Origin of the sequence: Stenotrophomonas sp. 364 (assembly GCF_009832905.1) — a bacterium.
In the GTDB taxonomy this organism is placed as follows: domain Bacteria; phylum Pseudomonadota; class Gammaproteobacteria; order Xanthomonadales; family Xanthomonadaceae; genus Stenotrophomonas; species Stenotrophomonas maltophilia_AP.
Map to the genome: position 1 here is coordinate 4,754,875 of NZ_CP047135.1, position 57,294 is coordinate 4,812,168.

At 66.5% G+C, this 57,294-nt stretch carries 49 protein-coding genes and 1 pseudogene (2 of these 50 cut by a window edge); 24 read left to right on the top strand and 26 right to left on the bottom strand.

All coding sequences use genetic code 11. The annotated features are described in order from the left end of the window. Positions 1 to 99, top strand: the end of a protein-coding gene (gene yedA, locus GQ674_RS21110) for a drug/metabolite exporter YedA (protein ID WP_159499041.1). The gene continues 801 nt to the left of window position 1, outside the view; 99 of the gene's 900 nt are visible here — the last part of the coding sequence; its start codon lies beyond the left edge, outside the window; the stop codon is at positions 97 to 99. After that, the gene (rarD, locus tag GQ674_RS21115; protein WP_159499043.1) at positions 96 to 1,001 is read left to right on the top strand and encodes an EamA family transporter RarD; all 906 of its coding nucleotides are present in this window, start codon (positions 96 to 98) and stop codon (positions 999 to 1,001) included. The genes yedA and rarD overlap by 4 nt, the downstream gene beginning before the upstream one ends. 707 nt (positions 1,002 to 1,708) lie before the next feature. On the opposite strand, the gene GQ674_RS21120 is transcribed toward rarD, so the two are convergent. From GQ674_RS21120 to GQ674_RS21140, 5 genes are all read right to left on the bottom strand, one after another. Continuing rightward, entirely contained in the window at positions 1,709 to 4,531 is a 2,823-nt protein-coding gene (locus GQ674_RS21120; protein WP_159499045.1) for a TonB-dependent receptor, read from the bottom strand. Positions 4,532 to 5,423: 892 nt separating this feature from the next. Continuing rightward, positions 5,424 to 6,734, bottom strand: coding sequence for an ABC transporter permease (locus GQ674_RS21125; protein ID WP_128096778.1), 1,311 nt, complete (start codon positions 6,732 to 6,734; stop codon positions 5,424 to 5,426). Positions 6,735 to 6,743: 9 nt separating this feature from the next. Then, positions 6,744 to 7,904, bottom strand: a complete 1,161-nt coding sequence (locus GQ674_RS21130; protein ID WP_128096779.1) for an ABC transporter permease — start codon at positions 7,902 to 7,904, stop codon at positions 6,744 to 6,746. A gap of 14 nt (positions 7,905 to 7,918) precedes the next feature. After that, positions 7,919 to 8,608, bottom strand: coding sequence for an ABC transporter ATP-binding protein (locus GQ674_RS21135; protein WP_038691046.1), 690 nt, complete (start codon positions 8,606 to 8,608; stop codon positions 7,919 to 7,921). A 216-nt stretch (positions 8,609 to 8,824) separates the two neighbouring features. Further along, on the bottom strand, positions 8,825 to 10,060 hold the full coding sequence (locus GQ674_RS21140; RefSeq protein WP_159499047.1) for an efflux RND transporter periplasmic adaptor subunit: 1,236 nt from the start codon (positions 10,058 to 10,060) through the stop codon (positions 8,825 to 8,827). A gap of 203 nt (positions 10,061 to 10,263) precedes the next feature. Between GQ674_RS21140 and GQ674_RS21145 the strand changes: the two genes are divergently transcribed. Genes GQ674_RS21145 through GQ674_RS21165 form a run of 5 tightly spaced genes read left to right on the top strand, consistent with a single transcriptional unit; the run spans position 10,264 to position 14,793 of the window. Beyond that, on the top strand, positions 10,264 to 11,163 hold the full coding sequence (locus GQ674_RS21145) for an ABC transporter ATP-binding protein (RefSeq protein WP_159499049.1): 900 nt from the start codon (positions 10,264 to 10,266) through the stop codon (positions 11,161 to 11,163). Then, positions 11,160 to 11,927: an ABC transporter permease gene (locus GQ674_RS21150; protein ID WP_159499051.1), complete on the top strand. Its 768-nt coding sequence runs from the start codon at positions 11,160 to 11,162 to the stop codon at positions 11,925 to 11,927. Before GQ674_RS21145 ends, GQ674_RS21150 begins: the two co-directional genes overlap by 4 nt. 18 nt (positions 11,928 to 11,945) lie before the next feature. Then, a complete protein-coding gene (locus tag GQ674_RS21155; RefSeq protein WP_159499053.1) occupies positions 11,946 to 13,184 on the top strand; it encodes a sensor histidine kinase in 1,239 nt (412 codons plus the stop codon). Then, positions 13,181 to 13,783: a response regulator transcription factor gene (locus tag GQ674_RS21160; protein ID WP_159499055.1), complete on the top strand. Its 603-nt coding sequence runs from the start codon at positions 13,181 to 13,183 to the stop codon at positions 13,781 to 13,783. Before GQ674_RS21155 ends, GQ674_RS21160 begins: the two co-directional genes overlap by 4 nt. Before the next feature lie 44 nt (positions 13,784 to 13,827). Further along, positions 13,828 to 14,793 (top strand): leucine-rich repeat domain-containing protein, encoded by a 966-nt coding sequence (locus GQ674_RS21165; RefSeq protein ID WP_159499057.1) that lies wholly within the window; start codon positions 13,828 to 13,830, stop codon positions 14,791 to 14,793. A 106-nt stretch (positions 14,794 to 14,899) separates the two neighbouring features. On the opposite strand, the gene GQ674_RS21170 is transcribed toward GQ674_RS21165, so the two are convergent. The 9 genes from GQ674_RS21170 to GQ674_RS21210 form a co-directional block, all read right to left on the bottom strand. Further along, positions 14,900 to 15,469, bottom strand: coding sequence for a cytochrome b/b6 domain-containing protein (locus GQ674_RS21170; protein ID WP_159499059.1), 570 nt, complete (start codon positions 15,467 to 15,469; stop codon positions 14,900 to 14,902). Then, positions 15,466 to 16,578, bottom strand: a complete 1,113-nt coding sequence (locus tag GQ674_RS21175; protein WP_159499061.1) for a catalase family peroxidase — start codon at positions 16,576 to 16,578, stop codon at positions 15,466 to 15,468. Before GQ674_RS21175 ends, GQ674_RS21170 begins: the two co-directional genes overlap by 4 nt. A 261-nt stretch (positions 16,579 to 16,839) precedes the next feature. Continuing rightward, on the bottom strand, positions 16,840 to 18,207 hold the full coding sequence (locus GQ674_RS21180; protein ID WP_159499063.1) for a M17 family metallopeptidase: 1,368 nt from the start codon (positions 18,205 to 18,207) through the stop codon (positions 16,840 to 16,842). Between the two features lie 22 nt (positions 18,208 to 18,229). Next, the gene (locus GQ674_RS21185; protein ID WP_159499065.1) at positions 18,230 to 18,940 is read right to left on the bottom strand and encodes an HAD family hydrolase; all 711 of its coding nucleotides are present in this window, start codon (positions 18,938 to 18,940) and stop codon (positions 18,230 to 18,232) included. A 47-nt stretch (positions 18,941 to 18,987) separates the two neighbouring features. After that, complete coding sequence (locus GQ674_RS21190; RefSeq protein WP_159499067.1) at positions 18,988 to 20,079, bottom strand: AI-2E family transporter; 1,092 nt, start codon at positions 20,077 to 20,079, stop codon at positions 18,988 to 18,990. Positions 20,080 to 20,483: 404 nt separating this feature from the next. Continuing rightward, positions 20,484 to 20,945: a protein sip-5 gene (locus GQ674_RS21195; RefSeq protein ID WP_159499069.1), complete on the bottom strand. Its 462-nt coding sequence runs from the start codon at positions 20,943 to 20,945 to the stop codon at positions 20,484 to 20,486. Next, positions 20,942 to 21,442, bottom strand: a complete 501-nt coding sequence (locus GQ674_RS21200; protein ID WP_201290195.1) for a phage holin family protein — start codon at positions 21,440 to 21,442, stop codon at positions 20,942 to 20,944. Before GQ674_RS21200 ends, GQ674_RS21195 begins: the two co-directional genes overlap by 4 nt. Before the next feature lie 6 nt (positions 21,443 to 21,448). Further along, positions 21,449 to 21,814, bottom strand: a complete 366-nt coding sequence (locus GQ674_RS21205; RefSeq protein ID WP_019185548.1) for a hypothetical protein — start codon at positions 21,812 to 21,814, stop codon at positions 21,449 to 21,451. A gap of 133 nt (positions 21,815 to 21,947) precedes the next feature. After that, on the bottom strand, positions 21,948 to 23,375 hold the full coding sequence (locus GQ674_RS21210; RefSeq protein ID WP_159499071.1) for a Do family serine endopeptidase: 1,428 nt from the start codon (positions 23,373 to 23,375) through the stop codon (positions 21,948 to 21,950). Positions 23,376 to 23,976: 601 nt separating this feature from the next. On the opposite strand from GQ674_RS21210, the gene GQ674_RS21215 reads away from it, so the two are divergent. From GQ674_RS21215 to GQ674_RS21270, 13 genes and pseudogenes are all read left to right on the top strand, one after another. Then, entirely contained in the window at positions 23,977 to 24,942 is a 966-nt protein-coding gene (locus tag GQ674_RS21215) for a histone (protein WP_159499073.1), read from the top strand. 214 nt (positions 24,943 to 25,156) lie between these two features. After that, entirely contained in the window at positions 25,157 to 27,412 is a 2,256-nt protein-coding gene (gene tssI, locus GQ674_RS21220) for a type VI secretion system tip protein TssI/VgrG (RefSeq protein ID WP_159499075.1), read from the top strand. A gap of 22 nt (positions 27,413 to 27,434) precedes the next feature. Further along, a complete protein-coding gene (locus GQ674_RS21225) occupies positions 27,435 to 29,057 on the top strand; it encodes a hypothetical protein (protein ID WP_201290196.1) in 1,623 nt (540 codons plus the stop codon). After that, positions 29,054 to 29,179, top strand: a complete 126-nt coding sequence (locus GQ674_RS21750) for a hypothetical protein (RefSeq protein ID WP_258223862.1) — start codon at positions 29,054 to 29,056, stop codon at positions 29,177 to 29,179. The genes GQ674_RS21225 and GQ674_RS21750 overlap by 4 nt, the downstream gene beginning before the upstream one ends. A gap of 19 nt (positions 29,180 to 29,198) precedes the next feature. Next, positions 29,199 to 33,854, top strand: a complete 4,656-nt coding sequence (locus GQ674_RS21230) for an RHS repeat-associated core domain-containing protein (RefSeq protein ID WP_159499077.1) — start codon at positions 29,199 to 29,201, stop codon at positions 33,852 to 33,854. Positions 33,855 to 33,891: 37 nt separating this feature from the next. After that, positions 33,892 to 34,560, top strand: a complete 669-nt coding sequence (locus GQ674_RS21235; RefSeq protein ID WP_159499079.1) for a hypothetical protein — start codon at positions 33,892 to 33,894, stop codon at positions 34,558 to 34,560. A 27-nt stretch (positions 34,561 to 34,587) separates the two neighbouring features. After that, positions 34,588 to 35,568, top strand: a pseudogene (locus GQ674_RS21240) (type IV secretion protein Rhs); the annotation flags it as partial. Between the two features lie 275 nt (positions 35,569 to 35,843). Continuing rightward, entirely contained in the window at positions 35,844 to 36,833 is a 990-nt protein-coding gene (locus GQ674_RS21785; protein ID WP_328803846.1) for an RHS repeat-associated core domain-containing protein, read from the top strand. Positions 36,834 to 36,993: 160 nt separating this feature from the next. Next, a complete protein-coding gene (locus tag GQ674_RS21250; protein WP_159499083.1) occupies positions 36,994 to 37,683 on the top strand; it encodes a hypothetical protein in 690 nt (229 codons plus the stop codon). 64 nt (positions 37,684 to 37,747) lie between these two features. After that, on the top strand, positions 37,748 to 38,254 hold the full coding sequence (locus GQ674_RS21255; RefSeq protein ID WP_159499085.1) for an SMI1/KNR4 family protein: 507 nt from the start codon (positions 37,748 to 37,750) through the stop codon (positions 38,252 to 38,254). Positions 38,255 to 38,312: 58 nt separating this feature from the next. Beyond that, positions 38,313 to 38,921: a pentapeptide repeat-containing protein gene (locus GQ674_RS21260; protein ID WP_201290197.1), complete on the top strand. Its 609-nt coding sequence runs from the start codon at positions 38,313 to 38,315 to the stop codon at positions 38,919 to 38,921. A 55-nt stretch (positions 38,922 to 38,976) separates the two neighbouring features. Next, positions 38,977 to 39,363: a hypothetical protein gene (locus GQ674_RS21265; protein WP_159499087.1), complete on the top strand. Its 387-nt coding sequence runs from the start codon at positions 38,977 to 38,979 to the stop codon at positions 39,361 to 39,363. A gap of 9 nt (positions 39,364 to 39,372) precedes the next feature. Beyond that, a complete protein-coding gene (locus GQ674_RS21270; RefSeq protein WP_159499089.1) occupies positions 39,373 to 39,918 on the top strand; it encodes a DUF4303 domain-containing protein in 546 nt (181 codons plus the stop codon). A 125-nt stretch (positions 39,919 to 40,043) separates the two neighbouring features. Here GQ674_RS21270 and GQ674_RS21705 read toward each other — a convergent pair whose 3' ends face one another. Then, the gene (locus GQ674_RS21705) at positions 40,044 to 40,415 is read right to left on the bottom strand and encodes a hypothetical protein (protein WP_236546145.1); all 372 of its coding nucleotides are present in this window, start codon (positions 40,413 to 40,415) and stop codon (positions 40,044 to 40,046) included. Positions 40,416 to 40,589: 174 nt separating this feature from the next. On the opposite strand from GQ674_RS21705, the gene GQ674_RS21280 reads away from it, so the two are divergent. Further along, complete coding sequence (locus tag GQ674_RS21280) at positions 40,590 to 41,276, top strand: hypothetical protein (RefSeq protein WP_159499093.1); 687 nt, start codon at positions 40,590 to 40,592, stop codon at positions 41,274 to 41,276. 2 nt (positions 41,277 to 41,278) lie between these two features. Here GQ674_RS21280 and GQ674_RS21285 read toward each other — a convergent pair whose 3' ends face one another. Continuing rightward, positions 41,279 to 43,729: a DPP IV N-terminal domain-containing protein gene (locus GQ674_RS21285; protein ID WP_236546146.1), complete on the bottom strand. Its 2,451-nt coding sequence runs from the start codon at positions 43,727 to 43,729 to the stop codon at positions 41,279 to 41,281. A gap of 131 nt (positions 43,730 to 43,860) precedes the next feature. Further along, entirely contained in the window at positions 43,861 to 44,223 is a 363-nt protein-coding gene (locus GQ674_RS21290) for a DUF1428 domain-containing protein (protein WP_159499095.1), read from the bottom strand. Between the two features lie 687 nt (positions 44,224 to 44,910). Between GQ674_RS21290 and GQ674_RS21295 the strand changes: the two genes are divergently transcribed. After that, positions 44,911 to 45,483, top strand: coding sequence for an Ax21 family protein (locus GQ674_RS21295; protein ID WP_159499097.1), 573 nt, complete (start codon positions 44,911 to 44,913; stop codon positions 45,481 to 45,483). Between the two features lie 93 nt (positions 45,484 to 45,576). Here GQ674_RS21295 and GQ674_RS21300 read toward each other — a convergent pair whose 3' ends face one another. The 3 genes from GQ674_RS21300 to GQ674_RS21310 are packed head-to-tail and all read right to left on the bottom strand — an operon-like array spanning position 45,577 to position 48,433. Further along, complete coding sequence (locus GQ674_RS21300) at positions 45,577 to 46,512, bottom strand: alpha/beta hydrolase (protein WP_159499099.1); 936 nt, start codon at positions 46,510 to 46,512, stop codon at positions 45,577 to 45,579. Further along, positions 46,509 to 47,378 (bottom strand): alpha/beta hydrolase, encoded by an 870-nt coding sequence (locus GQ674_RS21305; RefSeq protein WP_159499101.1) that lies wholly within the window; start codon positions 47,376 to 47,378, stop codon positions 46,509 to 46,511. The genes GQ674_RS21300 and GQ674_RS21305 overlap by 4 nt, the downstream gene beginning before the upstream one ends. After that, positions 47,378 to 48,433 (bottom strand): sugar phosphate isomerase/epimerase family protein, encoded by a 1,056-nt coding sequence (locus tag GQ674_RS21310; protein ID WP_159499103.1) that lies wholly within the window; start codon positions 48,431 to 48,433, stop codon positions 47,378 to 47,380. Before GQ674_RS21310 ends, GQ674_RS21305 begins: the two co-directional genes overlap by 1 nt. A 112-nt stretch (positions 48,434 to 48,545) precedes the next feature. On the opposite strand from GQ674_RS21310, the gene GQ674_RS21315 reads away from it, so the two are divergent. Further along, complete coding sequence (locus GQ674_RS21315; protein WP_159499105.1) at positions 48,546 to 49,142, top strand: TetR/AcrR family transcriptional regulator; 597 nt, start codon at positions 48,546 to 48,548, stop codon at positions 49,140 to 49,142. Then, on the top strand, positions 49,135 to 49,560 hold the full coding sequence (locus tag GQ674_RS21320) for an NUDIX domain-containing protein (protein WP_159499107.1): 426 nt from the start codon (positions 49,135 to 49,137) through the stop codon (positions 49,558 to 49,560). The genes GQ674_RS21315 and GQ674_RS21320 overlap by 8 nt, the downstream gene beginning before the upstream one ends. Positions 49,561 to 49,574: 14 nt before the next feature. Here the strand turns inward: GQ674_RS21320 and GQ674_RS21325 are convergent, their stop codons facing one another. The 6 genes in view from GQ674_RS21325 to GQ674_RS21350 are tightly spaced (at most 42 nt apart) and all read right to left on the bottom strand, a layout consistent with a single transcriptional unit that may run on beyond the window. Further along, positions 49,575 to 50,678, bottom strand: coding sequence for a sugar kinase (locus GQ674_RS21325; RefSeq protein ID WP_159499109.1), 1,104 nt, complete (start codon positions 50,676 to 50,678; stop codon positions 49,575 to 49,577). Next, positions 50,675 to 51,856, bottom strand: coding sequence for a GDSL-type esterase/lipase family protein (locus tag GQ674_RS21330; protein WP_159499111.1), 1,182 nt, complete (start codon positions 51,854 to 51,856; stop codon positions 50,675 to 50,677). Before GQ674_RS21330 ends, GQ674_RS21325 begins: the two co-directional genes overlap by 4 nt. A gap of 35 nt (positions 51,857 to 51,891) precedes the next feature. Next, on the bottom strand, positions 51,892 to 52,647 hold the full coding sequence (locus GQ674_RS21335) for a glucose 1-dehydrogenase (protein WP_128096004.1): 756 nt from the start codon (positions 52,645 to 52,647) through the stop codon (positions 51,892 to 51,894). Between the two features lie 42 nt (positions 52,648 to 52,689). Continuing rightward, a complete protein-coding gene (locus GQ674_RS21340) occupies positions 52,690 to 53,982 on the bottom strand; it encodes an MFS transporter (protein WP_159499113.1) in 1,293 nt (430 codons plus the stop codon). Next, positions 53,979 to 56,213 carry an oligoalginate lyase gene (locus GQ674_RS21345; protein WP_236546147.1) on the bottom strand — a complete coding sequence of 745 codons (2,235 nt, stop codon included), beginning with the start codon at positions 56,211 to 56,213 and terminating at the stop codon, positions 53,979 to 53,981. The genes GQ674_RS21340 and GQ674_RS21345 overlap by 4 nt, the downstream gene beginning before the upstream one ends. Further along, positions 56,210 to 57,294, bottom strand: the 3' portion of a protein-coding gene (locus GQ674_RS21350) for a polysaccharide lyase 6 family protein (protein WP_236546148.1). 1,072 nt of this gene lie beyond the right edge of the window; only the last 1,085 of its 2,157 coding nucleotides appear in the window; the start codon falls outside the window, past its right edge; its stop codon occupies positions 56,210 to 56,212. The genes GQ674_RS21345 and GQ674_RS21350 overlap by 4 nt, the downstream gene beginning before the upstream one ends.

Sequence of the window (57,294 nt, forward strand, 5' to 3'; positions counted from 1 at the left end):
ATCGGCCACGAGCGTTTCGGGCTGCATGACATCGCGGCGATGGTGGTGATTCTGGTCGGCGTGCTGGTGCTGACGCTGGCCCGGACGCGCGCGAAATGAGCGCGGTGTCGCAGCACAGTCTGCAGGAGCAACGGCGCGGTCTGGCGATCACGGCGTTTACGTTCACGCTGTGGGGGTTGGTGCCGGTCTACTGGCACCTGCTGCAGGCGGTGCCGTCGCAGCAGATCATCGCGCACCGGATCATCTGGAGCACGGTGCTGGTGGTGGCCTGGCTGCTGCTGAGCGCGGGGACGGGCTGGTGGAAGCAGATTGCGGCGCAGAAGCGGGCGCTGCCGACGCTGGCGCTGAGCAGTGTGGCGATTGCGTTCAACTGGGGGCTGTACATCTGGGCGATCAACGCGGGCCATGTGATCGAGACGAGCCTGGGATATTTCATCAATCCGCTGGTAAGCGTCGTGCTGGGGGTGGTGGTGCTGAAGGAGCGGCTGCGCGGGTTGCAGTGGCTGGCGGTCGGCTGCGCGGCGTTGGGGGTGGCGTGGCTCACCTACGACGCGGGCACACCGCCGTGGATTGCGTTGGGGCTGGCGTGTTCGTTCGGGCTGTACGGGTTGTTGCGGAAGCTGATTTCGGTGGACCCGGTGGCGGGATTGGGGGTGGAGAGTCTGTATCTGTTCCTGCCGGCGATCGGGTTTGCGGTGTGGAGCGAGAACGGGCACGGCGGGGGCTTTTTCAGCGGGTGGGGCTGGAAGAACGATGCGCTGCTGATTCTGGGTGGCGCGGTGACGGCGCTGCCGTTGATCGGGTTTGCCTACGGGGTGAAGCGGATTCCGCTTTCGCTGGTGGGGATCCTGCAGTACATCGCGCCGAGCCTGGGGTTGTTGCTGGGGGTGTTCTTCTTCCGTGAGCCGTTCGATGCGGCCAAGGCGATTGGCTTTGCGGCGATCTGGATCGGGCTGTTGTTGTTTATCGGTGACAGTGTGTGGCGGTCGCGGCGGGGGTAAGGTTTTTTAGGAGCTTTGAAGAGCGCAGAGCGTAGAGCCGAAGCCTTGGTTGGCGCGCGTGACGGGCTGGGCGGGGCTGGGTGGGCTCGCGGGACACGCCGCAAGTACGTCCGTGTAGGCTCCGCCACCGCATCCATGCGGTGGAGGGTCCCGCAATCCCACCCAGCCCCACCCCCGACGGTTGATCGGTAGCCATGGGCAAGCGAAGCAAGCAGGCCAGGCACAGGCAATTGATACGAGGTAGGGTCGGTTCCCAAACGACTGCCGATATCGTTGGCCGGCGCGGCGAACGCATGCTGCCCATCGAAGAAGGCCCTGGCCACACAACAATTTCAGCCAAGAACGCACATGGAAACAACGTGCTGTTGCTCCAGATGTTTCTGTGAGAACCGCAATGTGTCTTGGGCTGGTGGGAGTGGGGTGGCGGGACCGTTGGGCGCCATGGGTCCGGCGCATGCGCCGGACGGGTTGGGCAGGACGCCCAACCCCGGTCTTGCCGTTTGTGCAGGACTGCACAAACGAGCAAGGCGCCCACGAGCCTCCAGGGATGGATTTACGGCGTGTCCCGCCACCCCACTCCCACCGGCCCAGCCCGAAGAACGCACGGGCCCGCATAGCTTTTGATCTTGCCCTGGCGACAAAAAAAGGCGGCGCCCGAGGGCGCCGCCTTACTTCCATTCAACGGCTTGGAGAGAGTAAGCCGTGGATCAGAAACGCTGCTGGTACTTCATGTACATGTAACGGCCGATGTCGAAGCCACCGTAGTAGGTGAAGCTGCTGTTCGGCTGGCTGTACATGATCGGACCCTGGTGGTCGAACACGTTGTTCATGCCCATCGAGATGGTGCCGTTCCACGGCAGGATGTAACGCATCTGGATGTCATGGAAGGTGTTCGAACCCACCTTGTTGATGCCCTGGTTGCCGGTGTACGGCGAGCTGAAGCCCGGGTTGCTGCACTCGGTGGCGAATGCGCAGTTTTCCTGCATGCCCGAGTAGTAACGTGCCGTCCAACCCAGGCCCAGATTGCCGTACTGCCAATCCAGGTTCAGGTTCGAGCGCACGCGGAAGTTGCCTTCCCAGCCCGTGTACTGGCGTACCGGCGTGGTGTCGACGTTGTCGTTCTTGCGTTCCAGGTAATCCACATACGTGGTGTTCCAGGTGATCGCGAACTTGCCGATCGCCATTTCCGGCAGGCGGTAACGCACCGAGATGTCATAGCCGGCCGTTTCCTGGTAGCCGGCGTTGAGCAGGGTGCGGTCCAGGCTGCTCACCTGACCGATCGTCTTGCCCGACTTGCTGCGGGTGAAGCGGCTGCAGGCCGCGTCCACGCCCTGCACGTAGCACTGGTTGAGCATGTCCGTGGCCGACTCACCGACGATCACGTCGTTGATGCGGATTTTCCACCAGTCCAGGCTCAGGTCCAGGCCCGACACGAACTCCGGGCTGTACACCAGGCCCACGGTCCAGGTCTTGGCGGTTTCCGGCTTCAGTTCGGCGTTGGAGCCGGAGGTGAAGTCGGTACCACCCTGCTGGCCCGGCACCGTGGCGGCATTGCCGTCGGCGGCGAGCTGGTGGAAGTTGGCCGGAACGCCCTTGGCCAGGCAGCGTGCCAGCACCTGCGGGTTGTTGGCCGCGGCGCCGAAGGTCATGTCGCACGGGTCGGTGTACGAATCACGCGTGGTGACCGTGCCGCCGTACAGATCTTCCACCGTCGGTGCGCGGAAGCCGGTGCCGTAGGTGGCGCGCACCAGCAGGCTGTCGATCGGCTTCCACTTCAGACCGAACTTGGTGTTGGTGGTCGAACCGAAGTTGCTGTAGTCCGAGTAACGGGCAGCCATGTCCAGCGACAGCTCGCGCGCGAAGGCCATGTCGGCCAGGAGCGGCACCTGCACTTCCAGGTAGGCTTCGTTGAGCGAGTAGTCGCCGCGGGTCGGCTGGCCGGAGGTGCCGGCAATCTGGCCCTTCTGCACCATCATGTCCGGGTCGTAGCTGGCTTCTTCGCTGCGGTGCTCGAAGCCCATGGCGCCCATGATGTCACCGGCCGACAGGCTGAACAGCGAGCCGGAGATGTTCGCGCTGGCCACCTTGGTGGTGCTCTGGATCTTGTCGGTGAAGCGGGTGAACAGGAAGTCCTGCACGTCCTGGTTGCCCAGTGCACCCGGGCCGGTGTAGCCCATCGGCGCCAGCGGGTTCCACGGCGTGCAGCCGGCGATCACGTTGCCGACGCTGCCGCAATGGGCCACGCCGTTGGCATCCAGGAACGACGGACCGACCGACTGGTTGACGTTCGGCTGGTACATGCTGCCCGTACCGATGCGCTCGCCTTCGTTGCGGTTGTACATGTAGCTCACGTTCCAGTCCCAGTACCGCGAACCGGTTTCGAAGCTGCCTTCCACGCCCACGCTCGCGCGCTTGGTGGTCAGGTTGTTTTCGGTGGCGCGGGGCAGTTCTTCGGTGCGGTGCGCGAACGCCACGTCACGGCCGAACGGGTTGAACGCGCTGTCCTTGGACAGCAGCGCACGCGAGCCGGTGCTCTGGTACGGGTAGCCGGCCAGCTGCTTGGTCGACTCACGCTCGGTGTACAGCGCGTCGGCCACCAGGCGCAGGTTGTCGTTGATCGAGAACCCACCGTTGGCGAACACCGACTTGCGCTGCAGGCCGGTGAGCAGGCTCATGTTGGTCTTGGTGTTGGCGTCGTTGGCCTTGTTGGCCGGCGTGAAGTTACCCAGCACGGTCGGGTCGCCGCCCGGGCCCACGCTCAGGTTCTTGCCATCGACAGTGGCATAGCCCCACGGGGTGACGCCGCTCAGGCCGTCGGTCGGGTGGCGCGGGCCGTTCGGGTAGGCGGTGAACTCACGCGCGCTGCCCAGCACGGCATCTTCGTCGGAGTACTCGCCGCCGACGGTGACCCAGCCACGGTCGAAGGTCTTGCCAAAGGTGGCGCTGTAGCCGGTCTTCTGGCCGTCGCCTTCGCTGTACTGGCCGACGTAGGCGTTCACTTCCGCGCCGTCGAAGTTCTTGCGGGTGATGATGTTGACCACGCCGGCGATGGCGTCCGAGCCGTACAGCGCCGAGGCACCGTCGGTCAGCACCTCCACGCGGTCCACGATCGAGGACGGGATCGAGGCGAGGTCGGAATAGCCGGCGGCGGACACGCCCATGCGGCGGCCGTCGATCAGCACCAGGCTGCGTTCCGGGCCCAGGTTGCGCAGGCTGACGTACATGCCGCCGAAATCGCGGCCCGACTCCAGCGAGTTGGCGCGGCTCATCGCCGGCGCACCGGCGGCGGTGACGTCCTGCAGGATGTCGGCGACGTTGACGTAGCCCTTCTTCTCGATCTCGGCGCGGTTCAGCGCGACGACCGGCTGGGCGCTCTCGACGCTGGCCTGGCGGATGCGCGAGCCGGTGATTTCAATGCGATCCAGATTGGTGGTGCCATCAGTGGCGGTCTGGGCGAAGGCAGGGGCACTGCAGCTGGCAACAAGCGCGATGGCAATCGCGTTGCGCAGCGGGTGGGTCTTCAAATACATCCGTGCGATATCTCTTTTCAGGAAAAACAAGCGCCCTTGCGGGCGACGTGGGAAACAACATCACGACGCGGGGGGCGGGAGTCTAATGACTTTTCAAAATTTTTACTTTCACTTGAAAGCATAAAAACCGCTAAAAATGAACGATGGCTGACAAAATCGCGGGTTCGCGAACTATCTTTTTGTAATGCATGCCGTCGTGACTGCAGCGCATCGCAACGATGCAGGCAGAGGCACCGATAACGGCGATGCACCCTGCAACTTGAGTGCCTGCAGACGCGCACGACGACAAGCGTTCAGCGTCCGCCACCCGGTAGAGCCACCCCATGGGTGGCTACGCAAAAAAGTTCTTCTCCCATCTGAGGGAAGCGTCTTGTTGCAATGGCCGTTGCAGAGTGAGCACGACGGGACGCGGGTCGCCGGATGTGCAGGCGCCGCGGCTGGCGTCTCCGATCGGTGAGGTCGCGAGCGTGAGGGCCCCGTAGCAGCCGGTAGGCCCCTGGCGCAAATGTCCCCCGGCCGCCGGGCGGCCTCCTCCTTTATTTTGCCCAGGAGCCTACCGGCTGCTACGGGGCTCGGCTTGCGGTGCGCAGGTGGACGCCACGTTTTTTGGAAGGCTGTCGGTGGGTCGGGCGCTGGGCGCCGATGCCCTTAGAGGCGAAATAAAGGGGGAGGGGGCGGCCGCAGGCCGACGCCGGAGGACATTCGCCGGAAAGGGTATCGGGGCCCAGCGCCCGACACGCCGACGGCTGCGCTTGGAAAGCGCCAATGCACGTTTTTGCCTGGCCCGCAGATGGGCGAAGAACCAAAAAAAAGAACCGCACCCTTGCGGATGCGGTTCGTGGCCTGCTATCGCGTGTGCGCAAACGCGCGCGCGGGTGCCTCTATTGCGGTGTCAGGTTTCGCGCAGTGCCGTGGTGATCGGCAGACGTGCTGCACGCAGGGCCGGAAACAGGCCACCCACCAGCCCGATGCCCAGCGCCCACTTCAGCCCCGTCCACAACAGCTGCGGCGACACCTGGAACTGAAACACCACCTGGCTGAAGTTGTTGCCCAGCGTGGACACGGTGTAGTTGTTGAACACCAGCCATGCCACCAGACCGCCGAGCAGACCGCCAAGCAGGGCCAGCAACATGGTTTCCAGCATTACCGCCGTCACCACCGGCAGGCCACGGAACCCGATCGCGCGCATGGTGGCGATCTCACGTGCGCGCGTGGCCACGGCCGCATACATCGTGTTGAGCGCGCCGAACACCGCGCCGATGGCCATGATCGTGCCGATCACCGTGCCCAGGATGCTGATCAGTTTGCTCAACCCGCCGGACTGCTTGCTGTAGTACGCCCGGCTGGTTTCCACGTCCAGCTTCAGCCGCGGGTCGGCCTCCATCGCCGCCTTGAAGCGGGCGAACCCGGCCGTGCCGTCGGTGCGCACGTTGACCGACTGGTAGGCACTGCGGTTGTAAGTGGTGGACAGGGTCTGGGTGTCGGCCCACAGCTCGGACTCGTGCACGTCGTTGGAGGCGAACACGCCCACCACCGTCCAGTCCTGCTTGCCCAACTGCAGGGTCTTGCCCACCTCCAGGCCCTCGAACTGGGCCTTGGCCCCCTTGCCCACCACGATCTCGCGCAGGCCGGGTTTGAAGCGGCGGCCTTCAATGATGCGGATCGTGTTGCGCACTTCCCAGGCTTTGTCGCCGACCCCGCGGAACTGCACGTTGGTGTCGCTGTGGTCGCTGCGCGAGAGCAGGCTGATCACCTGCGACAGCTCGGCCGACACCAGCGGCTTGCCATCGGTACCACGGGCCACCCCGGGCAGGCTTTGGATCAGCGGCAGCTGGTCACGCATGATCACCGAGTTGGTCTCGGCCTGTGAACCACCGCGCAGCACGATGGCCACGTCGTCACTGCCGCTGCGGTTGAGCGTGGCCTTGAAGCCGTCGCCCATTGCCAGCATCGCCACCAGTACCCCGACCACGCCGGCAATGCCGACCACGATCACCGACGAGGCGCCCCACCGCTGCGGCAGGCTGGCAATGCCGATGCGCGCGGCCGCCAGCGACAGCCGTCCGCTGCGGGTCAGCAGCAGCCAGGCGGCCAGTGCCACCGCGATAACCAGCACCGCCGGCCATGGCAGCACGATCCAGACCCCCAATGCCACCGCCAGCAGCAGCACGGTCAACACGTTCCACATCCAGTGCGTCTTCATGGGGGCTCCTCAGCGTCCGGCCAGTGCGTCGACGATCTTCAACCGCTGCGCGCGCAATGCCGGCAGCAGGCCCACTACCACGCCGATGACCGCCATCAGGCCCAGCGCCATGGCCCAGGTCTGCACCGGTACGCCCGGCAGGCTGATCATGCCCTGGCTGTTGGCGCTGATCGCCGGCATCAGGATGGCGGCCAGACCCATGCCGATCAGCCCGCCCAGCACGATCAACAGCACCGACTCCACCATCACCAGCACCAGCACGGTGCCGTCCTTGAAGCCCAGTGTCTTGAGGATGGCCAGTTCCGGAATGCGTTCGCGCACCGCTTGGGCCATGGTGTTGCCGGTCAGCAGCACCAGGGTGAAGAACACCGCGGCCATGATTCCGGTGACGATCAGCCCGATGTCGGCGAACTGCTTGGCGAATGCCTGCGAGAACGCCGCTTCGGTCTGCGACTTGGTTTCGCGGTCGGAATTGAGGGACAGCGCATCGATCGCCTGGGCCACGCGCGAGGCGTGGGCCGGGTTGTCCAGCTGTACGGTGTAGAAGCTGACCTGGTTCTTGATGTAGTCGTTGGACTCATCGAAGTAACTCCAGTGCAGCAGCAGCTGGTTCTCGGCGCCGGCGTTGTTGCGGTCCTTGGCCCGGTAGATGCCCACCAGTTCCAGCGGCCAGTCATTGCTGCCCTTGCGCGGGAAGATGGTGGCCTGCATCGGAATCGTATCGCCGAGCTTCCAGCCGAAGCGCTTGGCCAGGGTCTCGCCCACGATGGCGCCGGTGCGGGTGTTCTTGAACGCCTCGGCCTGCGCCGGCGGCAGCTCGAACTCCGGGTACAGGTCCATGTAGTTGTCCGACACCGAGAAACTGGGGAAGAAGTTCTTCGGGTCCTGGTAGATGCCGCCGAACCACATCGCGTAATTCACCTTGCGCACGCCCGGGGTGGCTTCGATGTCACGCAGCAGGCGCAACGGCAGGCTTTGGGTGATCGAAAGCTTGGAGGACACCACCAGCCGCTTGGCGCCTTCGATGGTTTCGCCCCCGGAGTTGAACGCCACGCGCACCGAATCGAGCATGCCAAACAGCAGGAACGCGGCCACCACCGACAGCAGGGTCAGCAGCGTGCGTGTCTTGCTGCGGAACAGCTGGGCCCAGACCAGCGAGAAGTACTTCATCGCGGCATCCTCCGTCAGTGGGCCGCTGGCGCGCTGGCCAGTTCGCCCTTGTCCAGGTGCACGGTATGGGTGGCGTACTCGGCGGCCTTGGGGTCGTGGGTGACCATGATGATGGTCTTGCCGTGCTCGCGGTTGAGCTGCTGCAGCAGGCCCAGGATCTCCTCGGCCGACTGCCGGTCCAGGTCGCCGGTGGGTTCGTCGCAGATCAGGAAGGTGGGGTCGGACACGATCGCCCGTGCGATCGCCACGCGCTGCTGCTGGCCGCCGGACAGTTCATTGGGGCGGTGGCTGCGGCGGTCGGCCAGGCCCACCAGGGTCAGCGCGATCTCGGCATTGCGTTTGCGCTGGGCCGCGCCCAGGTGGGTGAGCAGCAGCGGCAGTTCCACGTTCTTCTGCGCGGTCAGCATCGGCATCAGGTTGTAGAACTGGAACACGAAGCCGACGTGGTGGCTGCGCCAGGTGGACAGCTGGCCGCCACTCATGCGGTCGATGCGTTCGCCTTCGATCTCGATTTCACCGTCGCTGGGCGTGTCCAGCCCGCCGATCAGGTTGAGCAGGGTGGTCTTGCCCGAGCCGGACGGCCCCATCAACGCGACGAAATCGCCGCGCTGGATGTCCAGGTCGATGCCGTGCAGCACCTGCACCTTCTCGGGGCCACGCTGGTAGGTCTTGGTGATGTTGCGGAGCGAAACCAGGGTCGACATGGACGGTTCTCCGTGGATCAGGGCGAATCGAGGGCGGCGCGGCATGCGGCATGCGCCTGCCTGCGGCGGAATGAGGGCCGGGCCCGGGTGGGATGCGCGGTGGCAGACAGCGGCCCGCCTGCGCGCCTGCTCGGCACGGGTAGCGCACGTTCGAGGCCGCGCGCGGTGGCGCGCGGGTCATACACTGCGTCGCGCCGCCCAGCGGGGCGGCACGGCTTACTGCTTCGCTTCCACGACCTTGCCGCCGTCCTTCAGCTCCGCCGGCGGGTCCAGCACTACCACCTCGCCCGCGCTCAGCCCCTGGCTGACCTGGCGGTCGGTGTTGAGCGTGGCGCCGGTGGTGACCGCGCGCTGTTCCACGCGCTGGTCGTCCTTCACCACGAAGGCCACGGTTTTCTGGTCGCGCTCCACGAGGGCGGCCGCCGGCACGCGCACGCCCTTGGGCGCGGCGGCCTGCGCCGGCTGTGCGGCCTCGAGGAAGCTCACCCGCACGCCCATTTCCGGCACGATGCGCGGGTCTTTCACCTTCAGCGCCACGCGTACCTTGACCGTGGCCTTGCCGCGGTCAGCGGTGGGAATGATGGCAATCACCTCGGCCGGAATCTTCCAGTCCGGGTAGGCGTTGAGCGTGGCTTCGACCGGCATCTTCGGTTGCACGCGGCCAATGAACGACTCGCCCACCTCCACTTCGATCTCCAGCGACTCCATGTCCACGATGGTGCCGATACCGGTACGGGTGAAGCCACCGCCGGCCGACAACGGCGACACGATCTCGCCCGGCTGCGCAGCCTTGGCGGTGACCACGCCGGAGAACGGCGCGCGCACGGTGTTGTTGTCCACGCCCAGGTCGGCGATGGCCAGGGCGTCGTTGGCCACCTTGGTATTGCGTTCGGCGGTGCGCAGCTGCGCGCGCAGGCTGTCACGCTGGGAAATGGCCAGGTCGTACTGCGAGCGGGACACCAGCTGCTGGCCCACCAGCGTCTGCAGGCGGCCGGCTTCGGCGTTGGCCTGCGCCACCTGCGCCTGCAGCCCGGCCAGCTGGCTGCGCGCGGCCTCCAGCTGCGAGGCCGACAGGCTGCGCTGGGCGTTGGCATCGATCGGGTCGAGCGTGGCCATCACCTGGCCTTCTTCCACCCGCATGCCTTCTTCGATCATCACCTCGCGCACCTTGCCGGTGATCTTGGCCGACACCGTGGCCATGCGTCGCGCCACCACGTAGCCGCTGGCATCGAGCACCGAACCGCTGGCGCCGCCCTGCTGGATGGCCACCACCGGTGCGGTCGTCACCTCGATCGGACGTTGCCGGCCGAACACGAACCAGCCGATGGCAGCGAGCAGCAGCACGGCGACGATGGCCAGCCCGATCCACAGCCCACGGCGGGGCGCGGACGGCGGCGGGGTCGCCTTGCGGTCGATGCGGAGTTCCTTGAGCAGTTCAGCGGATGCGTTCATCGTGAGTCTGGACGGGGAATCGGGACGAGTGTGACCGCAACGGCGGCCGGGGACAAACCGGCACCGGGCCGGGAGGTGCACAGCATGCCCGCCGACCGGGGGCCACGGCAGTGACAGCTGTCACCTGCTTGCGCTGACGGTGGCCACTGGGATCGGCCCCGCCGCGGCGCGACGCTGTGCCGAACCCGTCACGGAGTGTCCCGATGTCTGTTTCCTGCCCGACTGCCCTGGCCACGCTGCGCGATGCGCAGGTGCATTACGGTGCTGTCGCCGCGCTGCAGGGCGTGGGTTTTTCGCTGCAGCGTGGCGAAGTGCTGGCCCTGCTCGGCCGCAACGGCGCGGGCAAGAGCACCGCGATTTCGGTCCTGCTGGGCCTGCGCGCCCTCGATGCCGGCCACGCCGAGCTGCTGGGCGGCGATCCACAACAGCGTGCCAGCCGGCGCGGTATCGGGGTGATGCTGCAGAGCACCGCGCTGCCGCCGGTGCTGCAGGTGGACGAACTGATCGCGCTGGCGAGCGCCTGCTACGACGACCCGCGCCCGCTGGCCGAGTGCCTGGCACTGGCCGGGCTTACCGACCTCGCGCGACGCCGTTACAGCCAGCTGTCCGGTGGCCAGCAGCGCCGCGTGCAGTTCGCCATCGCGCTGTGCGGGCGGCCGCAGCTGCTGTTCCTGGACGAGCCCACCACCGGCCTGGACATCCAGGCCCGGCAGGCGCTGTGGCAGGCGATCCGGCAGCTGGCCAGCGAAGGCTGCGGCGTGCTGCTGACCACCCACTATCTGGAAGAGGCCGAAGCGCTGGCCCAGCGCGTGGTGGTGATCGAACAGGGGCGGGTACTGGCCGATGGCCCGCTGGCGCAGTTCCGCCATCAGCTGGCCCCGCGCCGGATCCGCTGCCGCAGCGCCCTGGAAGCCGACGTGCTGAAAACCTGGCCCGGGGTGCGCGAGGTGCAGCGCGATGGGCTGCGCCTGCACCTGCTGGCCGAACCGGCCGAGCCGGTGGTGGCGCGGCTGCTGGCCGAAGACCCGCAGCTGCAGGAACTGGAAGTACACGGCGGCGGCCTGGCCGACGCCTTCGTCGAACTGACCCGGGAGGCCGCATGAACACCCTGACGACCGTAACGACCACGCGCCCGCGCGCGTCCACCTGGCGGATCTACCGCGTTGAAGCGCTGTGCGAACTGCGCCGCGCCTGGCGCACGCCCGCCTTCGCAGTGCCGTCGCTGCTGTTCCCGGTGCTGTTCTATGCGCTGTTCGGCATCCTGCTAGGGCGCGGCAACGCGCCGCAGTACCTGCTGGCCACTTACTGCGTGTTCGGTGCGATGGCCCCGGCGCTGTTCGGCTTCGGCGTGCAGCTGGCGCTGGACCGCGAAGGCGGCCTGCTCACGCTGAAGCGCGCGCTGCCGTTGCCGCCGATGGCCCCGTTGCTGGCGCGGCTGCTGATGGCCGTGCTGTTCGCGCTGCTGGTGGCGCTGGTACTGCTGGGGGTGGCGGCCCTGGCCGGGGTGGGCCTGGCGCCGGGCATGGTGCTGCGGCTGCTGGCCGTGGCCGCGTTCGCTGCGCTGCCGCTGGGCGCGATCGGGCTGTGGATCGGCAGCCATGTCAGTGCCAGTGCGGCCCCGGCGGTGGTCAACCTGGTGTACCTGCCGCTGGCGCTGCTGTCGGGGCTGTGGCTGCCGCTGTCGATCCTGCCGCCCGTGTTCTCCACACTGGCCCCGCTGTGGCCCACCTGGCACCTGGCCCAGCTGGCGTTGCCGGCGGTGGGCCTGCCGGCCCAGGGCAGCACGTGGGTGCACATCGTGGTGTTGCTGGCGGTCACCGGCGTAGCGCTTGGGCTGGCGCGGCGGCGCCTGCGCCGGGTTGGCTAAGCGGCGGACGAAACTGGCATGATCGCGCCTGACCGCCCCGCCCTGGAACCGCCCGTGTCTTCGCGCTGGATCGCCTCGCTGCTGCGCCCCGCGCCGGACTCGTCGGTGGCCGACAACCTGCGCCGCGGCAAGCCGGCCTGGGCCGATGCCGTGCATCTGCTGTGGAGCGGGTGGGTGTTTTTCACCCCGATCTTCGGCACTGGCTACACGCTGCGCTGGCTGTGGCTGACGTTGCTCACCTACCCGCTGTTCCTGGCGCTGTACGGCCGCCTGCTGCTGGCCCCGCGCCACCATGGGCCGCGCTATGCGCTGGCGATGGTGGCGATGGGGCTTTCACTGCTGCCCTGGTACCCCGCAGGCATCAGCTACTTCATCTTCGGCTGCGTGATGATGCGGGTGTGCCGGGAAACCGGTCTCTGGCGCTACCTGGTCCAGCTGCTGGTGCTCAACGCACTGTTCGTGGGCATTGCGCTGTGGGTGGGGTACCCCTGGCAGCTGGTGGTGTGGATACCGTCGATGGGGCTGATCATCGGCATCATCGTCAACGTGGAGAGCATCAACAAGGACCGCGACGCGGCGCTGCAGCTGTCGCAGGAGGAAGTGCGCCGGCTGGCCGCCACCGCCGAACGCGAGCGCATCGGGCGCGACCTGCACGACCTGCTGGGGCATACGCTGTCGTTGATCACGCTGAAGCTGGAGCTGTCGCGCAAGCTGTTTGATCGTGATCCGGAGGCCTCGCGCCGCGAAGTGACCGAAGCCGAAGCGATCGCGCGCCAGGCTCTGGCCGAAGTGCGCAGCGCGGTTACCGGGATCCGCGCCAGCGACCTGGCCGCCGAGCTGGCCTCAGCGCGCCTGTTGCTGGAATGCCAGCACGTGCACCTGCACTACGCGCCGCCGCCGCCGATGCCGCCGGAGGTGGAGCGCGGGTTGTCGCTGGTGCTGCGCGAGGCCGCCACCAATATCGCCCGGCACGCGCAGGCACACCAGGCCTGGATACGCTTTGAACAGGAAGGGCGCAGCTTGCTGATGGAGATACGCGATGATGGCCGCGGCGGCGTGCACGCCGACGGCAATGGGTTGGGGGGCATGCGCGAACGCGCCAGTGCATTGCACGGCACGCTGGTCGTGCAGTCGGTGAAGGGCGAGGGCACCTGCGTAACGGTGCGCGTTCCGCTGCCGGCAGCCACCGCGGCGGTGGCCGCGTTGCCGACCGACCTGTCAACGGCACCGTCGCTGCCCGCGGGCGGGTCGGCATGATCCGCATCGTATTGGCCGAAGACCAGGCGATGGTGCGCGGCGCGCTGTCGGCGCTGCTGGGCCTGGAGCCGGACATCGAGGTGCTGGGCAGCGCCGCCGATGGCGAGGTGGCCTGGCGCATGCTGCAGCAGCTGCAGCCGGACATCCTGGTGACCGACATTGAAATGCCCGGCCTGTCCGGGCTGGAGCTGGCCCAGCGCATCGCGCGCCAACAGTTGCCGATCAAGGTGGTGATCGTGACCACCTTCGCGCGCTCGGGCTTCCTGCGCCGCGCACTGGATGCCGGCGTCTGCGGGTACCTGCTCAAGGACGCGCCGGCCGAACGCCTCGCCGATGCCCTGCGCCAGGTGCAGCGCGGCGGACGCGCGATCGATCCGCAACTTGCGCTGGATGCGTGGTCGCAGGCCGACCCGCTCAACGACCGCGAACGCCAGGTGCTGCGCCTGTCGGGCGACGGGCGTTCGGCCAGCGAGATCGCCAGCCAGCTGGGCCTGTCGCACGGCACCGTGCGCAACTACCTGTCCGAGTGCATCGGCAAGCTGGGCGTGGCCAACCGCATCGAAGCCTATCGGCTGGCGCGGCAGAAGGGCTGGCTGTAGGCGAGCGGGTATCCTGTGCCTTCCATGGACCGGATGCGCACCCGATGAAACACCACTTCGCCGATCTCATCGACCGTGCCAGCGGGGTGTGGACGATCACGCCCAACGCGCAGCGCTGGGCGTGCCATTACGAAGACGTGGCCGACGCGCCCGACGACGCCACCCGGCTCACGTTGACCCGCCACGACCGCAACTGGGTGCGCGTGCTGCAACTGGAAGGGCTGCGCGAACTGACCCTGCACGAACCCGACCAGGCCCAGCTGGCTGCCTTGGCGCAGCTGCCGCAGCTGACCGCGTTGCGGATCAGCCATGCGCGGCCGAAGACGCTGGCGATGCTGGAGGGCATGCACGGGCTGCGCGAACTGGTACTGGAGTACGTCTCGGCGTTTTCCGATCTGTCGCCCGTGGGCCGCCTGCCGGCACTGCAAGCGCTGCACATGGAGAACCTGCGGCGGGTGCACGATTTCTCCGGTCTGGTCGGCGCCACCGCGCTGCGCGACCTGACCCTTCTGGGCACGCTGGACTGGAACCAGCCCGTGGACGACTTCGCCTTTCTTGCCGGCCTGCCGGCGCTGGAGCGACTGAATGTGTCGTGGTTCCGCGCGCCGAAGGTGTCGCCGGTGATGGGCGCGCTGCTGGCGCTGCCGCGCCTGGCCAAACTGGAGATGGGCATGGCCAGCCTGCCGCTGGAAGAGTTCGCGTGGATCGAGGCGAATTTGCCGCACGTGGAAGGCGCGGTACGGCCGGCGACCGTTCCGACCGACGGCCAGGACCACGAAATCGGCGCCCGCGATCCGCGCGCGAGCATGCCCCTGGCCGAGTTCTACCAGCACATCGACGTGTACGTGGGGCACCAGGGGAAGCGCTTCAGAAGCAGCGGCTTCGACGCCATGCTGCTGGGCAAGGGCGAGCGCTACGCCACCGGCACGCCTGAGGCAGTGCTGGCCAAATGCACCCAGCACCGCCAGCGCTACCGCGCCCTCGTCGAAGCCCACCGCGCCGCCCGGTAGGCACCCACCGTAGGTGGGTGCACTGCAATCGCACCGGTAGTGCCGGCCGCTGGCCGGCTCCTCGCAACGCTGATCCGATGGCCATCTACCGACCAACAGTCGGTAGCTACCGGTGCTTGTCGGTGTCCAGACCGTCGGCGCGCCCCGGCCCCTTCGCCATCGCCTGGAACACCCCATCGCGGCGCACCCACAGGTGGAACAGCGCGGCCGACAGATGCACCACCACCGTGGCGAACAGCGCATAGGCCAGCAGGCTGTGCGCATTGCGCAGCGCGGCGTAGAGCGATGGATCATGCGGCACGATCGCCGGCAGGTTGAAGCCGGACCACATCACGATCGGATAGCCACCGGCCGACAGCATCGACCAGCCCACCAGTGGCATCGCCAGCATCAGCCCATACAGCACCCAGTGCGAGGCATGCGCGGCAGCCGCCTGCCAAGCCGGAAGGTCGGCCGGCAACGGCGGCGGCCGGTGGCGCAGGCGGTTGTACAGGCGCACCAGCGCCAGCAGCAGGATCGCGATGCCCAGCGGCCGGTGCAAGTCGACCAGCATCGGCCGCCACTGCAGTGCGGCCACCATGCCCACGCCCACGAACAGCATGGTCAGGATCATCGCCGCCATCAGCCAGTGCAGCACCCGCGCGGTAAGGTTGAAGTGGCCATTCTCGCGGTTCATTTCGCACCTTCCTTGCCGGTGGCGGCAGCACCCTTGCCGCTGGCGATTTCGCGCTCGCGGCGGTTGAACGACTGCGAATACACCGCCGAGCGCGCCGCCAGAATCGGGTCATCGGAGCCGGCGATGCCGCTGGGCAGGATCAGCGGGTCGTAGTTGAGGTCGCGGCACGCGCCTTCGGCCTGGGGCTGCATCGACACCAGGCTCAGCGTGCCCACCTTGACCTGGCGGCGCTGCGCCGGCCACACCTGCGACGGGTCATTGATCGGGTCGCCCGCTTCGGCAAGCGTCACCCACATGTCCCAGCGCACCGGGCCCTGGGCCAGCCGTTGCGCGAACTCGTCGGCCAGGTAATCCAGCCCGGCCTGCGCGCGCTGCGCGGCGGTCATCTCCACGAAGGGGGCCTGGGGGCGCATGCTCCAGCGCACGAAGTGCTGGCTGCCGTCGGCGGCGGTGAAACGGAAGCTGTTGACCCCGTTGTAGTCGGTGTTGGCCCAGCTGTTGGACCACGGCGCGGTCTTGGCCCATTCCCCGAAGGCGCGCGCGCTGGGGTATTTGGCCTGCACCGCAGCCATCTTCGCCGGGTCCGGCTTGCCGGTGGCCGGGTCGGGGATACCGGCGCGGGTCTGTTCCAGGAAGGCCTCGGCGGTGGGCACGGCGAAGAACGGGAAGCTGTTCATCGCGGTGCGCCATTCCTGGCCGTCATCGCTCACCAGCTGCAGCGCCATGCTGCGCACGCGCGCATTGGCATCGGCACCGTGCGGATCGCCGCCGCCGATCGACAGTCGGCCCAGCACCGGCACCTGCGCCTGGCGGAACACGCGGGCCGAACTCAGCGCGGCTCCGTCCGGCGTGCCCTGGAAACTGCCGCTTACGCACACGCCCTTGCTGTGCGCGCGGCGGAACCCGGGGTGGGGCGGACCGGTGGCCTCGATGCTGTCGGTGAAGGCCTGCGCGGTGGCACGATCACGACCGATCCAGCCGGCCAGCCAGGCAAAGGCCAGTATCAGCAGGCCGGCAATCAGCGCGATCAACGCGATCCACAGCAGCGGCGACGGGGGACGCGGGGCGCCTGGCTCCTGGCCGGCGCGGGTGTAACCAAAGAGCGACATGTCCGGAATCCTGCCTTCACGATGCGTGTGGGTGGGCGACAGGCGCATGGTGTCAGAAGCCGGCGTGCGCGGATATTCACATTTTCGACAAGTATTGAAAACGCAGATCCCCGCCGGAGCGGGGATCTGTTGGTTCCAGCCAGGTGCGCAGCGTAGTGCCGGGTTCTACCCGGCAGGTAGAGCAGCGGGGCAGCGGGGCAGCGGGGCAGAGCCCCGCTCTACGGGTCGGCAGGGCAGCGGGGCAGAGCCCCGCTCTACGGGTCAGGCGTAGCGCGCTTTCAGCATCGCCCACGCCGAGCGTAGCGCCAGCGCTTCGCCGCCGGCCGGGCGGCCCGGGCGTTCGCCGTCGTTCCAGGCGTACACGTCCAGGTGCGCCCAGACCTGGCCTTCGGCGATGAAGCGCTCCAGGTACAGCGCGGCGGTGACCGAGCCGGCCATGCGCGAGCCGGCATTGGCCAGGTCGGCGATGCCGCTGTGCAGGTAACGCAGGTACGGGCGCCACAGCGGCATGCGCCAGACCGGGTCGCGGGTCCGCTCGCCGGCCTGCAGCCACTGCTGGGCCAGGGTGTCATCGTTGCTGAACAGCGCCGGCAGGTCCGGGCCCAGGGCGATGCGTGCCGCACCGGTGAGGGTGGCGAAGTCGAGCACGATCTGCGGCTGTTGTTCGCTGGCGTAGGTGAGGGCATCGCACAGCACCAGCCGGCCCTCGGCGTCGGTATTGTCGATCTCGATGCTCAGCCCCTTGCGGGTGGCGATCACTTCGCCCGGCCGGAACGCATCCGGGCCGATCGCGTTTTCCACCGCCGCAATCAGCAGGGTCAGCTGCACCGGCAGCTGCTGGGCCATGATCAGCCCGGCCAGTGCCAGCGCATGCGCCGCACCGCCCATGTCCTTCTTCATGTTGCGCATGCCGTCGGCCGGCTTGATGTCCAGGCCGCCGGTGTCGAAGCACACGCCCTTGCCCACCAGCGCCACGTGCGGCTGGCCGGCGGTGCCCCAGCGCAGCGCGATCAGGCGCGGGGCACGGTGCGAGGCGCGGCCAACGGCGTGGATGGCCGGGAAATTCTGTGCCAGCAGTGCATCACCGGTGATCACTTCCACCTGCGCGCCATGTGCATCGGCCAGCGCACGCGCGGCGTCTTCCAGCTGCTGCGGGCCCATGTCTTCGGTGGGGGTGTTGACCCAGTCGCGCACGCGCAGGCTGGCGGTCACCACATCGCGCACTTCGGCCGACGGCGTGGCCAGCAGCTGCGCCGGCGCGCGGTTGGGCTTGCGGTACCGCGCGAAGCGATAGCTGCCCAGGCCCCAGCCAAGGTGCAGCAGGGTTTCAACATCCACCGGCAGCGCATCGGCCACCTTCCACACGGTGCCTTCGGGCAGCGCGAACGGCGCATGCGCGTACGCATAGGCATCACCGGGATCACCCACGCCCACGATCGCACCGGCCAGGCCATGCTCGCCGGGCAGCAGCACCACGCTGCCACCGCCGCCGTTGAAATGCTGCGCATCGATCCAGGCAACCAGCGCCTCGCTCTGCTGCGCGCGCCAAGCGGCGAACTGGGTGCGCTCCATCACGTGCAGCGGAAGGGCCTTGGCGGCGTCGGTGGTGAAACCGTTGATCTGGGTCATGCGGGAAAGGCTCCGTTCGTGGTCAGGCGTGCTGCGCCGATGCGTTCGCATCAAGCCAGTCGGCCAGCCCGGTCAGGGTGTCGAACTGCAGGTCAGGCTGCAGCGAAGGGTGGTTCCAGACGTGCGCTTCGCGGTTGATCCAGCAGCCGCGCAGGCCGGCCTGCATCGCGCCCACTACGTCCATCTCGGCGTGGTCGCCCACGTGCAGCACGTGGGTGGGGGCAACCCCAAGGCGATCGCAGGCGGCATGGAAAATGCTGGCCGCCGGCTTGGCCGCACCGTGTTCGCGCGAGCCCAGCTGGAAGCTGAAATGATGGGCCAGGCCAATCCGCTGCAGGTCGGCGTTGCCGTTGCTGAGCGCGGCCACCGGCACCTTCGCGGCGATGCGGGAAAGCGCGTCAAGCGCGTCCGGGTAGAACTCCACCTGGTTGCGCGCGGCGTAGAACGCCTCGTAGGCCGGTTCGAGCAGGGCCAGGTCGGCACCGCTTTTTTCCAGCGCTTCACGCAAGGTCAACCGGCGCAGCGCGCTCAGGTCGTGGTGCAGCTGCGGGTTGTCGTGGAAGGAGCGCTCGCGCAGCTCCCGCATGGCCGCCACGGGGTACATCGCGGCAGTGGCGGGGCTGTGTTGCAGCATCCACTCAAACAACACCTGGTCGATGCGCGCGCCGATGGGGGCGAACGGCCACAGGGTGTCGTCGAGGTCGAGGGTGATGGCTTGGACTGGAAAATTCACCGTCCCATTCTACTCCTGCCGGTCCGGAGGGGCATGCCCGGATCGGTTCATTCGAGCAACCTTGCCCAGCCGTGCATGCCGTCCAGCCGTGCCAGCACCAGCTTGACGCAGACCAGCAGCGGCACCGCCAGCAGCAGCCCGATCATGCCCCACAGCCAGCCGAACACCAGCAGCGACAGGATCAGGATCAACGGCGAGATCGCCATGCTCCGGCCCAGCACGATCGGGGTCACCACCTGGCCTTCAATGGTGTGCAGGGCCAGGTAGCAGGCCGCCGGCAGCAAGGCCTTGAGCGGATCGCTGAACTCCACAAAGCCCATCAACAGCATCAGCGCCACGCCGATCAGCGGCCCCACGTAGGGCGCAAAGTTCAGCAGGGCCGCCACCGTGCCCCACAGCAGCGCTTCCTGCAGGCTGATCCCGAGCAGCAGCAACACACCGGAAAACACCAGTCCGACCAGGGTGTTGATGACGGTGATGGTGAGGACGTAGCGCGACACCTCGCGTTCGATCGAGCGCAGGATGTCGGTGGTGAAGCGTTGCTGCTGGCGGCTGGGGAACAGCGCGATGGCATGCTTCTGCAGGTTCTGCCCGTAGATCATGAAGAACAGCGTCAACAGCACCACCGCCAGCACCGAGGCGGCCAGCCGTGGCGCGCGGGTCAACACCTTGTAGGGGTCGTCCAGCTGGGTGCGCACGATCTGCACGCGCCGGCTGCTTTCGCCCCCGGCGACGCGGGCAAAGTTCTCCGCGGCCTGGTTGGCCTGCTGCACCGGCTTGGTCAGGTCCTGCACCTGCCGGGCCACCTTGCGCAGCTGCTGCGGGGCTTCCTGCGCCCACTCCATGGCCGGCCCCACCAGCTGCACGCCCAGCGCGGCGGCACCACTCAGGCCCACGACCAGCACCAGCACCGCGCCCAGGAAGCGGGGAATCCAGAGCTTGCCCAGCAGCCGCAGGATGGGGTTGCAGACCAGCGCCAGGAACATCGCCAGCAGCACCGGCAGGATCACCTCCTGCGCGGCCCAGAGCGTGAACCCCACGGCCAGCGTGGCCAGCACCACCAGCGACATCGGCGCGCGCGGGCGGGGCGGTGGGGGCGCGGTGACGGTGTCATCGAGGGAAACGGCAGGAACGCTCATGCGGGCGCCGGGCAGGAAAGGTGCGCCATTATTGGGCAACCCAGGTGCGGGCGGCGTGTTGGTGGCGGGGTCATATGCACCTGCCCTTGGACTCGCCATGGGTCTCACCAAGGCGCCCCCAGCAACATCGCGGCGACGTGCTTGGCCTCCTCCGTGGCCACCAGCCAATTGTCGAGGGCCGGGATGGTGGGATCACGGGACCCTGAGCGCCATGGATGGCGCGACGGAGCTTACACGGACGTACTTGCAGCGTGTCCCGTGGTCCCACCCATCCCGGCCCAGCTGCAGGCCAGGCAACATCGCTACGCTTCTGCCTTTCCCGCAGAAGGAAGAAGAACCATAAAAAACCCCGCCGCGGTGGGCGGCAGGGCTTCAGGTGCAGTGCGCCGGTGAACCGGTGTGGCTCAGCGTTCGGAAAGATCCGTCGCCGCTTCAGCCGGCTGCGGTTGGCGCCGGTCATCGGCGTCGACACGCGGCGCCGCAGCGGCCGCGGCGCGTGGCGCCGGTGGCTGGCGCGGCACGCCGTCCACCGCATCGTCCACCTTGTCGGCGGCCTGCTCGGCGGTATCGGCCGCCTCACTGGCCTGCATCGACGCAAACGCGGCCTGGGTACTGGCCAACAGGTTGGACACCGAGCCGATCATCTGCAGCCAGCGTGCCCCTTGGACCTTCGCCCCGAGCCCGGTGGGCTCCAGCTTGCCGGCCAGGAAACCGCCGGCCAGGCCCACGGTGATGATGCGCAGCGGTGTCCAACCGGCCCGCCATGCGCCGCTGAGGGTGAACCAGCTGCTGCGGGTTTTCTCCACCCGCACCGCCACCACCAGTTCGGCACGCTGCACGCGTTGCCGCAAGGCTTCAAAATTCATCGCCTGGCTCCCGTCGTATCGACGTCGGCATCGGGATCTTCTTCGCTGGGTTCGTCATACAGCCCCAGCCGCGACAGCTGGCGACGGGTGGCATGCATGCCGGTATGGCGGAAGAAGAACGACACCCGCCACATGGCATACCCAGTCACGATCAGGCTGAGGATCGAGGTGATCAGCAGCGAGTGGAACCAGGTCATGCCCCAGCGCACCATCAGCGCGATCAGCGTGCCGGCCAGCAACAGCCAGGCCGACGCACCGAACACGATCGCTACGCCACTCCACGCCAGCGCCCGCCCGAAGGCACTGCGCGCCAGCGCGAAATCGGCCGAGGCCAACCGGCGCAGCGACCGCAGCGTGTGCTTGGCCGACTCCACGGTGTCACGACCGGCGGCCCCCACCTGGCGGATGCTTTCATCCAGGTGAGGCGCCTTCTCAGCGCCGTCCGGTGGCGGGGTGTCCGCGCCACCGGTGGCGGTCGACTGGGCTTGATCGCTCACGCCGGATTACTTGTCGCCGCCGCTGCGGGCCAGCTTGGCGATGATCCAGCCGGCCGCGAAGGCAACGCCGAAGGAGGCCAGCGGACGCTCGCGGATGAGCTCGGCGGCGCTGTCCACCAGGTCCTTGCCCTTGTCCATCAGGGCATCGACCTGTTCCTTTGCGGCGGCACCACCGAACTCGGCGGCAGCCAGGCCCGACAGCGCGGTGTCGGACAGCTCGGCCTTGACGTTGGCCTTGCCGATCCGCAGTTCGTCGCCCGCGGCACCGGTGGCGCCCTTGATCGCGCCGCCTGCAGCGGTGGCGGCCGACTTCAGGTGCGAACCGGCTTCGCCCAGGTGTTCCTTCAGGTTTTCGGTATTGGTGGGGCTCATCGTGACTCTCCGTTATGTGCGATGGGGAAGGTGACCGGGCAGGAACCGCGGTAACGAACTGAAGGTAATAGCATCGCCCGGGTGTAGAGGGTGTTAGCTGGCGTGAGATGCGCGCGAAGGCCGGCTGACCGGTTCAGCGCATCACCAGCACGCCCGGGGTGTTGCCGCGCACGATACGTAGCACCAGTTGCGGCGGGCGCTGCTGGAAGTTGGCGCGCCAGCTGGCCAGGTCGGCGAACTCGCCGGCGGTGGTTTCGGTGATCACATCGCCGGCGGCAAGGCCCGAGCTGGCCGCGCGACTGCCGCGCTTGACCTCGCTCACCTGCACGCCGCTGATGCCGGCCTGGCGCAGCGACTCGGGCAGGTCCACGAAGGTGGCCCCGGCCAGGCGCGGGTCGAGCGTGTCGCCGCTGACCGCGCGCGCCTGTTCCTTCAGCGTGGCCTTGAGCTGCTGCGCCTTGCCGTCGCGGCGGATGTCCAGGGTAAGCGTGCTGCCCACCGGCGCCAGGCCTTCAATGTTGTGCAGCGCCTGCGCGCTGTCCACGCGCTGGCCGTTGGCCGACACCACCACATCGCCCGGACGCAGGCCGGCGGCGGCCGCGCCGGAGCCGGCCAGTACCCGCGTGACCAGCGCGCCGCGCGCTTCGTTCAAGCCCAGGCCCTGGGCGATCTGCTGGGTCAGGTTCTGCGCTTCCACGCCGAGCGTGCCGCGTACCACCACGCCATGCTTGACCAGCTGGTCGACCACGTCGCGTGCCAGATTGGACGGAATGGCCAGGCCCAGGCCGATGTTGCCGGCCATGCTGCCCTGCGGATTGAAGCTGGCGGTATTGATGCCCACCAGCTGGCCCTGCAGGTTGACCAGCGCCCCGCCGGAGTTGCCCGGGTTGATCGAGGCGTCGGTCTGGATGAAGTTCTGGTAGCCCAGCCCGCGGATGCCGCTGCGGCCCACCGCCGAGACGATGCCGGAGGTGACGGTCTGGCTGAAACCGAACGGGTTGCCGATGGCCACCACGAAGTCGCCCACGCGCAGCTGGTCGCTGTTGCCCAGCGGCAGGGCGGTGAGCTTGTCGGCGGGAATGCGGATCAAGGCGATGTCGGTGTCGCGGTCCGAGCCGATGAACTCGGCCTTGACCGTGCGCCCGTCGGCCAGCGTCACCTGCACGTCGTCGGCATTGTCGATGACGTGGTGGTTGGTCAGCACCAGCCCGGCGCTGGCATCGATGATGACGCCCGAGCCCAGCGATTCGTTGATGCGTTCCTGCGGCACTTCCGGGAACAGCCGGCGGAAGAACGGGTCATTGAAGTAGGGGTTGCGTACCCGCACCACCTGCTTGGTGTTGACGCTGACCACCGCGGGCATCGCCCGGTCCAGCATCGGCGCCAGTGACGGCACCGGCTGCCCGGCGACCGAGGCCGGCAGTGCGGCGGTGGCCGGAATGACCAGTGACGCCGGCGCTGCTTCGGCACGGTTGTCCAGGTGCGCGTTGATCGCCGAAGCGACAAAGCCACCGAAGGCGGCGGCAAGGGCGAGCGTGAGCAGGGTGGGGAGCGGTCGCATGGTCCGTCGGTTCCGTAACGAAGAGCGGCGTGGGAGGTGGAAGCCTCTATAAGGTAAAGCAAGCTGAATGAGTGTGGCCGCCCGCGCCTAAACCGCGAATGAAATCCGGGACGCCGCGCGGTCGCCATCGTCCCCACCCTGCCGCCTGCATCGGTTCAACCTGCCGCTGCACGACACCCCGCTCGGCACGCCGGCGGCCAGGATGGACGCCCTGCACGGTCCCCCGTTTTCCACCCCGCCACGTTCCACTGGACGGTGCCAAGGCAGCCGGATCCGGCCATCACCGCCTGCCGTTTCGAGCGCGAAGGCAGCGCAGTTGTGCAGTAAAGGGCAACCCGCCGATCCGCGTTCGACACCCAATTGCACACCGCCGCACAACTGCCCGACGCATGCAGAGGAGGCAGGCGCGACAACACGCGTGCGGTGCACGGAGGCTGTTTTAAAGGGGTTTGCTGCCGATGCCAGGTTTGCCGGGCAGCGCTGGCGTCGTCCCGCCAAGCACAGGTGCGGCTCATGGGCTGCGACAAGACCGTTCCACGATGGACCGCGCCGGTATAGCATCGCCAGCGATTTAACTGACCAGGCCCCTTAGGAGGCAATCATGAGCAACGGTAATGGTGTGACCGCGACCCTGTCGCAGGGCGTCGACGAAGTAAAAGAAGTGGCCGGCAACGTGGGCGAGACCATCGCTACCGCCGCTGAAGATGCCGTGGCGTCGGTGAGCAAGACCGTCAAGCGCGCACGCAAGGCTGCCACCACCCAGGTTGCCAAGGTCAAGAAGGCCGTGCAGAAGGCCGAGAAGACCGTCGCCAAAAAGGCCGACAAGGCCGCCAAGTCGGTCGGCAAGACCCTGGCCACCGCCAAGAAGAAGCTGGAAGCGGCCAAGAGCAACGCCAAGGCCGAAGCCGCCTCGCTGAAGAAGCAGGTTGCCAAGAAGAAGGTCGCCGCTGAAAAGGCCGTGACCAAGACCACCAAGGCCGCCAAGAAGGTCGCCGGCAAGAAGGTCGCCACTGCCAAGAAGGCCGTGACCAAGAAGACCGCCGCCGCCAAGAAGGTCGCGGGCAAGAAGGTTGCCGTGGCCAAGAAGGCTGTGGCCAAGAAGACCGCGACCGCCAAGAAGGTTGTCGGCAAGAAGACCGCCGTGGCCAAGAAGACCGTCGGCAAGAAGGCCGCCGTGGCCAAGAAGGCTGTGGCCAAGAAGTCCGCGACCGCCAAGAAGGTTGTTGGCAAGAAGACCGCCGTCGCCAAGAAGACCGTGGGCAAGAAGGTTGCCGTGGCCAAGAAGGCTGTCGGCAAGAAGACCGCAGCGGCCAAGAAGGTTGTCGGCAAGAAGACCGCCGTCGCCCGCAAGACCGTCGGCAAGAAGGTCGCCGTCGCCAAGAAGACCGTCGGCAAGAAGACCGCCGTTGCCAAGAAGGCCGTCGCCAAGAAGAGCGCCGTGGCCAAGAAGGCTGTCGGCAAGAAGACCGCCGTTGCCAAGAAGGCCGTTGCCCGCAAGGCCGCCCCGGCCAAGCGTGCTGCCAAGCCGGTGGCCCGCAAGGCTCCGGCCAAGCGCGCCCGCAAGTAAGGCGTGATCATGGCGCCTGCCTGCGGGCGGGCGCCGTGATGCGGTTGCAGGGGTGTGCCGCCCTGCGCGCGGGGAACCGTTCTGGTTGCCCCCGCCCCCTTCCGCTTGCACAAAGCTGAAGCGGTTTACGCAATATCCGCGTCAGAATGTTGGCGCGCGTCATGCAGAGATGGCAGAGTCGGGATCTCGAAGTCATGGGACGAAGGAACGCCCGATGTATGCCGAAGCCCTCACCGCCGGTCACGCGCTCATGCGCCTGCACCAGGACCACCGCCTGATCCGTGTCGATACCGTGCTGGACCCGCAGACCTTCCTGGTCAAGCGGTTCGACGGCAGCGAACGCGTGTCCCATCCCTTCGCCTACCAGGTCGAGCTGCTCTCGGTGCAGCCCCGGCTGGAGCTCAAGCAGCTGGTGGGCCAGCCGCTGCGGCTGATCCTGGGCGACGAGTTCGGTGGTCATGGCATCCACGGCTACGTGCGCGAGTTCGCCAGCACCGGCCGCGAGGCGCAGTTCAGCGCCTACCGCGCCGAGATCGCGCCGTGGTTTGCCTTCCTGGACTACACCAGCAACTGCCGCATCTTCCAGGACATGAACGTGCTGAAGATCGTGGAAACGGTGTTCGCCGATTACCCCGACCTGGCCCGCTTCGACTATGACCTGGACACCGGCAAGCTGCCCAAGCTGCCCTACTGCGTGCAGTACAACGAGTCCGATTTCGCCTTCGTCTCGCGCCTGCTCGAAGACGCCGGCATCTACTACAGCTTCCGCCACGATGAAGAGGGCCACACCCTGCTGCTCAGCGACGACTCCACCCTGAGCGTGGCGTTGGGCGAGCCGGCCCCGGTGTACTTCCGGGCGGATCAGGGCGTGCAGCAGCAGACCGGCCTGCACCGCTGGGGTGCCCGCCGCCGGGTGGGGCCGGGCGCGCATGCGCTGAGCAGTTTCGACTTCAAGCAGCCCAGTACGCCCTTGCGCGTGGTGCGCGGCAACGAGGCGCCGCGGGGCGTTTTGCCCGAACTCACCCAGTACCGTTACGACGGGGCGGCCCGCTTCGCCGACAGCCGCATTGGCGAGGCGCTGGCGGCGGTGCGCAATGAAGAAACCGCGTGGCCCACCAAACTGTTTGAATGCGCCGGCAACGCCGCCGGGCTGCAGGCGGGCGGCTGCTTCACCCTGGAACAACAGCCGGACTTCATCGGCCGCGGCGCAGAAGACCGCCAGTTCTTCGTGGTGCGCCTGCAGCGCGAAGGGCGCAACAACTTCGCCAGCGATTTCGCCAGCGCCGAAGCGCCCAGCCACGCCATCGAAGCCGAGGTGCTGCGCCGCAAGATTCCCTACCGCCCGCTGCGGCAGACCCCGTGGCCGCGCATGCCCGGCCCGCAGACCGCCACCGTGGTGGGCCCGCCCGGCGAAGAACTGCATGCCGACGCCTACGGCCGGGTGAAGGTGCAGTTCCACTGGGACCGCAAGGAAGACCGCCGCGACAACGGCGCCGAGAACAGCTCCTGCTGGATCCGCAGCGCGAGCCCGTGGGCCGGCGCGGACATGGGCGGGGTATCACCGCCGCGCGTGGGCCAGGAAGTGGTGGTGGACTTCCTCGACGGCGACCCGGACCGCCCGATCATCACCGGCCGGGTGTTCAATGAAGAGAACATGCCGCCGTTCGGGCTGGAGGTGAGCGGCCTGAAGTCCAAGACGGTCAAGGGCGCCGGCTGGAACGAAATGACCATGCACGACACCGCCGGTGGCGAGCTGCTCAACATGCGTGCCCAGCGCGACATGGTCACCACCGTGCTCAACGACCAGAACGCCAGCATCCAGAACAACAAGTCCACCGCGGTGGCGGTGAACCACAGCATGAGCGTGGGCGCCAACCAGGACATCAGCGTGGGTGCCAACCGCGGCATCACCGTGACCGGCACCGACACCCTGGGCGTGACCGGCACGCGCACCACCAACATTACCGGCGCGGTCACCCAGAACTACCAGTCCGGCCAGACCAAGACCATCGCCGCGGCCGGCTACACCGAAACCATCACCGGCGATTTCGGCACCACCCTGACCGGCAACTACACCAGCCAGCGAACCGGTACCTGGAAGGAAACCGTTACCTCCACCTCGCTGCGCCAGGTGATCGGCAAGGTCACCCAGGAGTACTCGGCCGGGCGCGAAACCACCATTACCGGGCTGGACAAGCGCGGCGTGCAGGGCGCGGTGGAAGACACCAACATCGGCGCGCGCACCGTGGGCGTGGACGGCACCTTCGAGCACGAAGTCACCGGCACCCACAGCCAGCTGTCCAATGGCGACATGACCCTCGGCTCGGCCAGCAAGCTCACCGCGGCGGTGGGCGGGGCCTTCATCGAGATCACCGACGGCGAGATCAAGATCTCCGCCGGCGGCTCGGAAGTAGTCATCAACAGCGGTGGCGTTTCGGTCAACGGCAGCGAGATCAAGCTCAACTGCTGACCGGTCCATCGGAGGGACACCCATGCACGACACCCCCATGCTGCGCGGCATCCAACGCCTCAGCGACGCCTGGCTCGCCGCCGCCGCCGACCCCAGCCGGCGGCTGCTGGTCTGGCGGCTGCCCGCCAACGCCAGCCGCCTGCTGGCCGCCTTCTTCGAGATGCAGCGGCACGACCAAGGCCGCGACACGCCAGACTACTTCCTCCGCGTGGACACGCCCTATGAGCTCGGCTTCCGCTACAGCCGGCAGATCAAGCAGACCCTGCTCGAGCGCTACCTGGGCAGCCAGGACGAACTGCGCGGGCAGGGCATCACACTCGGCTGGCGCGGCCCGCATGCCGAGCACCCCGACAGCGCCGCCGACGTGGTGCAGGTGCTGGACAGCTTCGCCGAGCACCACGGCAGCCACCTGCGGTTGCTGGCCGCCGTGCTGGAACCCGAGCGCATGGTGCCGGGCGACGGCTTTGAACGCTGGGTGGATGCGGCCCTGGCCGCCAGCCCCGGCGACCGCCTGCGCCTGGTGCTGGTGGACACCGAGGAAGACCCGCGCTGGCAGCCGCTGCTGGAGCGCCATGCCAGCGTGGCCGCGCGCATCGACGCGCCGGTGGACATGTTCGCCATCGCCCGCGACACCGCCTCGCAGTCCGGCGGCACCGGCCCGGAAGTGCTGTACCGCCAGCTGCTCGCCGACCTGATGCTGCTGCTTGAGCGCGGCAGCCCGCAGCAGGTGGTGGGCCGCGCCGAGCGCGCGCTGGGGCTGGCCCAGCGCCACGGCTGGCAGGAGCAGGCGTCGGTGGTGCAGATGATGGTGGCCGGTGCCTGGCTCAAGGCCGGCGACCACGGCCAGGCCATCACCGCCTACCGCCAGGCGCGCAGCGCCGCCGATGCCGCCCGCAACGCCGGCAATGCCGCCGCGCCCGAGCTGGTCATGCAGAGCTGGTTCGGCGAAGCCGGCTGCTGGCTCACCGCCAAAAACCCCGAGCGCGCCGCGCAGACCTACCTGCAGGCGTCCACCTCGGCGGCCAGCATCCCGCACCCGATGTTCCAGCTGGAAGGCCAGCGCATGGCCGGCTACTGCCTGCTCCAGCACGGCAAGCGCGAGGAAGCGCGGACCCAACTGCTGGAAGCCATCCGCATCGCCAAGCCCCTCAGCACGCAGGACCGCAAGGCCACCACCCTGCCGCAGGCGCTGTGGGACCTGCTGCAGCTGCAGGACCTGCGCCGCGCCGAGAAGATCCAGCTCACCGCCACGGCCTATCTCGAACAGACCACCGCGCTGCACGCGCAGGCCGAAGACGCCGCCGCCAAGCTTGGCCCAACGCCCACCCGCATGCAGCTGGATGTCATCGATGCCCAGTTGCACGCGGGCCTGGAACAGACCTTCCACCGCACCCAGCAGGAACGCGAACGGCTGGTGCAGGGCGGCGACGAATTCTTCCGCAAGATCGTCGCGGTGGGGCGTGAGTTCCTCGACCCGCACTGGAACGGCCTGCCCACCATCGAACATCCGCTCGACCACGAGATTCCGGTCTGGAGCGAACCGCCGGCCATGCAGCCGCTGCCCGACCCCGGCCCGCTGCTGGCCGGTACCGACCTTGCCCACGTCGCACCGCCTGCGGCCACCCCTGGAGTTGTTGCCGCATGAATACCCGCATTCTGGTCATGACCGTCGCCGTGCTGCTGGGCATGGCCATCGTGGTGTGGCTCGGCGTGGAATACCGCGACGAAGTCAAAGCCTTCCTGCGCGCCCTGCTGCGCGCGCTGTAAGCAACACAGGAGTGTTGCCGTGAGCATTGCCGCCAAGCATTTCGATCCGCAGCTGGGCATCGACATCCACATGTACGCGATGCCGCCATGCCCGCTGCCCACGCCGCACATCGGCCTGGTGCTGGACCCGTTCGACTACATCCCGTTCATCGGCTCCACCATCAAGGTCAACGGCGTGCACCGCGGCACCGCCGGCACCGGCGGGCTGGACATCCACATTCCACTGGGCGTGTGGGGCCCGCCGCTGGCCGCGCCGATGGGCCCGCAGTTCGACGGCGAAGAAATCTTCATGGGCAGCCGCACCGTGTCGGCCGATGGCGAGCCGTTCTCGCGTCTGGCCATGCCCGTGCTGGACTGCAACCTGGCCGGCATGATCAATCCGTTCCGGGTGAAGAAGCCCAAGAAGCCGCTGCGCGCCATGTCGCTGCCCACTGGCTTGAACGTGGCCATTCCCACCAGCGTCAAGGTCGGTGGCCCGCCCACCGTGTCGTGGACGGCGATGGCCTTCCGCGCCGCGTTCGCCGGCTTGGGCAAGCTGCGCAAGACCGACTTCTTCCGCAAGAAGATGGATGCCTTCGCCGCGTGGCGCAGGGGCAAGTGGGGGCATCTGCCATCGGGCACGCTTAAGTGCAGGATCCTGCGGGCCGAGCCGGTGGACATCCGCGACGGCAGCGTCTCGGTCAGCCACGAAGACTTCAGCATTCCCGGCCGCCTGCCGCTCAGCTGGCGCCGCGTGTACGCCTCGCGCCATGCCCAGCGCACCGGCGCCTGCGGTTACGGCTGGCAGACCCCGGCCGACATCGCGCTGGCGCTGTCGGCCGACGGCAGCGCCTGGCTGTCCGGCCCGGACGAGGTGGCCTTCTTCCCCGAGCTGCCGCGCCGGGACGGCATGGACGCGGCCACCCTGGACTTCGTGGACTGCGCGCGCCTGTGGCGCGAAAACGGCCAGTGGATCGTGCGTTTCAAGGGCGGCCTGCAGTACCACTTCGACGCCACCCCGGCCGCCGGCGTGGCGGTGCTGCCGCACGAGCGCAGCCTGCCCATCGAGCGCATTGAAGACCGCTGCGGCAACCACTGGCGCTTCGAGCGCCGCGACGGCCATCTGGTACGCATCGTCGAAAGCGGCGTGGACGGCCTGCAGGGCCGCTTCATCGAAGTCGACGCGCGCCAGGGCCACATCGACCGCCTGCAGCTGCACGACCCGGCCAGCGGCCTGAACCACCTGCTGGTGAGCTACCGCTACGCCAACGGCGACCTGATCGCCGCGGTGGACCCGCTGGATGCCCCGCGCACCTTCGGCTACCAGCAGCACTACATGGTGCGCCATACCGATCGGGTTGGCCTGTCGTTCTATTACGCGTTCGATGCGCAGTGGCGCGTGGTGCATTCCTGGGGCGATGGCGGCCTGTACGACTACCACTTCGACTACGACGCACTGCTGCACGAAACCCGCATCACCGATTCGCTGGGCCATGTGAGCTTGGTCAAGTTCGATGAGAACCGCCTACCGCTGTGCGAGATCGACCCGCTTGATGGGGTGACCATCTTCGAGTACGACGACTTCGGCCGTACCGTGGCGGTGACCGACCCGGAGGGGCTGCGGACCGGGTTCGAGTATGACGAGCGTGGGAACCTGGTGGTGCTGGTGCGCGCCGATGGCACCACCCTGCAGCAGCAGTTCGACGACAACGACCAGCTGCTGGCCGTGACCGACCCCGACGGCAACACCTGGCAGCAGCACTACGACGCCCGGGGCCTGCTGATCGAGCAGACCGACCCGCTGCAGGCCAGCACCCGCTACGCCTACGACGCCCATGGCCTGCTGCAGGCCCAGACCAACGCGCGCGGTGCCGTCATCGGTGTGGCCTACGACCGGCATGGGCTCGTGGCGTTGGTGCGCGATCCGCTGGGCCATGAGAGCCGCTTCGAGCATGACCCCCTGGGTCGCCTGCTACGCCAGGTGGACCCGCTCGGCCAGCCCACGACGTACACCTACGACGTTAAGGGCCGGTTGCTGGCCGTTCTCGCCACCGACGGCACCGGCGTACGCTGCGAATACGACGCCGAAGACCAGCTCATCACCTATCTGGACGAGGCCGGTGCGCGCACCCGCCTGCAGTACGTGGGCATCGGTCAGATCGGCAAGCGCCTGCAGGCCGACGGCCAGGTGGTGGAGTACCGCTACGACACCGAAGAACAGCTGGTGGCGGTGATCAACCAGCGGGGCGAGACCTACACGCTCACCCGCGACCCGCTCGGCCGCATCGTGGAAGAAGTGGATTACTGGGGCCAACCGCGTCGCTACGAGTACGACGCGGCCGGGCGCCTCACCGCCACCTTGGACCCGCTGGGCCAGCGCATCGGGTTTGCCACCGACAAGATGGGCCGCATCACCGCCAAGACCCTGCCGGACATCCGCCAGCCGGGGCGGCAGGTCAAGGAAACGTTCGAGTACGACAAGCGCGGCCAGCTCATCGCGTTGCGCAACCCGCATCGGTACGCCACCCGCCGCTTCGACCCGCTGGGCCAACTGCTGGAGGAACTGCAGGACGGCTTCCGCGTGGGGTACGCCTACGATGAAGTGGGTAACCGCATCCAGCGTCAGACCGGCGCCGGCAACACCGTGGCGTTCGCCTACGACCTGCGCGACCAGTTGATCGAAGTGGGCATCAACGACGAAGCGCCCATCACCCTGGAGCGTGACGCGCTGGGCCGTACCACCCGCGAGCAGCTGAGCGCGCACGTGGAGCGCCGCTTCGAGTACGACGCGCGCAACCTGCTCACCGCGCAGACCGTCCTGCGCGATGCGTCACCGCTGTTCGACACCCGCTACGACTACGACCGCACCGGCAACCTCACCCGCCGCCAGGACAGCGCGCAGGGCGTGGACGAGTACCGCTACGACGCGATAGGCCGGCTGCTGGCGCACACCGACCCGAAGGGCGTGCTGCACCCCTACTACAACGACCCGGCCGGCGACCGCCTGCGCACCGAAATCCGCGAAGTGCGCATGCGCAAAGTGGCTGGTGGCGACGAACAGGCAGAGCTGCTGTGGACACGCGAGGGCACTTACCAAGGCGTCCACTACGTGTTCGACCGCGCCGGCGACATGGTGCGCAAGGGCAGCCAAGGGGGCGGCGACGCCAGCGACCTGGAACTGATCTGGGACGCCAACCATCGGCTGGCCGAGAGCCGGCGCGGTGGGAAGAGCACGCACTACGGCTACGACCCGTTGGGACGACGGGTGTTCAAGCGCAATCCGGACGAGACAACGTGGTTCTTCTGGGATGGCGACGCGCTGCTGGGCGAGGTGAAGCAGGCCAACGACGCCGAAGACGCCGCGCCGGTCTGGGTGGACAACGTGGCCAGCCTGATCGAGGTGAAGCGGCGGCAGCGGCGGTTGGGGAAGCTGCATGAGGGGGTTCGGGAGTATGTGTATTACCCCGGGTCGTTTGTGCCGCTCTCGCTCATTGCTGGGGATACGGCTCAGGCGGCTGAGGTGAAACCCGTATATCAAGCTGCGCAGGACGGCGGCGGCACTGTTTCTAACGGATCCGCGACGCCGTCGCTTCCGAAGATGGAAGCTCCCGAGCACGTGACGCGAACGTCGGCAGATGACCCTAAGCGAAAGCAACATGCTAATCAGGAAAACACCACTGGGCTAGGCAGCCTCGGGGTTACGGCGCTGGGAAGCGGTGCTGCGAATCGACAAAAATTAGTAGGTGAGCATCAAGCAGGATCGCCATCCATTGGGCTGGAACAGCTGGGTGGCATAGGGCTGGGACAAAAGGTCAGCACCGCGTCGATAGCCAGTAAAACGGTCCACTCGACTGTACTAGCGCAACCCGACCATGGAGTAAGGGAAGGGTCTGGCAGCGCCGAGCTACTAAATGGTCGCGCGGTGGAAAACGCGCTGATTGCTGGTAGTTCGAATACGCGCGAAGCGCCGACGGGAGGTGGAGTGTATTACTTCCATCTCATGCCAAATGGCTGTCCAGAGCGAATCTTGAGCGCGTCCGGAGCCATTGTGTGGGAGGGGTGCGTAGGAGCTTGGGGGGCGGTCGAGTCAACACCTGCGTCCAACACTGAGAACAACCTGCGGTTGCAAGGGCAGTACTTCGATTGCGAAACGGGTCTTCATTACAATAGGAACAGGTACTTTGATCCGGGCGCTGGCCAGTTCATCGGACAGGACCCGCTAAGGCTGGATGCAGGTGAAAACCTCTATGAATTTGCCGTAAACACTAACTCATGGACAGATCCACTCGGTCTGAGTTGCAGAACGACGAGAAAATTGCAGAGCTTCGTGGATCAAGCTGTTCGCGAAATTACGGAAAATCCGCAGATGGCTAAGAGTCTCATGAGCAAGGGCAGCTATAGCCATCTCGAAAACGCAACCAGTTTGTATTCTGCAAGTTTCGGAAAAGCAGTTGAGCGCCGGGTTGCTCAACTGGTGCAAGGGGATAAGAATCTGCGTAACACAATAAAGCACACGGGCCTCGCGCGTGGTGCCAATGGTCAGTTTATATCAAGTCCGGACTTCACAAAAAATATTGGAAAGCCAAAGGTGTGGGATGTAACCACAAATGCGGGTGTCCCGGCCCACGCCGCGAGGTATGGGGATGAGAAAGTTACATATCTCGTGTACGATGTCGTGCACGGTTTAAATTTCTAAGGTTGATATGAAAACGTTAGATGGCGTCAATTTTGAGATGAAGTTTGACGATGGCGGCTCAACGTTTGTGGATGCTATCTACAAGAGTTGTATATTTGATAACTGCGGACTGTCTCTGTGCAAGCGACCGGAGAGAATGTCAAAGGTCAGGCGCATCTCAGTTCAGGGTTGCTACTCTGTCAATTCAAGTGTGGGTCCCTGCGAATTCGAAGACGTCTTCATCCATGACTTGAAGACAAACCCAATACTTCTTATCTGGTCCTCTTTCTTCCGTCGGGTCACTCTCTCGGGAAAAATTGGAAAGATGAATATAAATGCGGAGCCATGGGGGTTCTGCACAGATATCGATGTGCTGTCTAGATTTTCGAATGCGAGAGCCGAATTTTACGGCGCGACGGATTGGGCTATCGACATCAGTCAAGCGCGATTCCTTGATTTCAACTGTCGCGGTGTTCCGTTCGATTTGATTCGAAGGGACCCAGAAACTCAGGTTATTCTTTGTAAAGATGAATTCCCGGGCCTGGATGCGATGGGTGAAGGATTCAATGAGAGATTTCCTGAGGTCTATTCGTATCTCAAGAGCTTTTCTAAGTCGGGCGATGAAGAGGTTCTGCTTGTGGTTCCCCTTGCAGCGCCCAAAAGCCGTAAAGATGATTGGAGGGGTGGGATTGCCGAGCTGAGGGCGCTTGGCTTCGTCAAAGATTGACTGTTCTAAGGTAAAAGCTGCTTCTGGACGATCACCCGTCGGTTCGACCCGCTGGGCCAGCTGCAGGAGGAACTGCAGGACGGCTTCCGCGTGGGGTACGCCTACGATGAAGTGGGCAACCGCATCCAGCGCCAGACCGGCGCCGGCAACACCGTGGCGTTCGCCTAAGACCTGCGCGACCAGTTGATCGAAGTGGGCATCAACGACGAAGCGCCCATCACCCTGGAGCGTGACGCGCTGGGCCGTACCACCCGCGAGCAGCTGAGCGCGCACGTGTAGCGCCGCTTCGAGTACGACGCGCGCAACCTGCTCACCGCGCAGACCGTCCTGCGCGATGCGTCACCGCTGTTCGACACCCGCTACGACTACGACCGCACCGGCAACCTCACCCGCCGCCAGGACAGCGCGCAGGGCGTGGACGAATACCGCTACGACGCGATAGGCCGGCTGCTGGCGCACACCGACCCGAAGGGCGTGCTGCACCCCTACTACAACGACCCGGCCGGCGACCGCCTGCGCACCGAAATCCGCGAAGTGCGCATGCGCAAAGTGGCTGGTGGCGACGAACAGGCAGAGCTGCTGTGGACACGCGAGGGCACTTACCAGGGCGTGCACTACGTGTTCGACCGCGCCGGCGACATGGTGCGCAAGGGCAGCCCGGGCGGCGGCGACGCCAGCGACCTGGAACTGATCTGGGACGCCAACCATCGGCTGGCCGAGAGCCGGCGCGGTGGGAAGAGCACGCACTACGGCTACGACCCGTTGGGACGACGGGTGTTCAAGCGCAATCCGGACGAGACAACGTGGTTCTTCTGGGATGGCGACGCGCTGCTGGGCGAGGTGAAGCAGGCCAACGACGCCGAAGACGCCGCGCCGGTCTGGGTGGACAACGTGGCCAGCCTGATCGAGGTGAAGCGGCGGCAGCGGCGGTTGGGGAAGCTGCATGAGGGGGTTCGGGAGTATGTGTATTACCCGGGGAGCTTCGTGCCGTTGGCGTTGCTGGAGAGACGGAATGTACCTGGCAGAGACGAGCTGGAGAGACGAGCTGGAATGCCGGGGGTTTAGTCCCAGCCCTCTGAGGGATGGAGAGGGTGAACGCGAGTTGAGGCAGGCTAGCCGACCAGTAGCGGTGCACAACCTGCCCGGGCGCCAGCCTGCAGTGGAAATTGAAATTCCTGTGCAAAAGGCCAGCGCATCTGCGAGCACCCCAAGTCCGAATGGACTTGGCACACTGGGAAGTCTGTCTCTTTCAAACTCGAAACGCGCGCCCAACCAGAGTAAAGATGCTGGTCAAGAAGGCGGGGAACCAAACTCAGCGCAAGCGGTCTGAAAGACCGGTGTCCGCTGATAAAGCACCCGAGGCGATAACTGAATCATCCATTTCGCCCCGAATTGTCCCCTCCGTCTCTCAAGCTATTGCTGTTTCCAGCGAGCCGCACGTCCACGATCAAATCCAGCCCCACTCTACGGGGGGCGAGCAGGCAGGTGCTGCAATTGCGGTCGAGGGGCAGCGGGCGTCAGCTGGCGTCTACTGGTATCAATGCGATCCCAACGGCTACCCCATTCGCCTGCTGGATGCGGGTGGCGGCCAGTACTGGGCGGCGCACCCTGCTGCTTGGGGCCTGGCGAACGTGGAGATCGAGAGAATCAGCAATCCGCTGCGCTTTCAGGGGCAGTACGCTGATGATGAAACGGGACTCCACTACAACCGGTATCGCTACTACGACAACCGCGTTGGGGCCTACGTCTCTCAGGATCCGATACGACTTCTAGGGTCGATCAACACGTATACCTACGGACAAAACCCTATTGGATGGGCTGATCCTTGGGGCTTAATCCTGAAGGAAGTGGCCGATGCAATGCCGAACTCGGCAGGCGTTTACCACATTGAACTTGGAGATGAGTACTACACCGGTAGCGGTGTGAACATTCGTGAGCGGCTCTCAAGCTCAAAGCACCCGGCAAATAGGCTGTTGAACAATCCAGATGTAACGATCACCACATACCCCGTCGATCTCGGAACGGCCGCCGGCAATAACCGCATGAGCAATCATATTCTAAGGGGCTATGAACAAGGTGTCATGGATGACATTAATATAAACAACGTTCCAAATGAGGGGGGGTCCATCAATCAAGTTCGTGCTGCGGCTTTGGGTCGAGTTGGTGAATTCGCAGATGATGCAGCTCGGCATGGGGCCTCGATGGGGAGTGGCACGGTCAGCACACCCTCACTGCGGGCTTCAGGTAAAGTAGCAGCTAGGGTCAATTGTTAGGACGTATATGACGAAAAATAGCTACGTGGTCATGCACAGTGACTATGTTGATCGGTACATTGGGGATGCATCGCATGCTCTATTTTTTAACCGACCATTCGATCCAAGGATTATGCGGAGCGCGGAAATTGCGCATCTATGGACGCCGGCTGGTGTAAAGATGGAGCGCCTTCCGGAAATGCTGGCGGCCATGTCGGGTCTGAAGGATCTAACCATCAGAGACCAGGTCGAGAACGCTGCGCTGGCTAGTATGAAGCAAGGTGATCTGCCTGAGAGTCTTGAGCGATTGGTGATTTCTAATAGCTTAAAAACACTGAACTGGCCGAATGTCGTTCTCCCGAACCTGAAAGAGTTGGTCGCACTTCCGACCATCAAATTCTCGGCTTCCTGCTTTCCATCGCTTGAGCGCATATATCTCAATCCTAGTAAGAATCTCTCCAATCTGGTTGAGGCGTTAAAGCTCCCGCTAAAGGCGCTTCATCTTCTTGGTGTTCCGAATGGGGGTGACATCTTCGAGGCCATCGCAGGGGCGGATCTGGATGAGGTCGGCCTGCTCGGTGCGCGATCTCTGATTGATCTCAATGGGATTGGAAAGATCTCGTCTATTAGATCTATTAAGCTGAAGAATCTTCCAGGACTGGTGGATATTGGAGGATTGAAGGATTTAACTAAGTTGAGGTCGGTTAACATTCAATACTGTAATAAGGTGCGGAATTTGGAGGTTCTTAACGACATTCCTGGAATCGAGAAATTGATAATTATTGGCGCTCTATCGGGCGATGCGGTGAAGTTGGAGCCAAGGCTTCAGAAGGTCATGGATGAGTCAATAGGGCCTGCCAAGCCGGCGTGAGATTTCCTGCGCGGCTCAGCCAGTTTAGAGCGCGCACTCGAAGCAAACGATGAAGTAGCGGCAGATGACTATCCACACAACTGCAGTGTCAAGTTCGATTGCAACCAGGAGGGGGCTGAGCTCCGTCCGAATAGCAGGCTGTAAGCTGCCAGAGTCCTACTGCGAATTCGCAGCGACGCATGGGTATGGCCGCTTTGGTGGCCTGGTCATCATCTATTCGGGCGTGCCGGAGCATCCGGACTCTCTTCTCGCTCAGGGCGCGCGCGTCAAAGGCTTCATAGACGATGCCATCGCCGAGGGGTGCTTCGAGTTCGAGCCGGACGGCGATGAGGTGGTCGCCAGCCGCCTGTATCCCTTTGCTGCCAGCGAGAACGGTGAGTACTTTGTTTGGGATCTCAATGAGAAGCGCGCGGATGAGTATTCAATCTACTGTGTTGGTGCTCGAATGGCGGGTCTGCGCTATGCTGCAGAGTCACTGGGCGAACTGCTTGAGAAGCTATGCAGTGCATCCATCAAGAATGTAATGGGGCCTGGGTACACTCCTTTGCTCCCTACGTTTGAAGGCTTGTGATTGATTAAAATTCATGTTCGATACCTTCCCGTGATGCAGGAGGCTGAAGGAACGGCCGATGCTTGCTAAAGAAGCTCGCAACAGGTGGCAGACCGAGCAGTTGAAGCTGGTCGAGAAGAAGCTCAACGATGCGGCGAAGTCGCTCAAGATGGGTCCCATGCCGGAGTCGCCCTTTGGCCTCACCGAACTAGGCATGGCCGACTTTCGCGGCGCGACCCTCGCTGAACCCTTGCGTTACCTGAAAGTGAGCAATGTCGATCTCTCTGACGTCCTGTTCAAAGAGGGTGCCAGCATCAATGAGTCCGAGATGGAGAGGTGTCGGCTTGATCGGGTTGACATGCGTAACGTCTTCGTAAGGCGTAGCTTCAGTGACTGCAGCTTTGTCAAAGCGAAGCTCTCGGGCGCTAGGATGGGCGGAGAATTCGTGCGCTGCGACTTCGCCGGGGCGAATCTATCCAAGTCATTCGCTACGGACTGTAAGTTCACGGGATGCAACTTCGCCGGTGCAACACTGTCCGATGTGCACTTCATCAGTTGCACGTTCGAGGGCTGTGATTTCTCGGACGTCAAGCTGCTCACTGGATCCGTCGCCGGCAGCGAGTTCCTGGGCGGAACTTCGATTGACCAATTGGCGGGCTGTATCACCGATAGCGCAGTAATTCGGTGAGGAAGCAGCTTGGAAAGAGTACGGTACTCGTTGTCCCACGTACGCTGGGGGCTTCATGGAAGTATCACTAACCGCCCGCTTGGGCGGCCCCGAGGTCGGCATCCTGTTCCTTGCAGGCGTAGTTCATGCTCGCAAGCGCTTGAAAGCTGCACTGGATGGGGTTTCCTTGGCGGGCCTTGATGTTATGGATATAACGCTGCATATCGGCGGTAGCATCACCGACATTTCCCCCGCAGCACCGAGTGTTGAGGCGCGCTATTTCAAGCAGCGACGGCGCCTGAAGATCTTCGTAAGCATACCGAGTGCGGATGCGCGGGAGTTGCCCGAAGAGGACGTTGGTCGGCGGGTTACGGAATGGCTGGTGGATGGCCTCGAGAGCGTCGCTCTGTCGCGGAGTGCAGCTGGCATGACCCTCGGTCCGGTACTGAGTGCGCTTCGGTGAGATTTTAAGATGGAAGGTGTCAATGGTCTGGTGAATTTGGTCTGCAAGACATTTCGGCCCGCGCTGCTGGACTTGTTTAGAAGTGGCGAGAACTTCTATTACTGCACCTTCGTCATAACCGAGGAAGGCCACGCGCCATTTCTTTCAGCTTGGTCTGAAGAGGCGCTGGCGAGGGCAGTGGACGAGAGTGGCGAAGGCCCAGAGGTAGCTGCGGATCTGAAGTGGTCGTATGCAGATTCTCCATACGTTGACTTTGGAAGCGAATACACTGAGAAGCTTCGCGCGCCCTTCCTCGCCAGGCCGAACGTTCAAGAGCTCGGCGTCGATGAGTGGAAAAAAGAGATTGAGCTCCGTATGGATGCTGTAGAGCAGGCCGCACGCCAATTGGATGGAGAGGGCGCGTTCGGTGCAGGGCAGCGTCGCAGCAGGCTACTTGTTGCGGTGGAGATCATGCCTCCAGTGCCTTCCAACGTTGACCGAGTGGCTCGGCTGAACGACACCAATTCGGACATCTTCAAGCAGTGGTTGGAAGAGGCTGCAGAGCATCAGCGTTGACACAGACCGGACCAGACGCTTTGAACGTGTCATTTGGGGAGCAACGTCCGAGCGCCAGTCACAGTGACAAACGCCCCACGATTCACAAAGGATGATCGGCAATGTTTGAACGTCTCGAGGCCCTGCTAGCGCAGTCGTCGTGAGCCAAGGTATTCCTCGGGCACCAGGTAGCGCTTGAGTGAATCGAAGACGCCCAGCGGCAGCTCGGCCTCCCGTTGCCCGTAACGTACAGATGCTGGCTGCAGACCTATGGCAATCTCCTGGTTGGCAGCTACCCGGTCCTCACGCTCTGCGCTCCGGAGCACCGCGATCTCGCGGACGACGACCTGATCTACTACGCCAGGTTGGACGCGGTAGACGGCGTCGCGCCAGAAGGACTGATCGCACTGCACGTGCCAGACACGGATGAGGCGTTCTACTTCGACGCCCCAACCGGCTTGAACGAGGGCGAATACCCCATCCTCAGGTTCGACTACAACGATGGCAGCTCCACGCATTTCGCGGACTCCTTCGCGCGGTTCATTGAGACCCTTGTGCGTCCGACCTGAGCCACCCATCCAGCGAGACCTGTGTACGGGCATCCCCAACGCAGCAAGGGGTAGTTCGGCTGCATCACCGCTTCACCCCACGCCAGCTATCGTTGCCAAACCCCCGCCGCCTTCCGGATCCCCATGCGCGGTCTAGACTTCAGCTCCTGGCAAGCCATGGTCTCCACCCTGCTCGGGCTGGCCGTCATCACCCTGATAGGCGTCGGTATCCGCCTGCTGGTGATGCAGACCATGCAGCAGCGTCGCGAGCGTGAGAACCGCCAGATCAACGAGCGCCTGCGCACGCTGATCGCCGCCTACAAGACCCTCGGTGGTTCCTTCACCGGCGCATTGCACGTCGATCCGCGCCATCTGCGCGACCTGCGCCAGCCGGCTGCGGCCGATGCCCCGGAGGATGCGCTGCTGTTGCCCGTCGATGGGGTGGCCGGCAGCGACCGTGCACGGCGCATTCGCGATGCCGTGGAAGCGGCGTTGTCGGACATCATCCTGCTCGGCACCGACGACCAGGTGCGCCTGGCCGCCACTGCCGCCACCGAGTTGGCGCAGGGCAGGCCGGTGCAGACCGCCGAGCTGGTGGTATCGCTGCGCAACTTCATCCGCGAAGCACTCGATCTGGCGCCCATTCCCGCCAGCGTTGCCATTCCACGCCAGGGTCCGGCCCGGCCCGCGCCGGGCGCGAAGGGCAAGGGCGAGGCCGACAAGGCCGGGGGCAAAGCGGGCGGCGGTGGTGGCGGAGGCATGGGCGTTATGGGCGGTGGCGGCATGGGAGTCGGCAGCGCCCATCACGACGACGACACCGCGCCGCGCTGACCTCACGCGCCGTCGTGTTGCCTGCCCAGTTCGTAGGCGGGCGGCGTGGCACCCAACAAGTGGGTGACGAAGTAATCCCACATGCGGCGCATGTAGTACGTATCGTTGCGGAACAGTTCGTGGTCCTGGTTGGCCAGGTACAGCAGGTCGTAGTCCTTGTTGGCGGCGTTGAGCGCACGTGCCAGCTGCAGCGTCAGCGCCGGCATGGCGTTCTCATCCAGGTCGCCATACACCAGCATCAGCTTGCCCTGCAGCTGCGCGACCAACGCGCTGTTGTCCAGCGGCTGGAACAGCGCAGGTACGGCCGCCGCATCGGGTCGCACCGCGCTGCCGTCGGCATACACCGGCTGTCCCCCCACCAGTCGGTCCATGCCGTGGATGCCCCCGCCGTACATGCCCTGGAAGCTATGGCTGCCCGCCGATGCCACGCCCACCCGGTAGAAGCTTGGATGGCGCAACAGTGCCCGGGCGGCGCTGTAGCCCCCGAAGGAATGCCCGTAGATGCCCACCCGCGCCAGGTCCATGCCCGGGTAGCGCGCTGCCAGTTGCCGGATCGCGGCAACGTGGTCGTCCAGTTGCACGTCGGCAGCGGTCAGGAAGCTGCTGTCGTGGAACGCCTTAGAGCGGCCGGGCGTGCCACGCGCATCGATGCTGACCACCACGAAGCCTAGCTGGGCCAGGCTGGCGCGCGCCACCGGATTCATCGTGGCGGTGGCGTCCAGGTAGCCCACCGGGGCGTTGCTCACGTGCGGCCCGCCGTACATCGCATCGATCACCGGGTACCGGCCGTCGGCGGTGTAGCCGGGTGGCAGGTACACGGTGGCGTAGATCGGGGTGTGGCCGTCGGCGGCCAGCAGCTGCTCACGGTGCGGGGGCTGCCAGCCGGCCGCGCGCACGGCGCTGTCGTCGGCATGCTCCAGGGGCAGCACTACACGGCCATCGCGTGTGTCGCGCAGCACGGTGATGGGCGGCGCGGCCACGGTCGAGTGGCTGTCCACCACCCAGCGGCCCGAAGGTGCCAGCAGCTGCGGGTCACGCCCGCCCATCAGCGCGCCCGCCCCCGCATCGATGGCATGGTCGGCCGCCTCGGGGGTCAACAGCACCGGTTCGCCACCGTCCAGCGCCACCCGGTACAGGCGGCGCTGGTACGGGTCGCCGGGCTCGCGCCCGCCCGCGCTGAAGTACAGCTGCTGCTCGTCCGGATCAACGCCGACGATATCGCGCACCAGCCACGCGCCGCGGGTCAGCTGCCGGATCACCGCGCCGCTGGCGGCGTCCACCAGGTATAGATGGCACCAGCCATCCCGTTGCGAGAACCACACCACCTGGTTGCGGCCCGGCAGCACGCGTACCGCCGCGCGGTTGTAGGGATAGCTGTTGAGTTGCACGCGGGTGCTGGACGTTTCCTCCAGCAGCGTGCGCACGGTGCGGCGGTGCAGGTCGATTTCGACCAGTTGGATCCGCGCCGGGCGGTCATGCCGCACGATCGCGGTATATACCTTGTCTGCCCCATGCGACCAGCCGAGTACGCCGGCCTCGGTCAGGCTGTGCCAGCCCTCGGGCACGGGGATGGTCTGCGTGCGCGCTGCCCTCACATCGGTGATAAACCACGCATCGCGGACCTGCTCGGCATCGCCCAGCAAGCCCAACCGCACCTGGTGCAGCACCGGGCGAACGCCCTGTGCCGGCGCCGTGGCCAGGTAGGGATAGGCCTGCACGTGGCGCTCGTCATAGCGCACCCCGAACAGGCGGGTGCCATCGGGCGCCCAGGACACCGCGAACGGCGGCGGTTGCAGCCGGCCCTCGCGATAGGGAATGCCGCGCAGCGCGAAATCGGGCAGCACGCCGTAGCCGTGGGACGCCTCGCCATCGTGGGTGAGTGCGACGGCCGGCGCCGTGCCGGCCGGGAGCAGCCACAGGTTGTGGTCGCGTACCACCACGGCCCGCTGTCCATCCGGTGCGGTCAGCGCCTGCGAGTCGGGTGCGGGCAGCGCGACTGCTGCACACCGGTAGGCCGGCAGCGTGCACTGCAGGCCCTGCGCGGCGCCGCTGCGCAGCACCAGCTGCAGCGCGGCGACATCGGGCGCAGTGGTGACGCTGGCCACCTGCTGCAGCACCTGGTCGGCGTCGGTAGCACCAGCGGCCTGCAGCGCCACGCGCAACCGCGCGCGATCGAATAGCGGCTCGCGCGAGGGCACGCGGGGGTCCACCAGCAGGTAATCGGTGCTGCCCTGGGCTGTCTGATGGCGATACCAGAACCGGCCATCGTCCAGCCAGTTCGGCAGCACCGTGGCATTGCGCACTTTTCCGCGCAAGTGTCCGTCCAGTACCCGTTCGGCGCGCGCGTAGTCCTCGGCGGTGGGCGCGGCCATCGCCGGCGCCAGGCTCACGCCAAGCAGCCCCAGCATCCCGGCCAGCAGCTGCAGGTGGCGCGGTGCAGATCCTTCTGTCATCGATGCAGCTCCTGTTCGGCGCCCATCGCGGCACGCGCCGCCGGGCCTGGCCGGTGGGCCTTGAGCATGCCGCGTACCGGCCAACCGGGCAAGCGCATCCAGACGTGGACGCGCTGCCCCTGCCTGCGCGCCTACTTGCCGCCCAGTTCCACCACCGGCAAGAAGCCGCCGTAGATCATGCGCTTGCCGTCAAACGGCATCGGGTTGTTTTCCGCGTTCATGCGGGGGTCTTCCATCATCTTCTGCATGCCGGCATCGCGGGTGGCCTTGTCGGGCCATTCGATCCAGGAAAACACCACCGTTTCATCGTCCTTGGCCTCCACGGCGCGGAAGAAGTCGGTCCGCTTGCCGTGGCTCACATCGTCGGCCCAGCATTCGACCACGCGCAGCGCGCCGTGCTCGATACAGATCGCATCGCCTTCGCGGGCGTGCGCAAGGAACTTCTCTTTGTGGGCGGTGGGTACTGCAAGCACGAAACCGTCGATATAGGACATGGCTGCCTCCAGGGGTAGGCGATGGCGCACCGGAACGGGCGCCTTCATGACATACGACGTGCGGGGAAGGGGTGGATCGACAATGCGCCCACGAGCGCGCGGTCGGCGTGATGGCATCGCGCCTCATTCCACGCCGATGCCAACGCGTTCAATGACTTGCGCGATACGCGGCGGCGCGCTTCCGTACGGGGGTCAGAAAAATCCTAACGAGGGAGCGGAACATCCTGATATTCCAGCTGACGCGTTCAGCACACTATGGGGACGCCGGGCAGGACCTTTCCCCAAGGCCCTGCACCTTGTCGCACACCCTGCGCCGAGCGGTGCAACACGGAGATGGACGCGTTAGCCGGTTACTCCCCAAGAGCGGCTTCCCCAGCGCGTGACGCCCCGCAAGGGCATCGTCGTGACCAGAATCCTCCTCGCGCGTCCTGCCGCGGTCATACGCCGCCAGATCCCTGCCGTCTCCAGGCGCATCTTTCTTCACCCCGCATGCACGCCCGACAGCTGTTTTTCCGCTGGAATCTGCGCGCGCGTATGTCACAGCGCAACTGAACCCCTGCCAAAAATTCACGCAGGTGAAGGGGCCTCACTTCAGGGCGGGTTGTGTCGAATAACGGAGAATTTACATTTCCCAAGCAACCGACGTCCGCGTCAGCTGCACGTAGTTCAAGACAGAGGTGTACCCCCATGAAGACTTCGTTGATTGCCCTGGCGCTTGCCGCCGCCCTGCCGTTCGCCGCCTCCGCTGCTGAAGGCCTGTCCTACAACTACGCCGAAGGCGACTACGTCAAGACCGACGCAGACGGCGGCAAGGCCGATGGTTGGGGCGTGAAGGGTTCCTACGCGTTCCTGCCGAACTTCCACGCCTTTGGTGAGTTCAACCAGCAGAAGAGCGACCTGGACGACGCCAAGACCGACCAGTGGCGCGTCGGCGTGGGCTACAACCAGGAAATCGGCAACAGCACCGACTTCGTGGGCCGCGTTGCCTACAACAAGTACGACCCGCGCCATGGCCTGGACTTCAACGGCTACAGCGCCGAAGCCGGTATCCGTACCGCGTTCGGCCAGCACGCCGAAGTCTATGCCATGGCTGGCTACGAGGATTACAGCAAGAAGCACGGCATCAATCCGGATGGCGAGTTCTACGGCCGCCTGGGTGGCCAGGTGAAGTTGAACCAGAACTGGGGCATCAACGGCGACATCAAGATGGATCGCCACGGTGACAAGGAATGGTCGGTCGGCCCGCGCTTCAGCTGGTAATTCCAGCGTGACCGCATTGCCACGCGCCTGATCGGCGTGGCAGGAAAGGCCCGGCAGTGCCGGGCCTTTTTCGTTGCCACAGCGTCGGCTGGGTCAGATCGCAGCCGCCAACAGCGCCGCGCTGCGCGCCAACAGCACCCGCGATGCCGACGCGGTGCCAAGCAGGTGCAGGCACGCGTGCACCATCCCGGGCAGGCGCTCGCAGTGCACCGCCACCCCGGCCTGCGCCAACCGCGCGGCGTAGTGCTCGCCTTCGTCGCGCAGCGGGTCGTACGCGCACACCAGCACGGTGGCCGGTGGCAGCCCGCGCAGGTCGTGTGCCCGCGCGGGCACCGCCCGCCCATCGGCGGTCGCTACGCCTTCGCCGAGGTAGGCGTCCCAGCACCGCTGCATCAACGCGGTGCTCAGGTAGTAGCCCTCGCCAAACTGCCGGTGGCTGTCGGTGTCGATGGCGGTGTCCAGCGCCGGGTACAACAGCAATTGGTGGTGGATGGGCGGTCCACCGCGATCACGGGCCAGCAGCGTCACCGCCGCAGCCAGGTTGCCGCCAGCACTGTCGCCGCCCACCATCAAGCGTGCCGGGTCGATGTCCAGCTGCGCCGCCTCGGCATGGCTCCAGCACAGCGCGGCGTACACGTCCTCCAGCGGAATCGGGAAGCGGTGCTCCGGGGCCAGCCGGTAGTCCACCGCCAGCACCACGCAGCCGGTGGCATTGGCCAGCGCCCGGCATGGGCTGTCGTACACCGCCAGCGAGCACTGGAACCACCCGCCGCCATGGGCGAACAGCAACCCCGGGCGCGTCTGGCCCGGGCCATGCCCGGCCGGCCAGTACGCGCGTACGGCCAAGGCGTGGCCGTCGCCGGTGGCCACGCTGAAATCGCGTACGTCGGCCACCGGCTCCACCGGGCCCTGCAGGGCGGGCAGGGCATCTTCGCTGGCCGCGCGGATCTGCTGCAGCGTCAACCCTGCCACCACCTCCGGCGGTGGCAGGGTCTGCAGGAAGCGGGCGATATCCGGGTCCAGGCTCATGCCGCGGCGTCCGGCAGCAGGAAGGGCAGCAGCTGGTCCAGGAAGGCCTGCGGGGCTTCTTCCATCACGAAGTGGCCGCAGTCGGCGATCATCGTGCCGCGCAGGTCGGCGGCGTGCGCGCGCATGGTGTCCATGGGCATGTTGGCGGTGGCATGTTCGGCACCGATGGCCAGCACCGGCATGGCCAGCGGGGTGCGTGCGCGCTGCTGGTTCTGGCGGATGGTCTCGGGAATGGCGCGGTAGTAGCCGAAACCACCGCTCAGCCCACCCGGCGCGGCGTACGCGCGGATGTACACCTCGCACGCCACCGCTTCGCGGCGGTGCGCCCAGCGGTCGAACATGAAGGTCAGGTAGGCGCGCTCGCGCCCGGCGATCAGCGCTTCGGGCAGGTCGCGCACCTGGTTGAACATGAAGTGCCACAGGAAGATGTTGTCCTCCGGGGCCACGAACAACGGCGGAGCTTCGGCCAACCCGGGAATCACCGCCTCGGTGATCGCCAGCCGCTGCACGGCCTCGGGCTGGTCGCTGGCCAGCGCGTAGGCGACCCACATGCCCACGTCATGGCCCACCACCTGGTAGCGTGCATGGCCCAGCTGCTGCATCACCGCGTGGAGGGTGGCGGCGATGGCGCCGGTGTCGTAGCCGTGCGCCGGCGTGTCCGAATCGCCGGTGCCGGGCGGGTCCACCGCAATGGCCTGGAAGCCCTGTGCGGCCAGCGCCTGCAGGATGTGCCGCCAGGCGTACCAGGTCTGCGGCCAGCCGGGAATCAGCAGTACCGGCCGGCCTTCGCCCAGGATCGCGCAATGCACGCTGCGGCCATCGATGCGCACGTGGCGGTGGGTAATGCTCTCAAGTGCGGCGGTCATCAGTGGATCCCCAGCATGGCGTGGATCTGCGCACGGCTGACCGGCGCGCCGGCGAAGTCGTCGAAGATGCGGTCGGTCACGGTGATGATGTGCGCGTTGATGAAGGCCACGCCCTCGCGCGCACCGTCTTCCTGGTTCTTCAGGCAGCACTCCCATTCCAGCGTGGCCCAGCCGTCGTAGTCGTACTGGGCCAGCTTGGAGAAGATGCCCTTGAAGTCCACCTGCCCATCGCCCAGCGAACGGAAACGTCCGGCGCGCTCGGTCCAGCCGCTGTAGCCGCCGTAGATGCCCTGGCGGCCGCTCGGATTGAACTCGGCATCCTTGATGTGAACCATGCCGATGAAGTCGCGGTAGATGTCCAGGAAGCTCAGGTAATCCAGCTGCTGCAGCACGAAGTGGCTGGGGTCGAACAGGATCCGGCAGCGCGGGTGGCCACCCACCGCGGCGTGGAAGCGCTCGAAACTGGTGCCGTCATGCAGGTCTTCGCTGGGGTGGATCTCGTAGCAGAGGTCGATGCCGTGCGCGTCGCACACATCCAGGATCGGCAGCCAGCGGCGGGCCAGCTCCTCGAACGCGGCCTCGATCAGGCCGTCCGGTCGCTGCGGGAACGGGAACAGGTACGGCCAGGCGAACGAACCGGAGAAGGTGCCCATGCGGTCCAGGCCCAGCCGCTGCGACGCCTTGGCCGCCAGTTTGATGCGTTCGATCGCCCAGGCGCTGCGTGCGTCCGGGTCGCCGTGCAGGGCGGCGGGGGCGAAGCTGTCGCACAGCGCGTCGTAGGCTGGGTGCACCGCCACCAGCTGGCCGAAGATATGCGTGGTGAGCTCGCTGATCACCAGGCCGTGGCCGGCCAGCATGGCGATCATGTCATCGCAGTACTGCTGGCTGTGCGCGGCCTGTTCCACATCGAACAGGCGGTCGTCCCACGCCGGAATCTGCAGCGCCTTGAAGCCCTGGCTGGCGGCCCAGGCGGCAATGGAGGGCAGGTCGTTGAAGGGAGGTTGGTCTGCACTGAACTGGGCCAGGTGCAGGCTGGGGCCTTGGATGGTGCGCATCGGATGTCGCCTTATTGTTTGTCGAGCGACAAAGAATAGGCGGCAAGTTCGCCCCGGTCAACGCCGGGTATCGCTAGAATTGCCGCACCTCTTCTTTCCGTAGTGATGCCCCATGGCCGGCCGCCCCCGCGAATTCGACAAAGACCACGCCCTCAAGCAGGCCATGCTGTTGTTCTGGGCGCGTGGATACGAAGGCACGTCGATGTCGGCGTTGGTGGAGGCACTGGGCATCGCCTCGGCGCGCATCTACGCCGCCTTCGGCAGCAAGGAGCAGTTGTTCCGCGAGGCCGTGGCGCTGTACGAAGCCGGCGATGGAGGCTTTGCCGACCGCGCGCTGCGCGAGCAGGCGGTGCGCCCGGCCATCGAACGCATGCTGCACGACGCCGTGCTCACCTACACCAAGCGCGGGCGCGCGCAGGGCTGCCTGGTGGTGTCGGCGGCCACCAGTACCGCACCGGAGAACGAGGCGGTGATGGACTGGCTGGCCGAACACCGCCGCCAGCGCACCCAGCAGATCATCGCGCGGCTGCAGCAGGCGGCCGCCGCCGGCGAACTGGCCGATGGCGCGGACGTGCAGGCGTTGGGCGACTACTTCGCCACCGTGCTGCACGGCATTTCCACCCAGGCCCGCGACGGCGCCAGCCGCGCTCGCCTGCTGGCCGCGGTGGCGGTGGCCCTGCAGGTCCTGCCGGAGCAGGCCCATGGCTGATGCAACTGCTGCCCACCAACCGCGCGTGGGCTGTGGTGCGGTCATCCAGCGCGCCGATGGCGCGGTGTTGCTGATCCAGCGCGGGCGCCCGCCCGAGCAGGGCCACTGGGGCCTGCCGGGTGGAAAGGTGGACTGGATGGAAACCGTCGAAGCCGCCGTGGTCCGCGAAGTGCTCGAAGAAACCGGGCTGCGCGTGGCCATTGAACGGCTGCTGTGCGTGGTGGACCATTTTGAGCCGACGCTGCAGCAGCACTGGATCGCACCGGTGTACCTGGCCCGCGCCCTGGACGACAGCGTTGCCGTGCTGCAGGAGCCGGAGGTTCTGCTGGCACTGGGCTGGTTCAGCCCCGACGCCTTGCCGGCGCCGCTGACCCTGTCCGCGCGCCAGGGGCTTGCACAGCTGTCAGCGACGGGCTGAGCCCACCCAACGGGTCAGCGCTTGGCCGCCGCGGCATCACCGCGCGCCACCGCTTCCACTTCCTCCAGGCTGGTGCACGCGGTGTCGCCCGGGGTGGACATCGCCAGCGCCCCATGCGCCGCGCCCAGCTCCACCGCCACCTGCTCGCCCTTGCCGGCCAGCAGCGCATGCACCACGCCGGCCACGAACGCGTCACCGCCGCCCACCCGGTCCAGCAGATCCACCTCGCGCCGGCGCGACACGAACAGCATGTCGCGCGTGCGCAGTGCGCCGGCCCAGCCGTTGCGTGCCGCGTTGCTGGCATCGCGCAGGGTGAAGGCCACGGCCTGCAGGTTCGGGAAGCGCTGCAGCGCCCGCTGTGCGGCCGCATCGGCCGGGCCCACGTCCATCGGTGTTTCGCGCTTGCCCAGGTCGGCCAGGTCCATGCCCAGGCAGGCCGCGAAGGAATACTCATCGCCCACCAGCAGGTCGCACTCGGCGGCGATGGCGCAGTTGGCGTGGCGCGCCGCGTCCGGATCGGGATGGCTGTCCCACAGGCTGGCGCGGTAGTTCAGGTCGTAGGACACCGCCACGCCGTGGCGGCGCGCGGCCTGCGCGGCGGTGATGGCGGTCTGCGCGCTGTGCTCGGACAGCGCGGCGAAGATGCCGCCGGTATGCAGCCAGCGGGCACCGTCGCGGCCGAACACCGCGTCCCAGTCGTATTCATGCGGCTGCAATTGCGAGGCGGCCGAATAGGCGCGGTCGGAAATGCCCAGCGGCGCGCGCACGCCGAAGCCGCGCTCGGTGAAGTTCAGGCCCATGCGCGTGTTGCGACCGATGCCGTCGTAGTCACGCCAGACGATCTGGCTGGTATCCACGCCACCGGCCTGGATCAGCTGCTGGGCAAGCGCGCCCAGCTCGTTGCGCGGCAACGCGGTGAGCACGCCGCTGCGGTGGCCGAAGCTGCTGCACAGCCCGCGGGCCACGTTGTACTCGCCGCCGCCTTCCCACACGTTGAACTGGCGCGCGTTGCGCACGCGGCCTTCGCCGGGATCGAAGCGCAGCATCACTTCGCCCAGCGCCAGCGCATCCCAGCGTTGGCCGCTGGAGGTAGCTACTGAAAACTGCTGGCCGCTCATCGTGCCCGGCACCCCAGCAGGCCCAGGTCGATGCCTGCGGCCATGCGCCGGTAGCCTTCATCATTGGGGTGCAGGTGGTCGCGGGTGATGTCCTCGGGCAGATTCTCCGGCTTGGCCGGGTCGCGCAGGATGGCGTCGAAGTCGATCAGCGCGTCATAACCGGTGCGGCCGCCGCGCATCCAGGTGTTGAGGGTGGTGCGGGTGGCCGCCGAGGTCGGCTCGTAGCGGTCCGAGCCGCCGAACGGGGTGATGGTGGCGGCGATCGCGCCGATGCCGTTGCCGTGCAGGCGCTCGGCGATCTGCCGGTAGCCCAGCACCATGTCCTCGGCATTGCGGCCGGCCTTCGGCGGGGTGCCGCCGTCGTGGCGGATGTCGTTGATGCCTTCGAACACGATGACCTTGCTGACGTTCGGCAGCGCGATCACGTCGCGGTCCAGCCGCGCCAGCGCGCTGTGGCTGCGGCCGTGGTCCATTACCTTGTTGCCGCTGATACCGGCATTCACCACCACCACCTGGTCCGGGCAGGCCTGGTGCAGGCGGGTGGCCAGCAGCGCCGGCCAGTCGCCGTTGCTGCCGCGCGTGGCGGTGGCGCCTTCGGTGATCGAGTCGCCCAGGGCGACCACCACCACCGGTTTGTTGGCGCGCTCGGCGAGCACCGCCGACACCACGTTCTGCCGGTAGGCCAGTTTGACCTTGTCGCCCACCTCGGCCAGGCGACCGTCGGCAATGCGCAGCGCCGTGCGGCGCACCGCCGGTTTGGTGGGCTGCGGGAAATACACGGTGAGCGATACATCGGCCAGTGCCGGCACCGTCATCGCCACCGGGTCGCTGAGCAGGGCGGCGCCGACCGGCACCACCACTTCGCTGCGACCGTTGAAGGTAACCAGCTTGGCCGGGGTGGCCGTGCCGGTGCGCTGGGCCGATGCGCCGCCGATGGTCAGCGGCGCATCCCCCAGTTCATTGCTGATGCGGAAGCGCAGCGCGGTGGCCGAACTGGCCAGCCGCATGTCCTGGCGCACCGTCTGGTGCGCAAACTGTACCGGCGCTTCCGGGGTGCCGTCCTGGCGGTCCGGTGCGGGTGAGGCGGTCCATGCCGGCACCCACACCTGGGCATGGACGGGCAGCGCAGCGGCGCTGGTGGCAAGTGCAAGTGACAGTGCAGTGGTCCAGCGCAGCATGGCGGCCCTCCCAGGCGGTCAGCGAAGCAAAACAATCAGGAGAAGTAGGTGCCGCCGTTGACGTCCACGTTGGCACCGGTAATGAAACCGGCCGCGTCCGAGGCCAGGTACACGGCGGTGTCGGCCGCTTCCTGCGGGCGGCCCTGGCGGCGCAGCGGGGTGTTGCCGGCCACGGCGGTGCGCACTTCCGGCTTGGTGAATTCATCGTGGAAGCGGGTGGCGATCATGCCGCAGCACAGCGCATTGACGCGGATGCCGCGCGGCCCCAGTTCCTTGGCCATGGCACGGGTGAAGGTCATCACCGCAGCCTTGGCGGTGGCATAGATCGCCGCGCCCGGGCCACCGCCATCGCGACCGGCCTGCGAGGCGAAGTTGACGATCGCACCGCCCTCGGGCATGTGCGGTACCACTGCGTGCGTGGTCAGGTAGACCGAGCTCATGTTGAGGTCCATCACCTTGTGGAAGAACGCTTCGTCGATCTCGGCCAGCGGGCGGCGTTGCACCATGCCGCCGGCCACGTTGACCAGCACGTCGATGCGCTCACCGAAGGCCGCCTGGGTGGCGGCGACCATGCCGGCCACGGCCTTGGCATCGGTCACGTCGGCGCGGTGCACGATGGCGGTGCCACCGGCCGCTTCGATCTGCTTCAGGGTGTCCTGCGCGCTGGCTTCGTCGTTGGCGTAGTTGATGCACACCTTGGCCCCGGCGGCCGCCAGCTTGATCGAGATCTCGCGACCGATGTCACGGCCGCCACCGGTGACGATGGCCACCTTGTTGTTGAATTGGGTCATGGAAAACTCCAGTAGTGCGTTGGGGGAAAGGGAAAAAGGGGGTCAGCGCGGCTGGGCCGGCCCGTCGAGTTTTTCGACGCGGCCGGTCACCAGCCACAGCGCCAGCAGCGAGGCCGGCACCAGCGCGGCCACCAGGATGAAAATGGGTGCGTAGGAGTCGTGGGTCATCGCCGGCACCAGCCAGGTGGTGATCAGCGTGCCGGCCACCGCGGCCATGCCGCCCAGGCCGGCTACCGAGCCCACGGACTTGCCGCTGAAGATGTCGCCGGGCAGGGTCTGGATGTTGCCGATCGCGATCTGGAAGCCGAACAGCACGAAGGCAATGGTCACTACCGCCCACACCGGGTCGGTGGCCAGCACCGCGCCCAGCAGCGCCGGGGCCATGATCGCGCCGCCCAGGGTGATGACCACCTTGCGGGCCTTGTCCACGCTCCAGCCGGCGCCGATCAGTCGCCCGGACAACCAGCCGCCGCCCAGGCTGCCGATCATCGCGCCCACGTAGGGCACCCAGGCGAAGATGCCGATCTGCTTGATGTCAAAGCCGAAGGTGTCGGCCAGGTAGAGCGGCAGCCAGGACACGAACAGCCACCAGATCGGGTCCAGGAAGAACCGCGAAATCAAAATGCCCCAGGTCTGCTGATGACCCAGCAGCTGGCGCATGCTCGGCACGTACTCGGCCTTGGGCGTGGCCGGTTGTTCGGCGGGCGCATCCAGAATCAACGCGCGTTCGGCCGCGCTCACCCACGGGTGCTTGTCCGGGCCGGCGCGGTAGATGATCAACCACGGCAGCAGCCAGATGAAACCGATCGCGCCGATCAGGATGAAGGTGCCGCGCCAGCCCAGCCACAGGAACAGCACCGCGATCAGCGGCGCCGACACGATCGCGCCGATCGACGCGCCGGCGTTGAACACGCCCTGCGCCAAGGCCCGCTCGCGCGCGGGGAACCACTCGGCGTTGGCCTTCACCGCGCCCGGCCAGGCACCGGCCTCGCTGATGCCGAGCATCGCGCGGACCAGGCTGAAGGACAGGATGGAGTGGGTGACCGAGTGCAACGCGATCGAGATCGACCACACCGCGATGGACAGCGCAAACCCCAGCCGCGTGCCGATGATGTCGAACAGGCGCCCGAAGACGAACTGGCCGGCGGCGTAGAACAGCATGAACACCGTCACCAGCAGTGCGTAGTCTTCCTTGGTGGCGCCCACATCCTTTGAAATCTGCGGCCACATCACCGCCAGGGCATTGCGGTCGATGTAGTTGATCACCGTGGCAATGGCGATGAGCGCCACGATCAGCCAACGGACGTAGGTACGGGCCTGCGTGGTCACTTTCATTTGCTGTCCTTGCCGGTGCTGCTGTCAAAGCGCTTCCAGCCGCCATCCCAGCGCCAGCTCTGGCCACCGCCACTTACCTCATGGCTGCCGGGCTTGTTCGGTTCATCGGCAATGCCCACCGCCACCCGCTTGCCACCGGCCAGATCCAGCACCAGCACGTCGGCATCCTTGCCGCGGTAGTGCGCAATGGCATCGATGCGGCTGTTGGCACCACGCACGGTCTCGGCCGTGCCGTCGTACTGGCCGTGCGGTTCCAGCACGCCATAGAAGGTGGTGGCCGCCTGGCCATCCACGCGCTGCAGCAGCATCGGCTCGCGGCGCAGGTTGAACGATGGATCATTCGCGCCGCTCTCGCCGATCAACGCGCGCGACGGCGCGGTGCTGGCAAAGCGGTACGTATAGAAGCGCCCGTCCAGCAGCCAGGTCAGGCTGCGCGCCTCGCTGCTGGGCTCGCTGGAGGCATCCACCCACACGTGCTGGTAGCCGTTGGCTTTGCCCAGCACCGGACGGCTGGTCACCGCCGACTGGCTCTTGAAGCCCACGTCCATGATGTGGCCGTTGAAGTGCAGCGGCAGGTCGTAGCGCGCCGCCTTGCTGCCAGTGACGCGCAGCAGGTCCAGCACCGCCGGCTCGCCCAGCGAGGGGTGAGCCAGCAGCAGCTGGGTGCGGGTGAAGCTCACCCCGTCGTAGGCACTGTCCATGCGTGCCGAGGCAATCTGGGTGTCGTCGCGGGTGGCAAACAGCAGCGGCGTCGGGGCCAGCGGCTGGCCCTTCTTCCAGTCGCCGCCGAAGTGGCTCTGCTCGTTCACCACCAGTGTGTTGTGCGCGATGGTCTGGCGTGCCCAGCTGTTGTTCTCGGGCAGGTAGATGCCGCCGGCCTTGGCCTCGATGTTGAGGAAGCGCGCCGCGCCGTAGTCGGTCACCACGCGCTGGCCGTTGTCGTAGAACAGCCAGTTGAGCTTGTCGAAGTGGCCGTGGCCCATGCCCTGCTTGGTGTTCTTCATCACCAGTGCCTGGCCGTCCTCACCGCCCATGCGCAGGATCGCCAGCGCCCCTTCGGTGCCGTCCGGGCCGTCGCGCAGCAGCGTGGGCACGAACGCGAACGGCGTGGCCTTGTCCTGCGCCAGCGCCTGGGCCACCTGCAGGCCCTCGGGCGACAGCAGGACGCGCTTCTGCGCTTTGGCCACCGACAACAGGCGCGCATCGGTGGTGCGCGCGTAGGCGATGTCGATGCCGGCCACCAGCTCTTCAGTGTCCAGGCCCTTGTCCAGGATCGCGTCGTTGATCGGGAAGAAGTAGCCGCCGTAGCTGCTCTGCACCAGTGCATCCACTGCCTTGAGCAGCACGCCGTCACGGCGCTTGAAGATGCCCTGCTGCGGGTCGTTGCGCTCGATCGCATTGGCGAACAGGATGAACGGCGCCAGTGCATAGCGCTGGTAGTAGGGGCCTTCCTCGTAATAGCCATCGGGCGAGAACAGCTGGTCCACCTGCTTGAGGAAGCCGGCGCTGCCATCGCGCTTGCTGCCCTTCAGTGCCTTGTCCACATAGGTGGGGTCGCGCAGCACGTACCCGGTCATGCCCACCGCCGCCACCGCCCAGGTGGCATGGTTGTGAATCTTGTCGAAGTTCTCCGGCGTGCCGCTCAGGAAGTCGGCCATCGGCCGGAACACGTTGTCGTCGATGGTCTTCCGGTCGGCGGCACTCAGGCTGTCGCGGATCGCGTCGTAGCCCTGCACCGCGCTCACCAGCCATACCGAGTCGTTGAGCGTCTGCCAGAACAGCCGGCCGGGAATCTGGCCGCGTCCCTGCGGGTGTGCGCCGAGGCCCGGGTAGAGCTTGGCGTAGCCCAGCAGCAGGTCGCGTGCGTAATCGGCATAGACCTTGTCGCCGGTCAGCCGGTACAGCGCACCGGCGGCCTGGATGGCCTGGTAATTGCGCTTGTGCTGCTCGTGGGTGTAACCGCCGCCCTTGTCCTTGGGCACCGGCACATCGATGCCGGCCTTGATCATGCCGCGCACCAGGCGCTCGGCGCGCTGCTGTTCCTTGGTGAACACCGGGTAGCGGGTGCCGTCGCTGCGCATCTGCTGCCACTGTGCGGCGGTCACCAGTACCGGCGCGCTGTCTGCGCTGGCCGGTTGTTGGGTGGCGGCCGGTGCCGCGGCAACGGCGGGTAGTGCTGCGGCGCTGAAGGACGCGGCCAGCAGCAGCATCAAGGGCGTGGAACGCGTCATGGCAGGGTCTCGGCTGGAGTATCAGACTGCATTGCCGCCGTGGCGGTAAGCACGTTGTTGCGTACGCGCAGGTGGGGCTCGCCCACGCGATGGCTGAAGCGCACGCGGCCGCTGTGCGCGAACTGGTTGTCCACCAGCGTGGCCTGCTGCACGCCCTGCAGGCGCAGGCTGGTGTCATCGGCCACGCCCACCTGCTGCAGCTGGTTGCCCTGCAACAGCAGCGACGGCCCGAAGGTGCTCTCGTCGGTGCCGCCGCGGTACAGGCTCAGCAGCGGCCCGCCGATGCGGGTGAAGTGCGAACCCACAATCTCCACCTGCTCGGCGTTGTAGGTGCCCAGGTCGTCGGTCTCGGCGGCGGCGGCAATCACGCTGCCGCTGATGTCGTCCACCGTGGTGTTGCGCAGTGTGATGCGCGCGGCCAGGCTGCCCTTGCCGGCGTTGACCACGTCGAAGGCCTTGTTGGCGGTCAGCCCGTGGATGCGGCTGTCTTCAATGTGCAGGGTGTAGTTGAACGCCTGGCTGCCCGGGGCGATGCGCACCACCGCGTTGCCGGCCGCATCGGGCGCCAGGGCGCCATCGATGTCCAGCCGCGACAGCTTCAACGCGCCGCCCGCGCGGATCTCGAACAGGCTGGGGCGGGTGAACTGCAGGCGGGCCTGGCCACGCGCCGGCCCGATCACGCTCAGCGGGTGGTCCACGCCCAGCACCTGGTCCACCCGGTACTGGCCGCGTTGCAGCTGCAGGCGGTCGCCCGGGGCGCTGGCCGCAATGGCGCGGGTGAGGGTGTCCTCGCCCGGGGCCACCTTGCGCACGCTGCCACTATCCAGCGCCACCGTGCTCAGTTCCTTCGGGTACCACGCCACGCCCACCTGGTCGCGGGCGATCGGTGCCAGGTCGCGCGGGGCGCCTGCGGCCACCGTCTCCACCGGGTACTGCAGGCCGTTGGCCGCGCGCTGCAGGGTGACCTGGCGCGCGCTTACGCCGGCCGGGAAGCCGGGCGACACGGTGGGGCTCTGCACGTTGCCGCTGAAGGCAATGCCGCCCAGGTCGCCTTGGCTGCGCAGCAGTGCGTTCTTGCCAT

Bases quoted from the DNA above. Each gene is read 5' to 3' on its own strand.
- rarD (WP_159499043.1), top strand. From the start codon at position 96: ATGAGCGCGGTGTCGCAGCACAGTCTGCAGGAGCAACGGCGCGGTCTG.
- GQ674_RS21120 (WP_159499045.1), bottom strand. From the start codon at position 4,531: ATGTATTTGAAGACCCACCCGCTGCGCAACGCGATTGCCATCGCGCTT.
- GQ674_RS21125 (WP_128096778.1), bottom strand. From the start codon at position 6,734: ATGAAGACGCACTGGATGTGGAACGTGTTGACCGTGCTGCTGCTGGCG.
- GQ674_RS21130 (WP_128096779.1), bottom strand. From the start codon at position 7,904: ATGAAGTACTTCTCGCTGGTCTGGGCCCAGCTGTTCCGCAGCAAGACA.
- GQ674_RS21135 (WP_038691046.1), bottom strand. From the start codon at position 8,608: ATGTCGACCCTGGTTTCGCTCCGCAACATCACCAAGACCTACCAGCGT.
- GQ674_RS21140 (WP_159499047.1), bottom strand. From the start codon at position 10,060: ATGAACGCATCCGCTGAACTGCTCAAGGAACTCCGCATCGACCGCAAG.
- GQ674_RS21145 (WP_159499049.1), top strand. From the start codon at position 10,264: ATGTCTGTTTCCTGCCCGACTGCCCTGGCCACGCTGCGCGATGCGCAG.
- GQ674_RS21150 (WP_159499051.1), top strand. From the start codon at position 11,160: ATGAACACCCTGACGACCGTAACGACCACGCGCCCGCGCGCGTCCACC.
- GQ674_RS21155 (WP_159499053.1), top strand. From the start codon at position 11,946: ATGATCGCGCCTGACCGCCCCGCCCTGGAACCGCCCGTGTCTTCGCGC.
- GQ674_RS21160 (WP_159499055.1), top strand. From the start codon at position 13,181: ATGATCCGCATCGTATTGGCCGAAGACCAGGCGATGGTGCGCGGCGCG.
- GQ674_RS21165 (WP_159499057.1), top strand. From the start codon at position 13,828: ATGAAACACCACTTCGCCGATCTCATCGACCGTGCCAGCGGGGTGTGG.
- GQ674_RS21170 (WP_159499059.1), bottom strand. From the start codon at position 15,469: ATGAACCGCGAGAATGGCCACTTCAACCTTACCGCGCGGGTGCTGCAC.
- GQ674_RS21175 (WP_159499061.1), bottom strand. From the start codon at position 16,578: ATGTCGCTCTTTGGTTACACCCGCGCCGGCCAGGAGCCAGGCGCCCCG.
- GQ674_RS21180 (WP_159499063.1), bottom strand. From the start codon at position 18,207: ATGACCCAGATCAACGGTTTCACCACCGACGCCGCCAAGGCCCTTCCG.
- GQ674_RS21190 (WP_159499067.1), bottom strand. From the start codon at position 20,079: ATGAGCGTTCCTGCCGTTTCCCTCGATGACACCGTCACCGCGCCCCCA.
- GQ674_RS21195 (WP_159499069.1), bottom strand. From the start codon at position 20,945: ATGAATTTTGAAGCCTTGCGGCAACGCGTGCAGCGTGCCGAACTGGTG.
- GQ674_RS21205 (WP_019185548.1), bottom strand. From the start codon at position 21,814: ATGAGCCCCACCAATACCGAAAACCTGAAGGAACACCTGGGCGAAGCC.
- GQ674_RS21210 (WP_159499071.1), bottom strand. From the start codon at position 23,375: ATGCGACCGCTCCCCACCCTGCTCACGCTCGCCCTTGCCGCCGCCTTC.
- GQ674_RS21215 (WP_159499073.1), top strand. From the start codon at position 23,977: ATGAGCAACGGTAATGGTGTGACCGCGACCCTGTCGCAGGGCGTCGAC.
- tssI (WP_159499075.1), top strand. From the start codon at position 25,157: ATGTATGCCGAAGCCCTCACCGCCGGTCACGCGCTCATGCGCCTGCAC.
- GQ674_RS21225 (WP_201290196.1), top strand. From the start codon at position 27,435: ATGCACGACACCCCCATGCTGCGCGGCATCCAACGCCTCAGCGACGCC.
- GQ674_RS21750 (WP_258223862.1), top strand. From the start codon at position 29,054: ATGAATACCCGCATTCTGGTCATGACCGTCGCCGTGCTGCTGGGCATG.
- GQ674_RS21235 (WP_159499079.1), top strand. From the start codon at position 33,892: ATGAAGTTTGACGATGGCGGCTCAACGTTTGTGGATGCTATCTACAAG.
- GQ674_RS21785 (WP_328803846.1), top strand. From the start codon at position 35,844: ATGCTGGTCAAGAAGGCGGGGAACCAAACTCAGCGCAAGCGGTCTGAA.
- GQ674_RS21250 (WP_159499083.1), top strand. From the start codon at position 36,994: ATGGAGCGCCTTCCGGAAATGCTGGCGGCCATGTCGGGTCTGAAGGAT.
- GQ674_RS21255 (WP_159499085.1), top strand. From the start codon at position 37,748: ATGACTATCCACACAACTGCAGTGTCAAGTTCGATTGCAACCAGGAGG.
- GQ674_RS21260 (WP_201290197.1), top strand. From the start codon at position 38,313: ATGCTTGCTAAAGAAGCTCGCAACAGGTGGCAGACCGAGCAGTTGAAG.
- GQ674_RS21265 (WP_159499087.1), top strand. From the start codon at position 38,977: ATGGAAGTATCACTAACCGCCCGCTTGGGCGGCCCCGAGGTCGGCATC.
- GQ674_RS21270 (WP_159499089.1), top strand. From the start codon at position 39,373: ATGGAAGGTGTCAATGGTCTGGTGAATTTGGTCTGCAAGACATTTCGG.
- GQ674_RS21705 (WP_236546145.1), bottom strand. From the start codon at position 40,415: ATGCGTGGAGCTGCCATCGTTGTAGTCGAACCTGAGGATGGGGTATTC.
- GQ674_RS21280 (WP_159499093.1), top strand. From the start codon at position 40,590: ATGCGCGGTCTAGACTTCAGCTCCTGGCAAGCCATGGTCTCCACCCTG.
- GQ674_RS21285 (WP_236546146.1), bottom strand. From the start codon at position 43,729: ATGACAGAAGGATCTGCACCGCGCCACCTGCAGCTGCTGGCCGGGATG.
- GQ674_RS21290 (WP_159499095.1), bottom strand. From the start codon at position 44,223: ATGTCCTATATCGACGGTTTCGTGCTTGCAGTACCCACCGCCCACAAA.
- GQ674_RS21295 (WP_159499097.1), top strand. From the start codon at position 44,911: ATGAAGACTTCGTTGATTGCCCTGGCGCTTGCCGCCGCCCTGCCGTTC.
- GQ674_RS21300 (WP_159499099.1), bottom strand. From the start codon at position 46,512: ATGAGCCTGGACCCGGATATCGCCCGCTTCCTGCAGACCCTGCCACCG.
- GQ674_RS21305 (WP_159499101.1), bottom strand. From the start codon at position 47,378: ATGACCGCCGCACTTGAGAGCATTACCCACCGCCACGTGCGCATCGAT.
- GQ674_RS21310 (WP_159499103.1), bottom strand. From the start codon at position 48,433: ATGCGCACCATCCAAGGCCCCAGCCTGCACCTGGCCCAGTTCAGTGCA.
- GQ674_RS21315 (WP_159499105.1), top strand. From the start codon at position 48,546: ATGGCCGGCCGCCCCCGCGAATTCGACAAAGACCACGCCCTCAAGCAG.
- GQ674_RS21320 (WP_159499107.1), top strand. From the start codon at position 49,135: ATGGCTGATGCAACTGCTGCCCACCAACCGCGCGTGGGCTGTGGTGCG.
- GQ674_RS21325 (WP_159499109.1), bottom strand. From the start codon at position 50,678: ATGAGCGGCCAGCAGTTTTCAGTAGCTACCTCCAGCGGCCAACGCTGG.
- GQ674_RS21330 (WP_159499111.1), bottom strand. From the start codon at position 51,856: ATGCTGCGCTGGACCACTGCACTGTCACTTGCACTTGCCACCAGCGCC.
- GQ674_RS21335 (WP_128096004.1), bottom strand. From the start codon at position 52,647: ATGACCCAATTCAACAACAAGGTGGCCATCGTCACCGGTGGCGGCCGT.
- GQ674_RS21340 (WP_159499113.1), bottom strand. From the start codon at position 53,982: ATGAAAGTGACCACGCAGGCCCGTACCTACGTCCGTTGGCTGATCGTG.
- GQ674_RS21345 (WP_236546147.1), bottom strand. From the start codon at position 56,213: ATGACGCGTTCCACGCCCTTGATGCTGCTGCTGGCCGCGTCCTTCAGC.